Consider the following 57,191-nt stretch of genomic DNA (forward strand, 5'->3'; position numbering starts at 1 on the left):
AAGCATCGAGATTCAAATACGGCGTGTCGTATTACATCCCGCCGTGCACAACCGGCGCCGCTCCCCCGCTATTCCCCGACGCATGCCGCGCCGTCCTCCCGAAAGCCCGCATATGCGACGACGTGCGCGCCATCCGCGTCCGAAGACCGCGGAGGCGCGCACGTCGGGGGTCGTCGTGCGTGCACAACCGGCGTTCAGCTCGCCTTGACGTTCGCGTCGAGCTTCTCGATGATCGTCTGCGAGATCGCGTCGACGTCGCCGACGCCGTCGACGGTGATGAGCAGGCCGCGCTCCTTGTAGATGCCGAGCAGCGGAGCGGTCTCCCTCTCGTAGGTCTCGAGACGCTTCGCGATGACCTCCGGCGTGTCGTCGGAACGGCCCTGCTCCTTCGCGCGCTTGGCCATGCGCTCGAGCAGTACGTCGCGGCCCGCTTCGAGCGCGACGACGGCGTCGAGGGACTGGCCGAGCTCGGCCAGCATCGCGTCGAGCGCCTCGACCTGCGCCGCGTTGCGCGGATAGCCGTCGAGGATCCAGCCGTTGGCGGTGTCGTCCATCGCGAGACGGTCCTTGACGATCGTGTTCGTCAGCGAGTCCGGCACGAGTTCGCCCTTGTCCGTGTAGGACAGCGCCTCAATGCCGAGCGGCGTCTTGTTCTTGATGTTGTAGCGGAAGATGTCGCCGGTCGAGATCGCCGGGATGTCGTAGTGGGTGGCGAGCAGCGCAGCCTGCGTGCCCTTGCCGACGCCCTGGGGTCCCATGATGAGAAGACGCATGCGTGTGTCCTTTCGTTGTCGCATTGCTGGATGAATCCACGTCAAGCATACTCGGATGCAGGAATGCATGAGGCCACCGTGCGCATGCACGGTGGCCTCATGTCAGGCCGCGTCATCGGCGCGGGGCCGGATCACTTGCCTTCGATGTGCTCGTTGTTTTCGAACAGGAATCCGGCGTACTGGTACTGCTCGGTCTGGGCCTTCGCCTGGCGCAGCGTGTCGAGGCCGACGCCGGCGATGATCAGGATCGTCGTACCGCCGAAGGGCAGCTGCGTGTTGAGGTTGAGCGCCATGATGAGCACGGTCGGCAGCAGCGCGACGAAGAGCAGGTAGACGGCACCGACGGTGTTGAGTCGGTTGATGACGTACTTGAGGTAGCGCGCCGTCGCGTTGCCCGCGCGGATGCCCGGGATGAAACCGCCGTACTGCTTCATGTTGTCGGCGGTCTCGTCCGGATTGAACGTGATCTCGGTGTAGAAGAACGTGAAGAACACGATCATCAGCGCGTACAGCAGGATGTACCACAGCGTCGTCGAGTTCGCGAGGTTCGTGTTGATCCACTGGACCCAGCCGGCGTCGGACTTGCCGAACTGCGCGATGAGCGTCGGGATCGCGAGGATCGACGAGGCGAAGATCGGCGGGATGACGCCGCTCATGTTGATCTTGAGCGGCAGGTAGGTGGAGGAGCCGCCGTACATCTTGCGGCCGATCATGCGGCGCGTGTACTGCACCGGGATGCGGCGTTGCGAAAGCTCGACGTAGTTGACGAAGACCATGATGACGAGCAGGACGCCGGTGACGATCGCGAACTTGCCCCAGTTGCCGTCGGAGCCGTTCGTGCCGTAGCCGATCTGCCACAGCTGCGGCAGGAAGCCGGAGCAGATGGACAGGAAGATGAGGATCGACATGCCCTGGCCGATGCCCTTCTCGGTGATGAGCTCGGCCATCCACATGATCAAACCGGTGCCGCCGGTCATGACGAGGACCATGACGACGAGCGTCCAGATCGAACCGTCCGGGATGATGTTCGGGCACTGATAGTTGAAGAGCGCGCCGGACTTCGCGGTGACGACAATCGTCGTCGACTGCAGGATCGCCAGGCCGATCGTCAGGTAACGCGTGTACTGCGTGAGCTTCGCCTCACCCGACTGGCCCTCCTTGTGCAGCGTCTCGAATCGCGGGATGACGACGCGCAGCAGCTGGATAACGATCGATGCGGTGATGTATGGCATGACGCCGAGTGCGAAGATGGACAGCTGGAGCATCGCGCCGCCGGAGAACAAGTTGACCAGTCCGATGAAGTTCTCGGATCCGGTGCTCGCCGTGCATTCGCGCACAGCCTGCTCGCTGACGCCCGGGGCGGGGATGAACGCGCCGATGCGGTAAATGATGATCATGCCAAGGACGAAGAAGATCTTCTTCCTCAGTTCCTTGGTTCGGAAGGCCTGGATTAATGTCCTCACCTTGGGTTCCCTCCATGTCTGGTACGAACTCGCTCGCACACGGTCGAAAAACACACTCTAGGGGAAGAGTTTATCCCATCGTGTCTACCGGTTGCGGCGCCGCTTCCAAAATCTATAGAATTTCCGCACATTTCGTATACCGAGAACGTTCGCAGGGCTGCCCCGTCCATTCCGATATGCGGGCATCGGCGCCCGCGGACGCGCCTGCTCGACGGTGCGGATCTGTCCGGATAGTGAGCCGGATAATGATATGGTCCCCTCACGCGATGCGCGGAGGGGACCATATCGACATGTCGATCAGGCCGGGGCCACGGCCCCGGCCTGATCTCAATCAGTCTTCGCTGATCGAGCCGCCGGCGGCTTCGATCTTCGACTTGGCGGAAGCGGAGGCCTTGACACCCTTGATGGTGAAGGCCACCGTCGTCTCGCCCTCGCCGAGGACCTTGACCGGACGGTTGGCGCGGACGGCACCCTTGGCCACGAGATCGGCCACGGTGACGTCGCCACCCTGCGGGAAGAGCTCCGCGAGGGTGTTGATGTTGACGACCTGGTACTCGGTCTTGAACGGGCTGCGGAAGCCACGGAGCTTCGGCAGGCGCATGTAGAGCGGCAGCTGGCCGCCTTCGAAGCCAGGACGAACCTGATAGCGCTTCTTGGTGCCCTTGTCGCCACGACCCGAGGTCTTACCCTTCGAGCCTTCGCCACGACCGACGCGAATGCGGTCCTTCTTGGCGCCCGGAGCCGGACGGAGGTCATGCATCTGCAGAATGTTGTTCTCTTCAGCCATGATCACTCAGCCTCCTCGACCTTGACCAGATGACGCACGACGTTGATGAGGCCGCGCGTCGTCGAATTGTCTTCACGGACGACGCTCTGACCGATCTTGCGAAGGGCCAGCGTCTGCACGGTCGCACGCTGCTTCGGGTTCGCACCGCAGACACCGTGCACGAGCGTGATCTTGAGATTAGCCATCACTCACCATCCTTTGCGGCAGCCTGGGCTTCCTCGCGGGCCTTGCGGGCCTCGGCGATGCCGGCCGCACGAGAGCGGAGCAGCGCATCCGGCGCGACTTCCTGCACGGACAGTCCACGACGGGCCGCGATCTCCTCGGGCTCTTCGAGCTGCTTGAGGGCATCGACGGTAGCGCGAACCACGTTGACCGCGGTCGACGAACCCATCGACTTCGTCAGGACGTCGGTGATGCCTGCGCATTCCATGACGGCGCGCACCGCGGAGCCGGCGATAACGCCGGTACCCGGAGCGGCCGGACGAAGCATGACGACGCCGGCGTGGTCGCGACCGGTGACCGGGTGGGTCACGGTGCCGCGCACGCGCGGGACGTTGAACAGATGCTTCTTGGCGTCCAGCTGGCCCTTGGCGATGGCCGCCGGGACCTCACGGGACTTGCCGTAGCCGACGCCGACGGTGCCGTTACCGTCACCGACGACGACGAGCGCGGCGAAGCTGAACGTACGGCCGCCCTTGTGGGTCTTGGACACGCGGTTGATCGTCACGACGCGATCGAGCATCTCGTCGCCGCGGTTCTCCTCGCGACGGTTGCGACGCTCGCCACGACGGCCTTCGCCACGCTGTCCGCGACGGTTCCGGCGGTCGTCGTTGTTGGACTCGGCGGTTGCCTGAGTGTTCTGAGTTTCTTCAGCCACCTGGGTTTCCTTTTCGTTGTCGCTCACAGTGCCAGACCTCCCTCGCGGGCGCCATCAGCAACGGCTGCGACGCGACCATGGTACATGTTGCCGCCACGGTCGAAGACGACCGCGGTGATGCCTGCATCCTGGGCCTTCTTGGCGATCAGGAGACCGACCTGCTTGGCCGCTTCGGTCTTCGTGCCCTCGAAGTCGGCGAAGTCGCTCATCAGCGTGGATTCGCTGACGATCGTCTTGCCGATCGTGTCATCGACGATCTGGGCGACCATGTGGCGGTTGGAACGGGTGACCACCAGACGCGGGAGTTCGGCGGTACCGCTGATGCGCTTGCGGATACGAGCGTGGCGACGCTTCAGCGCGACCTTCTTGCCTTTACCGTAGATCTTGACGCTCATATCACTTACCAGCCTTTCCAGCCTTGCGACGGATGCGCTCGTCCGAGTACTTGATGCCCTTGCCCTTGTAGGGTTCCGGGGCACGAAGCTTGCGGATGTTCGCGGCAACCTGGCCAACGACCTGCTTGTCGGTGCCCTTGACGATCACCTGGTTCGGGTTCGGGAGTTCGAACTCGATGCCCTCCGGCGGCTCGACGGTGATGGTGTGGGAGTAGCCGAGCGAGAACTCGATGCCCTTGCCCTTCATCTGAGCGCGGTAGCCGGTGCCGACGATGTCGAGGCTCTTCGCGTAGCCGTCATGCACACCCTTGACCATCGAGGCCATGATCGAGCGCGCGAGGCCATGCTTCGCGCGGGTCGGACGCAGGTCGTCGTTCGCGCTCACGATGAGCTCGTCGCCTTCGACCTTGGCGGTGATGCCTTCAGGGATGGTGTAGGAGTCGGAGCCCTTCGGTCCCTTGACCGTGAACTCCTGACCGTTGATCGTGATTTCATCGCCCGACGGAATGGTGATCGGGAGCTTGCCGATATGTGATGCCATTGTTCAGCTCTCCTTTCTCACCAAACGTAGGCGACGATCTCGCCGCCGATGCCCCGGTCGAGGCATTCCTTCTGGGTCATCAGTCCCGAGCTCGTCGAGATGATGGCGATTCCGAGACCACCGAGCGGCATCGGCAGCGCGTCGGACTTCGCGTAGCGGCGAAGGCCCGGCTTCGAGATGCGCTTGATGCCCTGAATGGAACGCTCGCCGTTCGGGCCGTACTTGAGCGTGAGCTCGAGCGTCTGGCCGACGCGGGCATCCTTGGCGGTGAAGTCCGCGATGTAGCCTTCACGCTTGAGGATCTCGGCGATGTTCTTCTTGAACTTGGAGTACGGCATATCCACGGTTTCGTGCTTGGCCGCGCTCGCATTACGCAGACGCGTAAGCATATCTGCGATCGGATCTGTCATTGTCATTTGGGCTAACGCCCTTTCTCGCCGTGGTTTCCGCCGCCCTTGGGACTGCAGGCAGTCCTTCGGGGCCGCGGACCTTCAGCGTCGATATTTACCAACTGGACTTCGTGACGCCGGGCAGCTCGCCGCGGTGGGCCTTCTCGCGAAGGCAGATGCGGCAGAGGCCGAACTTGCGGTAGACCGAATGAGGACGGCCGCAGACCATGCAACGGGTGTACGCACGCACCTTGAACTTCGGCTTGCGCAGCGCCTTGACCTTAAGACACGTTTTTGCCATTTCAGTTCTCCTTGAACGGGAAGCCGAGCGCCTTGAGCAGCGCATAGGCCTCGTCGTCGCTCTTAGTGGTGGTCACCACGGTGATGTCCATGCCGCGCTGGTGATCGATCGAATCGGGATCGATCTCGTGGAACATGGACTGCTCGGTCAGACCGAAGTTGTAGTTGCCCTGACCGTCGAACTGGTGGCCGTTGATGCCGCGGAAATCGCGGATGCGCGGCAGCGCCAGCGTGAGAAGACGATCGAGGAACTCCCACATGCGGTCGCCGCGGAGCGTGACGTAGGCGCCAATGGCCTGGCCTTCACGCAGATGGAACTGCGCGACGGACTTCTTGGCCTTCGTGATCTTCGGCTTCTGGCCGGTGATCGCGGTGAGGTCACGCACGGCGCCTTCGATGAGCTTGGAGTCGCGAGCCGCGGCGCCGACGCCCATCGAGACGACGACCTTCTCGATGCGAGGGATCTGCATCGGGTTGTCGTGCTTGAATTCCTTCTCGAGTTCAGGGACGATGACGTCCTTGTACTCCTGCTTCAGGCGCGGAGTAACAGGCGCTTCGACGGTGATCTCTTCAACCACTTCGCTCATGCCAGCTCCTTTCCTGACTTCTTCGCAACGCGAACGCGCACGGTCTTGACCTTGCCGTCGCGTGCTTCTTCCTTGACGATGACGCCAACGCGCGTCGGCTGCTTGGTCTCGGGATCGATGACCATCACGTTGGAGCGATGGATCGGGGCCTCGACCTCGACGATGCCGGCCTGCTGACCCTGCTGGGTCGCGCGGACGTGCTTCTTGACGATCTGAACGCCTTCGACGATCAGACGGTCGTCCTTGAGCACACGCTTGACGGTGCCTTCCTTGCCACGATCCTTGCCGCGGATGACCTTGACGAGGTCGCCGCTCTTAATCTTGGCTACCATTCTCAGATCACCTCCGGGGCGAGGGACACGATGCGCATGAAGCGCTTGTCGCGCAGTTCACGGCCAACCGGTCCGAAGATACGAGTGCCCTTCGGTTCACGGCCGGAGCCGAGAATGACGGCGGCGTTCTCGTCGAACTTGATGTAGGAGCCGTCGGCGCGACGGCGTTCCTTGACGGTACGGACGACGACGGCCTTGACGACGTCGCCCTTCTTGACGGAACCGTTAGGGATCGCGTCCTTAACGGAGGCGACGATCACGTCGCCGATTCCAGCATAGCGTCGCTTCGATCCGCCGAGCACTCGGATGCACAGGAGTTCCTTTGCACCCGTGTTGTCGGCGACATGAAGCCGCGTTTCCTGTTGAATCATTGATTCTCCTTAGCCGAGCTGGTTCTCCCTGATCACCCGGTCCATCCTAGCGTAAGGATGGACCGGGTGAATCAGCGAGCCTTGCCGAACTTATTACTTAGCGCGCTCGATGATGCTATCGAGACGCCAACGCTTGGTCTTGCTCAGTGGACGAGTCTCCATGATACTCACGAGGTCGCCAACGTGAGCTTCATTGTGTTCGTCATGAGCCTTGACCGTGCGGGTTGAACGAACGACCTTGCCATACAGCGGGTGGGTCGTACGGAGTTCGAGTTCCACGGAAATGGTCTTGTCCATCTTATCGGACACGACATAACCGCGACGAACCTTGCGGGAGTTGCGCTCTTCAGCCATTACTTCTCCTCAGCTTTCGTTTCGGTCGCCTCAGGAGCCTGGCTGATGCCAAGCTCGCGTTCGCGCAGGACGGTGTACATCCTGGCGATGTCGTGCTTGACCGCCTTGAGGCGAGCGGTGTTCTCAAGCTGACCGGTCGCGTGCTGGAAGCGCAGGTTGAACAGCTCTTCCTTGGACTTCTTGAGGAAGCCCTCGATCTCCGCGTTGGTCTTCTCGTTGAGATTCTTCATCGTGTATTCTTCGGATCCGACTGCCATCAGATGTCACCGCCTTCACGAGCAATCACACGGCACTTCATGGGGAGCTTGTCGATTGCGCGGCGCAGGGCCTCGCGAGCGACATCCTCCGAGACGCCGCCGATCTCGAACATAACGCGTCCGGGATGGACGTTGGCGATCCAGAATTCCGGGGTACCCTTACCGGAACCCATTCGGGCACCGAGCGGGTGCTTGGTGAGCGGACGATCCGGGAAGATCGTGATCCACACCTTGCCGCCACGCTTGATGTAACGGGTCATCGCGATACGGGCCGCCTCGATCTGGCGGTTGGTGACATAGGCCGGAGCCAGTGCCTGGATAGCGAAATCGCCGAAGTTGATCTCGTTGCCGCCCTTGGACATGCCGTGGCGGTCCGGGCGATGCTGCTTACGGTATTTGGTCCTCTTTGGGATAAGCATCTTCAGCTCACTCCTTAGTTTCCGATGCCGGTGCAGCGGTGGCTTCCTGCGCGACCGGAGCTTCGACCGGCTGGTCGACGCCGGTCTTCACCTGGTTCTGCTGGTTGCCGCGCTGACCATTGCGCTGACCGCGGCGCGGGCGGCGATCGCCGCGGCGGCCGTTGCGGTTGTTGCCCTGCTGCGCCTGCTGCTCTTCGAACTCACGCTCGGTCATGTCGCCCTTGTAGATCCACACCTTGACGCCGATGCGACCGTAGGTGGTCTTGGCCTCGAAGAAGCCGTAATCGATGAGGGCGCGGAGCGTCTGCAGCGGGACGCGGCCTTCGCGGTAGAACTCCGAACGGCTCATTTCGGCGCCGCCGAGACGGCCCGAGAGCTTGATGCGGATACCCTTGGCGCCGGCGCGCATGGCGTCCTGCTGAGCCTTGCGCATCGCGCGACGGAAGGTCACGCGGTTCGTCAGCTGCTCGGCGATGCCCTGCGCGACGAGCTGGGCGTCGAGGGCCGGGTTCTTCACTTCGAAGATGTTGAGCTGGACCTGCTTGCCGGTGAGCTTCTCGAGCTTGGCGCGGACGCGCTCGGCCTCGGCGCCGCGGCGGCCGATGACGATGCCCGGGCGGGCCGTGTGGATGTCCACACGCACGCGGTCGCGGGTGCGCTCGATGATGATGCGGGACACGCCTGCACGCTCGAGGTCCTTCGTCATCTCCTTGCGGATGGCGTCGTCTTCGAGCACGAAGTCGCGGTAGCGTTCGCCGGCCTTGTTGGAATCGGAGAACCACTTCGAACGATGGTCCTCAGTAATGCCCAGGCGATAGCCAAAGGGATTAATCTTCTGACCCATCTTTAGCGGGCTCCTTCCTTGGTGGCGACGACGACCGTGATGTGGCTCGTACGCTTGTTGATACGAGCCGCACGGCCCTGTGCACGAGCGCGGAAACGCTTGAGCGTCACGCCTTCGTCCACATAGGTCTCCTTGATGTACAGGTCGTTCTCGCGGAACGGCTCGCCGGCCTTGTCGGCCTTCACGCGAGCGTTGGCGATGGCGCTCTCAAGGACCTTGAGCACCGGGGTGCTCGCGTCCTGCGGAGCGAACTTGAGGATGGTGATTGCATCTGCCGCCTTCTTGCCTCGGACGAGGTTGACCATACGGCGAGCCTTGCGCGGCGTCACGCGGACGTGACGAGCGATTGCTTTAGCTTCCATGTGTCCTTACTCTCCTACTTTCAGCGGCGCGACTTCTTGTCGTCCTTCACGTGACCCTTGAAGGTACGCGTCGGGGCGAACTCACCGAGCTTGTGTCCGACCATGGCCTCGGTGACGAACACCGGGACGTGCTTGCGGCCATCGTGAACTGCGAAGGTGTGTCCGATGAAATCGGGGGTGATCATCGAACGGCGCGACCACGTCTTGATGACGTTGTGCGTGCCCTTCTCATTCTGCTCGTCGACTTTCTTCTGCAGGTGGGCGTCGACGAAGGGGCCCTTCTTGATGCTACGAGTCATCTGTTCGACACTCCCTTACTTGCGGTTCTTGCCATTAGGACGACGACGAACGATCATCTTGTTCGAAGCCTTCTTAGGACGACGAGTACGAACCTCACCCTTGCCCCACGGGGAGACCGGCGGCTTGCCGCCACGGGTACGACCACCATGCGGGTGATCGACAGGGTTCATGGACTCACCACGGGTGATCGGGCGCTTGCCCATCCAACGTGCACGACCGGCCTTGCCGAGCTGGATGTTGGCGTGGTCGGAGTTGCCGACCTCGCCGACCGTCGCGCGGCAGCGGGCGTCCACGTTGCGGATCTCGCCGGACGGCATACGCAGCTGGGCGTAGGCGCCGTCCTTCGCGACGAGCTGCACGGCGGCGCCGGCGGAGCGTGCGATCTTCGCGCCGCCGAGCGGGCGGAGCTCGATCGCGTGGACCACGGTACCGGTCGGGATGTTGCGCAGCGGGAGGTTGTTGCCCGGCTTGATGTCGGCCTTGGCGCCGGTCTCGATGCGGTCGCCCTGCTTGACGCCCTCCGGGGCGATGATGTAGCGCTTCTCGCCGTCGGCGTAGTGCAGCAGCGCGATGCGGGCGGAACGGTTCGGATCGTACTCGATCTCGGCAACCGTCGCCGGCACGCCGTCCTTGTCCCAACGCTTGAAGTCGATGAGACGGTACTGGCGCTTGTGGCCGCCGCCGCGATGGCGGGAGGTCATGCGGCCGTACGAGTTGCGGCCGCCAGTTTTGCTGTTCTTGCGTACGAGCGACTTCTCAGGCGTGCGGCGCGTGAGGTCGGAGAAGTCCGACACGGACGCGTTGCGACGGCCAGGAGTGGTCGGCTTATAAACGCGGATAGCCATAATCTAGTTCTTCCTTTAACTTTTGTCGGCTAACCTTCAGTTACCGAAGATGTCGATCGACTGGCCCTCGGCGACGGTCACGATCGCGCGCTTCTCATTGACGCGACGGCCGTAGCCGGTGCGGGTGCGCGTGCGCTTGCCTGCACGGTTGAGGGTGTTGACGTTCGTCACCTTGACCTTGAAGATCTCCTCGATGGCCTGCTTGATCTGCACCTTGTTCGCATCTGGGGCAACCACGAAGGTGTACTGACCCATATCGGACAGGGCGTAGCTCTTTTCGGAGACGACAGGCTTGAGGATGATATCGTGAGCTGGCTTGTGAACTGCGACCATGAGAATCAGGCCTCCTTTTCTGCCGGCTTCTTCGCCTCGAGGAACGCTTCGTAGCCTTCCTTCGAGAACACCACGTACTGGGCGGTCACCACGTCGTAGGTGTTGAGCTGATCGGCGAAGATCGGATGAACGGTCGGGATGTTGCGCACGGAAAGCCACTCGTTGATGTTGTCGCGGGACAGCACAACGGTCGTGAAGCCATCGCCGACGATCGGCGTGAGCGCGGAAAGCGCGGTCTTCGTCGACGGTTCGGTGATGCCGAAGTCGATGACGGCGACGCGGCCGTTGTTGGCGCGGTCGGACAGCACGTACTTGAGCGCTGCGGCCTTCATCTTCTTCGGGGTGCGCTGGGAGTAGTCACGCGGGACCGGTCCGTGGACGACGCCGCCGTGGTACCACTGCGGGGCGCGGATCGAGCCCTGACGGGCGCGGCCGGTGCCCTTCTGCTTCCACGGCTTGCGGCCGCCGCCGGAGACCTTGGCGCGGTTCTTGACCGCGTGAGTGCCCTGACGCGCGGCGGCGAGCTGCGCGACGACGACCTGGTGGATCAGCGGGACGTGCTGCTGGACCTCTTCGGCGGTGAAGCCGAAGAAATCAGCGGGCGCCTCGATCGAGCCAGCGGCCTGGCCCTTGTTGTCGGTGACGTTCAGAGTAACGTTTGCCATGATCTATCAGGCTCCCTTCACTGCAGAACGGACGAGCACGATGCCACCCTTCGGGCCCGGAATGGCGCCCTTGATGGCGATGACGCCGTTCTCAACGTCCGAGGAGACCACGGTGAGGTTGAGGACGGTGTTAGTGGCGTGGCCCATGCGGCCAGCCATGCGCTTGCCCTTGAGGATACGGCTCGGAGTCGCGCATGCGCCGACCGAACCCGGACGGCGTTCGTTCTTGTGGGAACCGTGCGTGCGGCGGTAGGACTTGAAGCCCCAACGCTTGATGGTGCCGGCGAAGCCCTTGCCCTTGGTCGTGCCGGTCACGTCGACCTGCGCGCCCTCCGGGAAGAGTTCGGCGGTGAGTTCCTGACCCGGCTGGAAGTCCTCGACGTTGTCGGTGCGGACCTCGGCGAGGTGGCGGCGCGGCGTGACGCCGGCCTTCGCGAAGTGGCCGGCGAGCGGCTTGGTGACCTTGCGCGGGTCGACCTGGCCGTAGCCGAGCTGGACGGCCTTGTAGCCGTCGGTCTCTTCGTTCTTGACTGCGGTCACGACGTTCGTGGAGACGTCCACGAGGGTGACGGGGACGAAGAATCCGTTCTCGTCCCAGACCTGCGACATACCGAGCTTCTTGCCCAGCAGTGCGGTGCGCTTGGTGTTCGACATAGCGATTCCTCCTCCCTTTACAGCTTGATCTCGATGTTGACGTCCGCAGGCAGATCAATATGCATGAGGGAGTCCACAGCCTTGGGGGTGGGATCCACAATATCGATGAGACGCTTGTGAGTGCGCATCTCGAAATGCTCGCGGGAATCCTTGTACTTATGCGGAGAACGGATGACGCAGTACACGTTCTTCTCCGTCGGGAGCGGAACCGGGCCAACCACAGTTGCGCCCGCGTTCGTCACCGTTTCGACGATCTTCTTCGCCGATTGGTCGATGACCTCATGGTCATAGGACTTAAGCCTGATGCGGATTTTCTGTCCCGCCATTGCCTTCCGCCCTTTCTAGCGATTCGTTGACTATTTACCACTAACCTGCTCAGGGCACCGGCGAAGAGCACCCGGAAGACATACGCCTCCCGGCTGATCCACATCAGTGCATGGCCACGATGTCCGTCCCTTGCGGAATGACCCGCGCCACGCTCGCTTTTTTGAATTCCAATTATGCGAGCCCTTTTCAGGCAACTGTTATATTCAAGCACCAGCCCCCTACATGGCACAGTCCGGGCGTGTCGCGTACGTTCCGGAGAAAAACCGTCGTCCCCTCTGGCGTGCCGGGGTCCGCCAATCTAGGCTTGGGGCCATGCCTCAGACAACCTCCTCCCCTTCAGCCGCATCCGGATCGGGCACCGACGCGAAGCCGCGGCGGCCCGTGCGCCGTTCGGTCCGCGACTGGGTCTCGACCGAACCCGGCGCATGGTCGATCGCGCTGTTCCCGTCGCTCGCCGCATGGGCCGCGACCGGTCCGACATGGACCTCGACGTGGCTCGTCGCGCTGTGGGCAATCTGCTACTGCGCGCAGTTCACGACCGCACGCTGGTGCAAGTCGCGCTTCCGTCGCCGCTATCGGACGCCCGCGCTGACGTACGCGCTCGTGCTGGCTGTCGCCGGCCTCCCGTTCCTCGTGCTGCATCCCGGCGTCCTGTGGTGGGCGCCGATATACGCCGTGCTGTGCGGCGTCTCGCTGCTCGCCTCGTGGATGCGGCGCGAACGCAGCCTGTGGTCGAATCTGGCCGCCGTGCTCGCCGCATCGGCGATGGCGACGGTCGTCGCGCCCTTCGGCACGCGCTGCCTCGCCCCGTCGGCGACCAACCGGCTGCCGCGGCTGTACGATCCGGCGCTGTTCCCGGACGTCGGCGTCGAGATCGCCACCGGGTTCGCGCTCGCGTTGTTCGGTTCGGTGCTGTTCGTCAAAACGATGATCCGCGAACGCGGCCACCGCGGCTATCTGTATGCAAGCTGGGCCTATCATGCGCTCCTCGTCGCGTTCGGCTTCCTGTGCGATGCGCTGTACGGCGCGCTCGCGCTCGCGCTGCTCGCGCGCGCCGTCGCGCTGCCGCTCATCGCGCGCCATCGAACGGTTCCGGTCAAGGCCGTCGGCGTCACCGAGTCGGTCATGAGCCTGCTGATGCTCGTCCTGATCCCGCTGGGCGCATGAGGCCCGTGACATGCCGCGGCCGCACCGCCCTGACCTCATGGCATGCGGATAGATAATAGGCATGTGGATATGGCGCGGCGCCCGTCCGATTGATCGGACGGGCGCCGCGCCATATCCACATGCATCATCGGCGCATCATCCGCCGGCCGTCGGCCCTCAAGGGGCCATGGCCGGCGGACATGCCGGTCAGATGCGCTGCGAGGCCTCCTCGGTCGCGTTGACGCCTTCGCGCTCGACGCGGATCTTGTGGCCCTCCTGCTGCGAGACGCCGTAGTAGGCGGCGATCGCGATGTCCATCATGTCCTGGATCTGCGGGATGCGCGGATTCGCCGGCGCGCACTGGTCCTCATAGGCGCGCATGCCGATCTGCTCGAGGATGCTCCAGAAGTAGTCCTCGTCGACACCGCAGTCCTGGAAGGACTTGTTCATGCCGAGCTTGTTGTCGCGGTAGTCCTCGACGGCCTTCGCGAGGTTCTCGACGCCTTCGGCCGGGGTCTTGCCCGGATCGATGCCGAGGTTCTTCGCGATCTCCTGATAGCGCTCCGGCGCGATGTACTTGTTGTACTTCGGCCACGACGTCGGTTCCTCGGGGATCTGGCCGTTGTAGCGGATGACGTACGGCAGCAGGATCGAGTTGGTGCGGCCGTGCGCGATGTGGCACAGCGCGCCGATCGTGTGCGCCATCGCGTGGCACATGCCGAGGAACGCGGAGCCGAAGGCCATGCCGGCCATCGTCGCGGCGTTGTGCATCTTCTCCTGTGCCTTCGTCTTCGCGGCGCCCGGTTCGCTGTTGACGGACTCGGCGAGGTTGTCCCAGATCAGCTTGGCTGCGTGCAGCGCCATGCCATCGGTGAAGTCGTTCGCGTAGACGGAGACGTAGGCCTCCATCGAGTGCGTCAGCGCGTCGAAGCCGGCGTCGGAGGCGAGGCGGCGCGGCTGCGTGCGTGCGAGCACCGGATCGACGATCGCGACGGACGGCGTGAGCGCGTAGTCGGTGATCGGGTACTTGTAACCGGTCTTGTGGTCGGTGATGACGGCGAACGGCGTGACCTCGGAACCGGTGCCGGACGAGGTCGGGATGCACACGAGCTTCGCCTTCTTGCCCAGCGGCGGGATCTTGAACGCGCGCTTGCGGATGTCGAAGAACTTCTCGCGCACGTCGGAGAACGCGATCTCCGGGTGCTCGTAGAGCAGCCACATGATCTTCGCGGCGTCCATCGGCGAGCCGCCGCCGACGGCGATGATCGTGTCCGGCTCGAACTCGTCGCGCATCATCGCGGCGCCGCGCTCGACGGTCTCGACGCTCGGCTCCGGCTCGACGTAGTCGACGATGCGGAAGGTGACGCGGTTGGAGCGCGCGCGCAGCTGGTCGATGACCTTGTCGACGACGCCGAGCTGCTCCATGACCTTGTCGCAGACGATGACGGCGCGTTCGATGCCGTACATGTCGCGCAGGTACTTGATCGCGTTCGGCTCGAAGTAGGTCTTCGACGGGATCTTGAACCACTGCATGTTGTTGTTCCTTCGGGCGATGCGCTTGATGTTGAGCAGATTGATGGCCTGGACGTTGCCCGAGACCGAGTTGCCGCCGTAGGAGCCGCATCCGAGCGTGAGCGACGGGGCGATCGAGTTGTAGATGTCGCCGATGCCGCCGAGCGAGCTCGGCTGGTTCCAGATGATGCGGCACGCGTGCATGCGCAGGCCGTACTCGCGCACGAGGTCGTCGTTGTTCGTGTGGATCGCCGCGGTGTGGCCGGCTCCGTGCTTAAGCATCTCCTCGCACATCTCGAAGCCCTGCTCCTGGTCGTCGAACTTGAGGACGGCGTGCACCGGCGCGAGCTTCTCCATCGTCAGCGGTTCCATCTCGCCGACCTCGGCGCATTCAGCAGCGAGGATCGTCGCGTCCTCGGGGATCTCGAATCCCGCCTCGTGCGCGATGAACTGCGGCGACTTGCCCGGGACGACCGAGTTGAGCTTCGGCGTCTGGCCGGAGTAGGCGGTGCAGCCGAACATGTACTGCTCGAGCTTCGCCTTCTCCTCGTCATTGACGAAGTAGGCCTTGCGGCGCTTAAGCTCCTTGACGAGCGGGTCGTAGATGTCCTTGTGCGCGATGATCGCCTGCTCGGTCGCGCAGATCATGCCGTAGTCGAAGTGCTTGGACAGGATCAGGTCGTTCGCGACGCGCTGGACGTCGACGTTGGCGTCGACGTAGGCCGGGGCGTTGCCGGCGCCGACGCCGAGCGCCGGCTTGCCGGAGGAGTACGCGGCCTTGACCATGCCCGGGCCGCCGGTCGCGAGGATCGTCGCGATGCCGGGATGCTTCATCAGCGCGCCGGTCGCCTCGATCGACGGGTGCTCGATCCACTGGATGCAGTTCTCCGGAGCGCCGGCCTCGATCGCCGCGTCGCGCACGATGCGCGCCGCCTCGACGGAGCTCTTCTGCGCGCCCGGATGGAAGCCGAAGACGATCGGGCAGCGGGTCTTGAGCGCGATGAGCGACTTGAAGATCGCGGTGGAGGTCGGGTTCGTGACCGGGGTCACTCCGGCGACGACACCGACCGGCTCGGCCACTTCGTCGATGCCGAGCACGTCGTCCTCGCGGATGATGCCGACGGTCTTCTGGCCGGCCATGTAGTTCGTGACGTGCTCGCAGGCGAAGATGTTCTTCGTGGCCTTGTCCTCGACGAGTCCCCGGCCGGTCTCGTCGACGGCCAGCTTGGCGAGCACGAGGTGCTTGTTGAGCGCAGCGACGGACGCCTTCGCGACGATGCGGTCGACCGTCTCCTGATCGAGCTTCTCGAATTCGTCGAGCGCCTGCGTCGCCCTCGCGACGAGCGCGTCGACCTCGGCCTGGGCGGCCGCTTCCTTGTCCACAACAGGCGTCGCGGCCGGTGCGCCCTTGGCGGCGTCCTTCACATCCTGTGCAGGGGCCTTCTGCGCATCGTCCTTGCGTGCTTCTGCCATGAGATCCTCCTAATAGAATCTGCTGTCGTGCGTTGCTGCCAACGCATTGCCGTCCTCGTCACGGGGCATGACCGCCACCGCGACGTGGTGATGTACACAATGTATCGAACATCCGCCGACTTGTCAGCATGTGCCGTGTTGCGACAAACTTGTTCGATTCTGTTATCTTTTCGTGCGTTGAGCTTTCGATATTGACAGTTTTACCGCCCGATATACACCAAATGAAACATTTTGTGCGTTTTTTCACTCACACGAACAACGTCTCGACGACCACCCGCGAGAAACTTTCACAAAACCTCTTTATCAATGTTCCGCACGCTCGAAAACTTCTGTAAAATTGATTTATCGAACTGGGTGCGCAGGATGGACTGCGCACGGAACCGACGCAAACCCGAACAAAGGACACCGATGCCCCACGACGACCACATCCCCGCGCTGCCCGACGGCGCAGACGAGATCCTCGCGCTGCTGTACCACGGCGAACCGGTCGCCAAACGCGGCATCGCGGACGCGCTGCATATCAGCGCACCGACGCTCAACGCGCGCCTGCGACTGCTCGAGGACGCCGGACTGATCGTCGTCGCCGGCCACCGGCAGTCGACCGGCGGACGCCGCGCACGCACCTACACCTTCAACTACCGCAGACGCTGCGCGATCGGCGTCACGATCCGTTCGACCGAAATCGTCTGCATCGCCGTCGGACTTGACGGCACGGCGCTCGACGAACGCCACACGACGATCGCCGCGCACGCCGACGCCGCATTCTACGGCAGGGCGGCGCGCATCATCGACGAATTCGCCGAGCAGGTCGCGGCCGCCGGCACGCCTCCGCTCGGCGTCGGCCTCGCCGTCCCCCGGCACATCAACACGGCGAGCAGCCTCGACTATGCGGCGATCGGCGAACGCATCACATTGCCGGTGACGACGACCGAGCGCTACTGCGCATACGCCTTCGCCGAACTGCGCGCGCGACCGGCGCTGCGCGACGCCGTCTGCCTGTTCCTCGGCAACCATATCGGCAGCGCCGTGCTGCAGGGTGGCCTCCCCCACACCGGCGCGCTCGAGCACATGCCGCTCGACCCGGACGGCCCGCGCTGCGAATGCGGCGGCAACGGCTGCCTCAACGTCTACTGCTCGTCTGCGAACCTCACCGAGGAGGGCGAAAGCCTGCCCGGGTTCTTCGGCGTGCTCGAGCAGGGGGAGGTCCACCACCGCGACCGCATGCGCGAATGGCTGCGCTCGCTCGCGCAGGCGATTATCAGCATCCGCGCCGTATTCGCCGCCGACGTGCTACTGTGCGGCCCGATCGCCGGTTTCCTCGACGACGCCGAGATTGCGCAGCTCGACCGTCTCGTCGCAGGACACCCGGCCGCCTCCCGCACGGCCGCGGGCACCGGCGACGACGACGCTCCCCCGCGCATCGCGCGCGGCCTGTGCGACGTCTACCAGGACGCCTACGGCGCCGCCTACGCGATCGTGCGCGACCATCTGCGCGAGCTCGCGCTGCTGCGCTGAACGGTCGCGGGACATGTCCGGCCTCGGTGTCCATTCCCCGGCACCGCGCGCTCCACGCCGCATACGGCCGCCTACAATGGTGCCATGCAGCTGCCCGAACTTCACCGTTACGCGACGCGACCAGGACTGTTCTTCACCGACGACGGCGGCGCCGACGTCGTCGCGCGCTCCGAGACCGCCGATCAGCTGTGGTTCAGCGTCCTCGAGCCGATCGACGAGCCGAGCCGCTTCTACAATGAGGCGGTGCGCATCAACGAGGAGCCGACGCTGCCGTTCATCGATCAGGTGCGCCGCTTCCCGATCTGCACGCGCGTGCTCAAATCGTTGGGCGTGCGCGAGACGCTGTTCCGCATGGAGGGTCCACGCTACGGACTGTGGTATCTGCACCTAGACAAGGCATGGGACGGCATGCACTACGGCTACCGCGCCGACGGGGCTTGGGACCCACGGCACGGGCTGCGCTTCAATCCCTACAAGTTCCTGCTCGACCCCTACGCCAAGGGCATCGAGGGTTCGATGACGCTCGACCCGGCCGCCTTCGCCTACGACTGCTCGTTGAAGAACGGCCTGATCAAGGGGTCGGCGTGGGGCGCGATGAACCGGCTCGACTCCCTCGGCAAGGTGCCGATTTCGGTCGCGATCGACGACCGAGATGTGACGAAGCACGACGCCGACCCGTCGCACCCGCATGTGCCGTGGAGCCGCACCGTCATCTACGAACTGCATGTCAAGGGCTTCACGGCGAAGGCGCCGTGGCTGCCCGAGGAGCTGCGCGGCACCTATGCGGGGCTCGCCCATCCGACGACGCTCGCCTATCTGCAGGGACTCGGCGTCACGTCGATCGAGCTGCTGCCGATCATGGCGAAGCAGTCAGAGGTCTTCCTGCAGGAACGCAACTGCGCGAACTACTGGGGATACTCGACGCTCAGCTTCTTCTCCCCCGAGCCGTCGTACGCGACGAGGACGGCACAACGGCGCGGCGCCCGAGCGGTGCGCCACGAGGTCATCGAAATGGTGCGCGCGCTGCACAGCGCCGGCTTCGAGGTGATCATGGACGTCGTCTTCAACCACACCTGCGAAGGCGGCAACGCCGGGCCGTCGGTGTGCTGGCGCGGCCTCGACAACCTCACGTTCTACCGGCAGCAGCATCAAGGCGGCGAGCTCGAGGACACGACCGGCTGCGGCAACACGATCGACTTCACCGACACGCACAACATCACCTTCGCCGTCGATGCGCTCAGCTACTGGGCGAAGCGCATCGGCATCGACGGCTTCCGCTTCGACCTGGGCGTCAGCCTCGCGCGGCTCAACGGGTCGTTCACGCCGTACCATCCGTTCCTGTACGCGCTGCGTTCGGAACCGCTGCTCGGCAACCTCAAGCTGATCATGGAGCCATGGGATCTGGGCGAGCAGGGATGGCGCACCGGCCAGTTCCTCTCCCCCTTCGCCGAATGGAACGACCGTTTCCGCGACGCGACGCGCAGATTCTGGGTGCGCGAGGTCAACGACGGCGCATGCGAAGGCGTCGGCATGCAGGAGATGGCGACGCGGTTGTGCGGCTCGGCGGACCTGTTCGCGACCGATCCGGGACGCGGCGCGACGTCGTCGATCAACTTCGTGACGGCACACGACGGTTTCACGCTCGCCGACCTCACGCAGTACTCGGCGAAGCACAACGAGGCGAACGGCGAACACAACAACGACGGCGCGGACACCAACAACTGCGCGAACTTCGGCGTCGAGGGGCCTTGCGACGACCCGCACGTGGCGCTGCTGCGCGAACGCGCGCGCATGAACATGCTCGGCACGCTGATGCTCTCGCTCGGCACGCCGATGATGCTCGCCGGCGACGAGTTCAACAACTCGCAGGGCGGCAACAACAACGCGTACTGCCAGGACAACGACATCACCTGGCTCGACTGGGATTGGATCCTGCCCGAGACGAAGACTCCCGAATACATGCGGATGGAGTCAATCTCGCGCCTCATCGCGGTGCGCAAGTCGCTCGACATCTACAACCACGAGGACTTCTTCACGCGGTTGAGCCAGCTGGGGCTGCTCAAACCGTCGAGCCGCATCCAATGGCTGCTGCCGGACGGCACGACGCCGATGGAGCGCGACTGGTTCGACACGTCGATCCGCTCGTTCACGATGCGCCTGCTGAGCAAGGACGAGCTCGACGTCGCGATCGTCGTCAACGGCTGCGACAAACCTCTGCGCTTCCACATGCCCCCGGACGCGCATTGGGACGTGCTGTGGTCGTCGGCGGAGACGACCGGCGAGCGGCCGTGCCCCGGCATGCATGAGGAGCGGTTCACGGTCCCGCTCGAGAAGTCGTTCTGGGTCGACCGCGCGATGCGCCGGCAGCATGACGCCGACGAGACTTTCACGCAGATGATGGAGCAGGCGCAGCGCAACGCGTCCGATGCGGCGTCGCGGGACGGCACGACGATGGCGAGCGGTGCGGCCAGATCGGGCCACTATGTGCCGAAGTCGGCACGCGCGGGCGCCCCGAACTGGGCGATGTGCGCAGCCGGCGGCGGGGACGCAGATCCCACGATGCTCGGGCTGCCGAGGATCGAACGGGCGATTCGCAAGAACGTGGCCGATTCGGCGACGCCGTCGTCGCCGATCGGTCACGTCATCGACGCCGACCGCTACACCACTGCGGTGGACGCCGACGGCGTCGGAACCCACATCTGGACCTTCCCCGCGCTGAGCATCAGCATCCTGCTGCAGCGTTCGAAGGCCGAGGAGGGTTGAGCGCGGGCCGCAACGTGCCGGCGAGAGTCCCCGACGAAACTCACGGGGGAAACAGAACAGGCCACCCGCCGATGGCGGATGGCCTGTCTGATGCAGTAAAACGAAAATCAGCGCTTCGAGAACTGCGGCGCACGACGAGCCTTGTGCAGACCCGCCTTCTTGCGCTCGACGACGCGCGCGTCGCGCGTCAGGAAGCCGGCCTTCTTCAGGGCCGCACGGTTCGCGTCGCGGTCGATCGCGTTGAGCGCGCGTGCGACGCCGAGGCGGATCGCACCGGCCTGGCCGGTGGTGCCGCCGCCGTCGACGAGGACGATGACGTCGAACTTGTTCTCAAGCTTAAGCAGGACGATCGGCGAGTTGACTTCACGCTGCTGCAGCTTCGACGGGAAGTACTCCTCGAGCGTACGGCCGTTGATCGTCCACTTGCCGGTGCCCGGAACCAGACGCACGCGGGCGACGGCTTCCTTGCGACGGCCGGTGCCGTAGCCCGGGGCGATCGCGGAGGTGCCGGTGCCGGCGCCGGAGTTGGTCTCGGTGGTGAAGGCGACGGTGTTCTCAGCCTCGGTTTCCTGAACCGGGGAGTTGTTGGTGTTTTCAGCCATGATATCTATCTCCTAACGGTTCACTTTGCCTGCTGCGAGACCTGTTCGATCTCGAAGACCTGCGGCTGCTGGCCGGCGTACGGATGCTCTTCGCCAGCGAAGACGCGCAGACGGGTCAGCTGGACCTTGGCGAGCTTGTTCTTCGGCAGCATGCCCTTGACGGCGTGCATGATGATGCGCTCCGGCTTGTTCTTGAGCAGCTCGGCATAGCTGTCGCGGCGCAGACCGCCGGGACGACCGGAGTGGGAGTAGAGTTCCTTGTCCATCTTGTCACCGGTCAGCGCGATCTTGTCGGCGTTGATGATGATGACGTAATTGCCGGAATCGGCGTGAGGAGCGAAGGACGGCTTGTTCTTGCCGCGCAGCAGGTTCGCCGCGGCGACGGAAAGACGGCCAAGCACGACGTCGGAGGCGTCGATGATGTACCAGTCGTGAGTCAGATCAGCTGGCTTCGGTGTGAAAGTTTTCACGATATACCTTTTCTTTGTATTGTGTTCCGGACTTCCCGGACATGCTTGGTTAGGGCGTCGTCCGTTCGGTCTCATTACCGTGGGCTCCCTGAAAGTCCTTATGGCGAGTGGGAAAGCGCTTTGAAGGACCCCGTAGGGAAACACAACAATCCTCTAGTATATCGGCCGGCTTGACAATGCCGGACGTGCGACGCGCCGCAGATGCGCAACGGCTTTGGCGCTGATGCCTCAAGCACATTGAAGAGGAATCCCCATGCCATAAAACATGGGGATTCCTCTCATTCATGCGACGTCTTCGGCCAGAATACGACCGATTCGATGCGGGATTCCCGTCACGAGTGCGTTGCCCATGCAGAAAGCCCTATGACCGTCACTCATCAGATCGTCACCCGTCCAGCCGACGGGGAATTCCTGCAACGCGTCCAATTCGTCAGGAACCAAACGCCTGAGCCGACCATTCTGTTCCACGACATGTTTCGTTCGGGAAGCGCCGCTGCCGCCCTCACCCGTCAGAATCGTGCGGCTGGGTTGATCAAGCGAATCCGGGAAAGCGACAGGACCTTCGGAGTAGGTATAGGTATAACCTGTCCGAGCCACACGCTCCTCACGCTTCCCCCCCTTGAGATACTGCCATGAGGACAACTTCGCCTCATCAATCCAAAACGCCTCCGACACCTGCTCCGCCGGCACCAGAACGTCGCCCAAAGTCTGGCGAGGACCGTCATAAACGGCATCTACGCGTCGAGTCAGCACATGACCATCCTGCATCACTCCGGAGTTTTGGAACTTGGATACGGAATCACCTACTCCGAAATGCTTCGTGACCCGGTAAGGATCATCAGAAATGGCGAAGTTGTGTTCGATATGCTTATCGCTCTCAACAATCGGGAAAGCGCGCGCAATCACACCGGAACGCATCAGCCGATCGTCAAGATTCCATTCCGGCGCATCATGCTCCGCGAAAATGTATACGCGTCGACGACGTTGCGGCATACCGTATTCGGCGGCGTTGACCACACGCCACTCAACGGAATATCCAAGGCGGTACAGGCATGAAAGGATGATGGCGAAATCACGCCCACGCTGCGAGGCAGGCGATTTCAGCAATCGGTCGACGTTCTCCAGCAGCACGTACTTCGGATGGCGCATCTCCAGAAGACGATTGATGCTCCACCAAAGAACGCCCTTCTTGCCGTCGATGCCGGACGCCAGCGCCAGGGGCTTCGCCACCGAATAATCCTGACACGGGAAACCGCCAACCAACATGTCAAACTCGGGAATTGCGCGAGTCCCCTCTTCGACCTGATCGAGCACCTTAGCGATGTCCTCGTTGACGCACGATCCCGCACCGAAGCGATCCTCATAGCAACGCCACGCGAACTGCTTCGACTCCTGCCCCATGGGTTCCCACTGATTGGCCCAGACCGTCCTAAAGGGTCCGGCCGGTTCGCGGCGGAACTGGGGGTAGCGCTCGTCGTTATAACCCTCAAGTCCCAGACGGAATCCGCCTACCCCGGCAAACAGCTCCGCGATGCGTATCGTCATGTCTGCGACTCCTTATGCATTTTCGGCGCGGACTGCCGCGCTCGCGTATGATGGATCCGAACATTCGTTCGGATCCATCATACGCGAGCGCACGACAAAATCAAGCATCCTACTGTATCCCAGCGTGTCGATTTGGCACTAAAACGATTGTGGGCCTGAAGCATATGCTTCAGGCCCACAATCGTCCACTCGCGCGTCTGCTGTTATCTTGAATCTTTCTTCTGCAGAATGTCATTCACGATGTAATGATTTGTAATCCAAAATGACCGCTTCATCTCCTCGCCACCTTGCGGCGTGGGATAAGTATCAGCGCCGTTGCGCGCATGGGGACGCACATGGAAAATTGAACCAGTGCCATCCAAACCCGTTATCGGCGCGAACTGATCGTAGACGCCACGACGCACTTTACGACGCGTATCCTCGTACACCTCCTCCGCTTCAGCGAACGCATCGTCTGGACAAGTCCATAGCACGACGTCATCCAGGCGGTATTCGCCATCACCGCCGTCCCGATACACCACAAAGAGGAACGGACTGAGCAACGTCTTGCGTAAATCACTGTCTTCCCAAGGGGTCTCGGCGATTTCCTCCCATTTGAACGCCGGGAATGATACGGATTCCTTGATGCGGCCGCTCTTCTCGACACGAAGTGTACGAATGGTGCTCTTACGCAAACCAGCTTTTTCGAATTCGGCGACCAAGGCATCGCGGTCGACGCCGAACGCCGCCTTGAGCAACGCCATCGTGGACGTGGCATGCGCTTGCTTCGCACCGGAACTGCACGCATTGTTCAGCTTGCGTAGTATTTCCGGGGCGGTCAGCCCGATGTAGTCCTTGAAACGGGACCGGATCAGCTCTTCGAGCGTAAGGTCGCGTTCATCCTCATCGCGCTGAATCTTCTCAACTTTCTTCTTGGCGAGCAATTCATTCACCACGTTCGTCATATAGGAGCCCTTCAAGGCCCATCTTCTCGGCTTGGCCGGCACCGACGAATTCGGCTGCTGAACCGTCGCACCGTGCCCACTTCCGGTGGTTGCCGCCTCCAGATACAGCGTGTCTCGACTGCTGATTTCATGTGCCTTACCATCACGAATCTTCGCAATCACCTTTTCCCAGTCTTCTCGAATCTGCGGAAGATCCTCCTCGGGAATGCCCCACAAAGCCACAAGCTTGAATTTCATATCGAAGATGTTGTCGGTGTCATCCCTGTAGTCATACGCCATCAGAAGCACATGCTTCGTCTTGTCCCGCATATGACTGTCTTCGAACGTCTCATTAAGAATCGTCATATAATTGATATTGGTGATAGACAATCGCTCTTTGGCACGAATATCACCTTTTTTATTCCTAATAAGACCAGTGGTCTTCAGCTCCAATTCCGTCACATCGAAATCTGGCGCCTGATTATTATTGTTTTCGATATCGAAGAAGTACTTCTCGACATTATCCCCCATCGCACCTTTGTTCCCCTGTTTTCCAGCGGTTTTCGGCTTCGCGTATCCTTTCGGTTTCATATCCTCCGGGATATCCAAGACTTCGCGCAGCGTCTGCCCCTCAATCGTCTTGGCATACAGCAGTATCCTCTCTACATTGCTGTCGTCGTAAGTTTCACCACGGACAACCTTTTTCATGACTGCCTCCCATCAGTACACGTTGTGCACTCTCCACACTTGTAGCGGCTAGAGCCAAGTGTATGCCAAGAGTTCGTAGCACACAAACCCCGAGCATGTTTGCCCGCCCATCAATCGCCGCTTTTCGCGGAAACATGGCTCCCTAAAACATGACAAGGCACAGAGGACGCAATCTACAAAAGAAGGGCATCATGGTAGATATCACTATTCCGCACAACGCGACAATTATTAATAATGGTCGACAAATTAATATACTTTGAATGCACGAGTTTCCTTTTCCCACACTCATTTATAGACACCTGCCGTCGGAGACTGATGAACATCGTCTGGAGATATCCGATATGCAGGAGGCTGTCACTGGATTCGATGCATATGGAGATTCATCAATGCTCCGACGGCGCGCCGCGCGAACGAATCGATGAGGACACCGCCGCCATACGCGGACGCCTTCGTGCACGCAGGCAATGGTTGCGGACATGGTCACCGCCACCGCTGACGTTGCGGTATGTGCACGGGCGGCGGGGATGACACAGGCTCCATCCTCGCATTGCGGTACGCTACGGGTCCTCCCACCGTACCGCAATGCGGAATTGGCAGGCGGGGCCAAGGTGGTTCACGCCGAGAAGACGCCACCGGGCAAAGCCTTTGTCGTGTTGGAGCAATACCGGACCTTAGGCATAGCAAAGCCCGACGCACATCGTGTGCGTCGGGCTTTGCGGAGAACAAGGAACGCGGAACAGCGCGTCAGCTTCAGCTGTTCATAATCTTCGTGATGCTCTGCAGCAGGTCGCCGCGGAACAGGTCCTCGAGCATGACCGCGTTGCCGTCCGCGTCAGCGAGCGGAACGCGCCAGTTCGGGTACTCGTTGTCGGTGCCCGGCTGGTTCTGCGCGCGCTTCTCGCCGACGGCGTCGACGATGGACGCGGCGAGCAGCTTGCACGGCGAGCCCTTGAGGCCGCGGTACAGCGCCTCGACGATCTCGGTCTCGTGCGCGGCCTCGTCCTGCAGCGCCGACGAATCCAGATAGCCCTGATCGGTGAGCATCTGCAGCATCGCGTTGTGCTCTGCGCGGGCGCTTGCCTCGAAGGCCTCTGCGCCCTCCTCGAGCAGGCCGAGACGTTCGCGGATCTTGACGTGCTCGTACTCGAGGTAGCCTGCCGCCGGCGGCAGGTCGTGCGTGTTGACCGACGCGAGCGCGTACGGACGCCAATGCTTCGGCGGCGTGAAGACGCCGTCCATCTGCTCGAACCATTCGACGGCGCATCCGAGGATGCCGTGGTCGGACAGCGACTTCTGCACGTAATCGGGCACGACGCCGAGGTCCTCGCCGACGACGATGCCGCCGACGCGGCTCGCCTCGATCGCGAGGATGCCGAGCATGACGTCGTGGTCGTAGTAGACGTAGGTGCCATCGACGGCCGTGTGGCCCTCCGGGATCCACCACAGACGGAACAGGCCGAGGATGTGGTCGATGCGCACGGCGCCGGCACAGTCGAACATGCCGCGCACCATCTCACGGTAGGACAGGTATCCGGTGTTCTTGAGCGCGAGCGGGCTGAGCGGCGGCTGGCTCCAGTTCTGACCCTGCTGGTTGAACATGTCCGGCGGCGCGCCGACGGTGGCGCCCTTCGCGAAGCGCTCCGGGTTCCACCACACTTCGGAGCCGAGCGGATGCACGCCCACGGCCATGTCGGACATGATGCCGATCTTCATGCCGGCGGTGCGAGCCGCCTCCTGGGCGAGGTGCAGCTGCTGCGTCGCCGTCCACTCGAGCCAACGGTAGAACTCAAGCGTGTCGGCATGCCGCTCGCGCAGCGCGATGACCTCCGGCGACTGCTTGTCCATCTTGTGGATCCAGCTGTCCGGCTTGTCCTCCGGAGCGCCCCACAGCTCATAGCACAGGCACCAGGTGGCGTAGGCCTCGAGGTCCTCGCCGCAGCGGGCCTTGTACTCGTCGAACTCGCGCTGGCGTTCCTGGGACAGGCCCGCGTCGAAGATCTCGCGCAGCGCCGGCTTCTTCTCGAGCCACATCGCGTCGCGGTCGATGAGCTGCGCGTCGTTGTTGAAGCGCTCGACCTTCTCATGCGCGGCGCGGATACGGCCCTTCGCCTCGCCGTCGATCAGATTGAACTCGGGGATGTCCTCCGGGCGGATGTACGTGAAGTTCACGAAGCGGCGCGACACCGGCAGGTACGGCGACGGCGTGAGCGGCACGACCGGCTCGGCGGCGTGCAGCGGGTTGACGAGCAGGAAATCGGCGTCCGTATAGCGCTTGCCGTCGGTGAGCAGCGTGCGCAGGTCGGTGTAGTCGCCGACACCCCACGAATCGGCCGAACGGATCGAATACAGCTGGGCCATCCAACCCCACAGCGCGCCGTTCTTCATCGGGTCGAGCATTTCGATGCGTTCCGGCGCGCTGATGAGCGTCGCGTTCTCGGAACGTTCGCCGCTTTCGACGTGCAGCGTGTGGTAGCCGACCGGAAGCTCGGCGGGGATGATCAGATCGGATTCGGCGATGAACTTGCCGTCGATCTCACGCACCTTGGCTTCCGGCATCGCGTTGAGCCTGAGCTCGCCTTCGAAACGCTCGCCGTTCTCGAGGATCAGCGTGACCTGCGCCGGCTCGGTGATGCCGGTGCGCAGCGTGACATGCGTCTCCTTGCCGACCGTGTGCAGCACGGTCGGGTCGATGAGACGCAGGTGGCGCTCACGCGTGATGTCGGCGATCGCCTTCTCGATCGCCTCGTCGGAGGTCGCGTCGATGCCGAGCGCACCAAGGATCGCGACGAGCGTCTCGTCGGAGATCTCATGGAAATCGCGCGACAGACCGGTGTAACTAGTTGCAACGCCCATCATGGACGCCAGACGCACGAGGGGCCGTGCGAGGCGCTCCGGGCTTTCTTCCATTTGCTCTGCCATAACTTCCTAGTGTAGGGCAACAAACGTTGTCAAAACACCGCGACGCGCGCATTCCCCACAGTTTTGCCACAGAACGCGGATTCATTGGCCGAGGCGCCGGCGCGCGGCATGCACGACCTCGTCACTCGAATCGGCGCTCAGTCTTTCAAGGATCTCCTGTGACGCGTTCGGGTTAAGCGCTACAGCACGGCGTACCATCGACGACAATACAACGTTCGCATCCGGCTCGAGCTCCGCGCCGAGGCGGGAGAGGAAATCGAGCGTGTCGACGTCCATCTCCGGATCCTGCGCGCCCTCGAGACGCATCTTCCACGACGTGCGCTTGTTGCGCAGCGCCTCGTCGCGCACCGCGGGCGTATCGTCCTTCGTAAGCCTGCCGACGAGCCAGTTCTTGTCGTCGATGTTCGCGGCGACCGCCTGGCGCACCACCGCCGACGGGTCCTCGGACAGCTTGACGAGCACGTTCGGGAACGGCATCGTGCTCGCGAGGAACACGCGGTCCTCCTCGGGCGTATGCGGATTACCGGCGACGGCCTCGAGCAACGCCGTCGCGCGTGAGAACGCCGCCTGCTCGCCGCGGTCGGGCAACGGACGGCGCGCGAATTCATGCAGTTCAGCCGCGTCCGTCGAATGCCGCAGCCGTTCGTAGGTCGTCGTCAGCGGCTCGACGTGGGGCGTATCGGTTGCCTCGGTTGCATCGACGCCGTCCGTTGCGTCACCGTCGGCATCGGCGTCCGTCCGCACGGATGCATTCGCCACGTTCGGCTGCGCATCGACGTCCTCGGCATTCATCTCGCTTGCCGCAATCGTCTGCGCATGCGCGTTCGTGTCACCCATCTCGTCCACGGCATCCGTCGCATCCGCAGCACCTATCTGCACGTCCGCGTCCACGGCATCCGTCGCGTCCACGGCAACCGTCCGCGAGGCCGCCGCAGGCTGATCGTTCGTCATCGGCGCATCGACGTCATCGGCGCCCGTCGTTTCGCCAGTCATCGTCTCATCGGTCATCGTTCCACCTCTGTCCGTCCGAATCAGTCCGCCATATGCGCATACGGCCGCATGCGCATGCCCGTCCACTCTAGCAACGCCCGTATGCGCGAGACGCGCGCCGCGAGCGCCGCGAGCGCGATCGGCACGCGTGTCGCCGCGCGTCGCGCATATGCCGCGCTGACGCCGTCCGCACGCGGCTCCCGCTCGCCCTCGCCGGCATCGTCCGCATCATCGGCGCGGCGCGTCGGACGTCCTCTCGACCATCGGCGGGCATGCGCCGACTACCGTTCCTCGACGGGCCGCGCGACCAGTCCGAGCGGTTCCGGCACGACGTTCGCGTTGAAGGTCTCGCGCACGCGGTCGGCGAATCGGTGCTCCATGTCGGCCGGCACCGCGCATTCGATCTCGACGTGGTCGGTGAAGGCGGCGTCGAGCTGCGCGCCATCGACGAGCGCGAGCAGCTGCTGGAAGGCGCCGAGCTGCGCGTAGTCGAGGCGGACGAGATACCGCCTGCATTGCACGATGCTCGCCTTGCGCGCCGCCTTCACGGCGAGCGAGGCGCCGGTCGAATACGCACGGATCAGGCCGCCCGAACCGAGCAGGATGCCGCCGAAGTACCGGGTGACGGCGACGGCGCAGTCGGTCAGCTCGTTCGCGCGCAGCACATCGAGGATCGGCTTGCCGGCGGTGCCCGACGGTTCGCCGTCGTCGCTCATCCGTTCCATGACGCGGCCGGTCTCGTCGGTGACGATCGCCGCGTATGCGACGTGCCGCGATTTCGGATGCGTCTCGCGGATCCGCTCGACGAACGCGAGCGCCTCGCCGAGGTCGTCGACGTGGCATGCGTCGCCGATGAACTCGGATTTCTTCTCGACGAAAGCGTCATGCGCCGGCTCGGCGGCGGCGTTGAGGATCGTGCGCATCATGCCGTCTCCGGATCGACGACGACGTTCTTCTTGCCGCCGGTGCAATACGCGACGATATCCTCGACGCACTGCCTCGTCAGGTTGCGGTTCGCGCCGTCGGAACGCCATGCGACGTGCGGCGTGAGCACGAGGCCGTCGATCGCGAGCAGCGGGCTGTCCATCGGCAGCGGCTCCTGGTAGTAGACGTCGAGCGCCGCCGGGATGTCGCCGCGTTCGAGGCGGCGGACGAGCGCGCCGGGGGCGATGATCTCGGCGCGCGCCGTGTTGATGAGCATCGTGCCCGGTCGCAGCGCGTCGAGTTCGGCGTCGCCGATCATGCCGCGCGTGCCGTCGACGAGCGGCATATGGATCGAGACGACGTCGGCGCCGGCGAACAACGCCTTCATGTCCGCGATCGGCGTCACATCATGCTCTGTGTAGCGTTCGCGCGAGCCGCGCCCCGAATCCCAGACGGTCACTTGCATGCCGAAGCCGTGGGCGATGCGCGCGACCGTCTGGCCGATGCCGCCGAAACCGACGATCGCGAGCGTCTTGCCGGCGAGTTCGATGCTGCTCATGCCGTTCCAGTCGCCGGCGCGCAGTTCACGGTCGAGGTCGCCGACGCGACGCGCGAGTTCAAGAATCAACGCGAAGGTGAATTCGGCGACGGCCGCATCGCCATAGTGGCGCACGTTGCAGATGCGCACGCCGAGCTCGCGCGCCAGATCGAAGTTGACGTAGCTGGCGACGCCGGTGCCCCCGAATGCGAGGCAGCGCACCGTCTTCGCAAGACGGCGCAGCATGTCGTCGGAGATGTGCACGCCGATGACAATGACGGCTTCGGCGCCTTCGGCCCGCGTCAGGAACGTGTCCTCGTCGAGCGTGTGGTCCTCGAACATGCGCACCCGGGCGATGCCGTCGAGCATCGGCAGCGCCGCCTTGAGCGGGGCGACCATGTCCTCGAACACGCAAGGCACCGCCACAAGCGGGAGGTCGGAGTGCGCGGCGGGTGTCGGTACGGTGGCGGTAGTCGATGCGGTAGTCGATGCGGTAGTCGATGCAACGGTAGGCGCAGATCCTGAGAGGGGCGGATTGGCTGCATTGGCCGGAGTGGATGGAGTGGATGGATCGGCTGTCGGCTCGGGCTTGCATGTGGGCGCCGACGCGCCTTGCGCGGCAGCAGTCGCTTCCGTGGGTTCGATGTGTTCCGTCATGGGTTCCACTGTAGCGCCGCCTCTGTTTTCGCCGTGCATTGGACGCTCTGCGGGCTGGTTCAGCAGGTTGGTTCTATGGAACGATCCGAAGCGGTACGGTTCATCGCCCGCGGCGATGGGTCGTCTCGCGACCGAGTCGGTCTGCGGGTCGGTTCGTCGACGGAATCGACAGGCCGGACCGGAGCGAGTCGGGACACCGCCGGCATCCCCGACCGCCCTGCGGGCCTGTTCATCGAACGGATCCGCAGGACGCCAATCCGGCAAAACGGTCCGCAAGGCAGCTTGTCATCGGACAGACCTGCCGTGGTCCGGAACGGGAGACGGCATGGGATCGACGGCAAACGACATGTCAGAGAGAAGTCGGCTAATAGGTACGTCCATGGGCATTCGAGCAGCTTCCAGCGCAGTCGTCTCATGAAACTGTCCATGAAAACGCTTCATGATTTGCAAGGATTTGCAGAACATATTACAGTAACGAATCGAGGCTGTGGACAAAGGCGTACCGCGGCTTCGCTCTTTTTCCATCAACCCCTCGTTTCAGCGCCAGCACACCACGTCGCCAGACCGGCTGACCGAATGCATATTCACGTCCATGGCCCTACATGACCCACGCGCGCCGATGAGACAGCGAAAAGCCGGAAACGCAATGCGATTCCGGCTTGAGCTGGCGGAGTCAGAGGGATTCGAACCCTCGAGCCGCTAACGCGACTAACACCTTAGCAGGGTGCCCCTTTCGGCCACTCAGGCATGACTCCACGTCACGCTTCACAAGCGCAACAGGTTGTAAGCATAGCAGCCATCCCCGACCAGCACAAATCGCCATCCCGTTGCGTGTCTCTTCTCCTCGGAGTTTTCCATCCCCGTCCGCACCAAAGTCGAATTGATCCACTCCGCCGCACGGATCACCGCAGCCGTTCGCCAACAAGGCCAACTGCGATCCGCCCGGCCGCATAGGCCGGCAGCTCCGTTCGGGAATCGGCCCCCCTTGCGAACCATTCCATCGCAGGAATCACCGGGCTCATTCGCGAACGGACACCGTTGCGATCCGCTCCGGTGCATCATCCAGCACCTCCATTCGGCAACAGTCTCTTTTGCGAGCCGCTCGGCCATGAGCCGGCTCGCCCGGAACCGTCCCACCGGGCGAGCCGACTCACAAGCCAGCCCATTTGCGTCCCGATCCGTCGAACAAGCCAACGAACCCACCCGAGAACCAGGACGGCCGCGTCCCGATCCGTCGGCCAGGTCGACAAGCCCACCCGCAAGCCGGCCCTGTCGCATCTCGGTCCGTCGCTCCGGTCGACAGATCAGCCCGTTACGGTCCGGTCCACCCGGCCGGCCGACGAACTCACCCGCAAACCGGCCCGTCTGCGGGACAAGACGTCGCGCACATCGACGAGTCAAACCGCCATGCCCCTCACCGGCTTCCATTCGAACAAATGTTCCACTAGAATATGGCATATGAGCACAGCACCACGCATCGCAGCCGCCAAGCGCGACTGGGGCCACGATGAACGCGGCTGCACGGTGCTGCATATCGACATGGACGCGTTCTTCGCGTCGCTTGAGATCGCACGGCATCCCGAACTCGCAGGGCGACCGGTCATCATCGGCACCGGCAACCGCGCCGTCGTATCGGCGGCGAACTACGAGGCGCGCAAATACGGCATCAACTCGGCGATGCCGGCGTCGCGCGCCCATCAGCTGTGCCCCGGCGGCGTCTTCCTTCCCGTCGACCACCACTACTACAGCCAAGTCTCGCGCGACATCTTCAGCACGATCTTCAGCCATGTGACCGACCAGATCGAGCAGGTCTCGGTCGACGAATGCTATATGGACGTCGCCGGCGCGCTGCTCGAATGGGGTTCCCCGCTGCGCATCGGCGCGTGGCTGCGCGAGCAGGTCCGCGCGCGTCACGGCATCACCTGCTCGGTCGGCGTCGCGTCGAACAAACTCGTCGCGAAGATGGCGTCGACGAACGCGAAGCCGGACGGCATGCTGCTCATCCCGATCGCCCGTCAGGCCGAGTTCGTGCAGATGATGCCGCTGCGCGGCATCCCCGGCCTGGGCCCCGCGCTCGAACGCAGACTGGGTGAGCATGGCGTCGATTCGGTGCGCGCGCTCGCCGAACTCGATCTGCCGTTGCTCGAAGGCATCACGGGTTCGCACGTCACCGCCGAACGCCTCTACAACGCGGCGCGCGGCCTTGATGCACGGCCGATCGTCACGCATGCGCCGGAGAAGTCGATCGGCGCCGAGCACACGTTCCCGCAGGACGTGAGCGACGCGGCGAGCGTGTGCGGGCTGCTGCGACGCTGCTGCGACGACGTCGCATCGACGCTGCGCCGCAAAGGTCTCGTCGCACGCACCGTCACCGTGAAACTGCGGTTCCCCGATCTGAGCATCACGACGAAATCGTTGACGATCGAACAGCCGACCGACGCCGCGAGCGCGCTGCTGCCGGTGACGCTCAGGCTGCTGCGCGCGATGCTTGGCGTTCCCGTCGACGCGACGCCGGCGCGGCTGCCGCGCTCGATCCGCCTCGCCGGCATGTCGGTGAGTGGCCTGAGCGAGCGCGCGAAGACGGTCATCCAGCCGACGCTCGAGGATATGCTCGCCGAAAGCGGCGACGACGATCATGGTTCGACGACGCAGACGCGGCTGCGCGGCGCCGAGGAGGCGCTCGACGCGATCCGCGGTCGTTTCGGCTCCGGCAGCGCGCAGCTCGGCATCTGAACAATCCGTGCGCGCATGCGGACGCATATGCGCGATCCATGCGCAGACCGTAACACGGCGACGGCTGCGCGATGACGACTGCGCGCGACCGCCACGCCGGAGCCGGGGCCGCAACCATCGCTGCACGCCCAGCGGCGCGCAGTCGTCACATGGTCGTCACTCGCCGATCGCGGCGGCAGCGCGCAGTCGTCCGACGGCCGCTACGACGGCCTCGTCGTCCACCGTCGCCGAGAAACGAAGATAGGCGCCGTCGCCGTAGAACTCGCCGGGGCTCGCGATGATGCCGATCGACGCGAGATCCTCCATGTCCTGCCAGCAGTCGCCGGATTTCGCCTTCACCCACACGTAGAGCGCGCCCTGCGGCATCGACGCGTCGTATCCGTAGGCGCGCAGTCCTCCGACGAGCGCTTCGAGCCGCACATGGTAGCGGTTGTGCTGCAGACGCACCTCGTCCGTCGCGCGCAATCCGGCGGTCATCGCCGCCTGCACGGGGCCGGGGACGATGAGGCCGAGCTGCTTGCGCAGGTTCGTCATGTCGTGCACGATCACCGCATCCCCGGCGATGCATGCCGTGCGGTAGCCGGCCATGTTCGATTGTTTGCTCAGCGAATACAGCACGAGCACGCCCCGCGCATCGCCGTCGCACACGTCGGCGCGCAGTGCGCACGGCGCCCCCTCGAGGTCTTGTTCGAGCATGCCGTCGCCGTCGTTGTCTTCGTTCCACATCATCATCGCGTAGCATTCGTCGGACAGCACGACGGCGTTGATCGCGCGCGCCGCCTGCACGATGCGTCGCAGCTGTGCCGCGTCGAGCGTCGCGCCGGTCGGGTTGTTCGGCGAGTTGACCCACACGGCCTTGACGCCGGGGACGTCCTTCCACGATGCGACATCGGCGACGTCGTCCACTTTGAGCACGGTGGCGCCGGCGACCTGCGTGCCAATTTCGTAGGTCGGATAGGACACACGCGGCTGGACGACGACGTCGCCGGGACCGAAACGCAGCAGTGAAGCCATCATCGCGACCGCTTCCTTCGAGCCGACCGTCGGTACGATGTCGGCGCCGATTTGCGCGAGTTCGACGTCGCGGCAGTCGCGGAACCATTCGTGCAGCGCGGCCCGCAGCTCTGCGGTGCCGACCGTCGCCGGATATCCGTAGGCATTCGCGGCGTTCGCGGCGTCGGCGAGCGCGACGCGAACGGCCTCGGGCACGTCGTCCACCGGCGAGCCGATCGACAGGTCGACCATGCCTCCGGCGAACGCACGCGCGTGTTCCTTGTACTGCGCGATGCGCGACCAGTCGTACGGCGACGAAAAATCATGGAATCCCATCTCACACGCTCCTTCTGTCTTGCTGTCTTGTCTGCACGTTGTCCGCACGATGCATGCTCGGTTCGATGCATGTGCATGGATCCGCTGCACTGTTCCTGTTCGAGGGTCCGACTACTGCTGACGATTATCGTTTCCCGCATTGACCGACGTCATGCGCCGCGCATGCGCACGCAATCCGGGACGCTCCGACGCCCCTTAGCGTCCCGCGTCGCGCACGCGTACGCAGTGTGGTCCGCAGCACCCGGCTCCGCCGTCACATACTGCGCATCCATACGCAGTCCAGGACGCTCCGACGCGCCCAACCGTCGCGCGCCGCGTATCCATACGCAGTCCGGTACGCCCCGCCGTCACATACTGCGCATGCGTGCGCAATCCGGTCCACAGCACCACGTCTCGGCGTCACACGCCGCGCATCCATACGCCCGACCGGACCCCACACCATACCCCCATGTCACGCGCCACGCATACGTACGCTGCACGGGGACGTTCCAACGACCCTTAGCGTCCTAAGCTGCGCATGCGCACGCGGTCCAGAACACACCGGTACGTTCTACCGTCGCGCACCGCGCATCCATACGCTACGCGGTCCACAGCGTCATACCCACTGTCACACACCGCGCATCCGTACGCGGTCCGGGATGCCACAGCATGCACTATCGTCACGCACTGCGTATCCATACGCGGTGCGGCCCGCAGCACCACGCCCAGCCGTCACGCACCGCGCATCCATACGCGCGCCGAGACGCCACAGCGCGCCGCAATGTCATGCGCCGCGCATGCGCACGCGGTCCGGGACGCTCCGGCGTCAGACGCCGCGTACACATACGCGCTATGGGACACGCTCACAAGCCTGGCAACAACGCGGATGGCCCGTGCGCGCTCCGACGGGGAGCATGCACGGGCCATCCGATGCAGATCGTACACAACGATCACGCGATGATCATGCGGCGTTCTGCGGCGGCAGTTCGGCGACGCGCTTCGGGTCCTTGCCGATCGGGCCGGCGGCCTGCGCACCACCGAGGTCGCCCACTTCGGCGAAGAACTCGATCGCCGCGTCCTTGTACCACTCCCACTGCGCCGGCAGATCGTCCTCGTAGAAGATCGCCTCGGTCGGGCAGACCGGTTCGCAGGCGCCACAGTCAACGCATTCGTTCGGGTTGATGTACAGCGAACGCTTGCCTTCGTAGATGCAGTCGACCGGACATTCGTCGACGCACGCCTTGTCCTTGACATCCACGCAGGGCTGGGCAATCACATAGGCCATCTGTGTCCTCCTTAAGAATCCGTTCCAGATTACCGCGGAGCGAGCGGCCGGGCAAAGCCGACGCGCGCAGCGGCATCACAATCGGCTCAGCGTTTCCCATGCCGCCGTTCGGTCTTCGCGGCGGCCCGAGCCTTCGCCTCGGCGGTCTCATGCGCCGTCTCCTCGAGCTGCTTGATGCGCTGCTCCTTATCGAAGCGCTCGAGTTCGGCGTCGAGTTCGCCGGTTCCGAGGCGCGCATGGTTGTAGCTGTAAGTGAAGTAGATGACGAAGCCGATGACGAGCCACGCGAGGAAACGAATCCAAGTGAGCACCGTCAGGTTGAGCATGAGCCAGAAGTTCGCGAGCGCGACAAGGATCGGCACCCACGGGTTTCCGGGGATGCGGAACGTACGCGGCAGGTCGGGGCGCTTCTTACGCATGATCGGGATCGCGAGCGCGACGAGCGTGAACGCCGAGAGCGTGCCGATGTTGACCATGTCGGACAGCACGTCGATGTTGAAGCAGGCGGCGACGAGTGCGACGACGACGCCGACGACGATCTGCAGCTTCGCCGGCGTGCCGTGCTTGCCGGTGCGTGAGATGCCGCGCGGCAGCAGACCGTCGCGGCTCATCGCGAAGACGACGCGCGTCAGGCCGAGCAGCAGCACCATGACGACGGTCGCCAGGCCGAGCACGATCGCGAAGCTGATGATCTTGGCCGCCCAATCGGCGCCGACGAGTTCGAACGCGGTCGCAAGCGACGGGCTGTCCACGGTCGCGAGCTGCTTGTAGGAGACCATGCCGGTCGTGACAATCGCGACGAGCACGTACATGACGATGACGAGCAGCATGCCGACGCCGATGCCGAGCGGCACGTTGCGCTTCGGGTTCTTCGTCTCCTCGGATGCGGTGGCGACGACGTCGAAGCCGATGAACGCGAAGAAGACGAGCGCGGCGCCGGAGAGGACGCCGGACCACCCGTAGATCGTCGGCTTCATGTGCGTGAGCCACTGCCACAGAGGCTGCGCCATGCTGCCGCCGAGTTCGCCGTGCTGCACATGGTTCGCCGGTTCGCTCGGCGGCACGAACGGCGTATAGTTGGCGGCCTTCACGTAGAAGAATCCGACGATGACGACGAAGACGACGATCGCGATCTTGAGGATCGTCATCGCGCCGTCGACGCGCGCGCCGATCTTCGTGCCGAAGACGAGCAGCACGGTGAAGAACCCGACGATGATGATCGGCGCGAGGTCGAGGTGGAAGGAACCGAAGGTCAGGTTCGTGTTCCAGTTCAGTCCCATGAGCCGCATGAAGTCGTTGAGGTAGACGCCCCAGTATTTGGAGATGACGGATCCCGCCATCAGCATCTCGAGGATGAGGTCCCACCCGATGATCCACGCCATGATCTCGCCGATCGTCGCGTAGGTGAAGGTGTACGCGGAGCCGGCGACTGGCATGATCGACGCGAATTCGGCGTAGCACATGACGGCCGCGCCGCATACGATGCCGGCGATGAGGAAGCTGATGATGACGGCCGGGCCCGCGTGGAACGCCGCGGCCTGCGCGCCCACTGAGAAGATGCCGGCGCCGACGGCCACGGCGACGCCCATGACGGCGAGGTCCCACCATCCGAGGCTGCGTTTGAGCGCATGCCCCGTCTCATTCGTTTCGGCTATGGTTTGTTCGACTGACTTCGTCCTGAATATCTGCACGATGCCACCTTGTTCGCGTTCCTACTCTCTGATGTGCAGCTGGCGCTCATGAGCTTTTGGCGTGACCTGCGAACAGGCGATGGTTGCCAGATACGCAGCCCAAGTGTAGGACCTCCCCCGGCACGTCGTTCACTGTGAGCAAGATATGGTGAGCGCAAAACGCGCATCCACACGGTTTTTCCGTGCAGATGCGCGTGATATGCAGAAAAACGAACCGGCCGGCTGCGGTTGCGCACCGCCGACCGGTTCATGCGCCGCCGTTCAGGACAGCTTCGTGTGGACCATGACCGGCTCGGGCACGAGCGTCACGTTGAACCGCTTGCGCACGCCGTCGCGGATCGCCGAGGCGAGCGCGATGATGTCGTCGCAGGTCGCGCCGCCGCGGTTCGTGATCGCGAGCGTATGCAGATCGGACAGCGCGGCGCGCGCGTCGGGAGACACGCGGTACCCCTTGTGGAAGCCGGCATGGTCGATGAGCCATGCCGCCGACAGCTTGACGCCGGTCGAGCCGTCGGGCAGCGTCGCCGGATACTTCGGCGAGTCGTCGGGCAGCGCGGCGGCCACGGAGGCATCGACGATCGGGTTCATGAAGAAGCTGCCGCAGCTGTGGCGGTTGTAGTCCTCGTTCTGGCCGACCGTCGCCTGCATATGCTCGTCGATGACATCGGCCGGCGCATCATGCTGCGTCACATAGCGCTGCTGGTCGCTGATCGCGCGTTCGACCGCCTCCGGCCGCTTCTCGTCGACCATGATGGGCAGCCGGTAGCGCGTCGCATCCTCGAGCATCGCCTTCGATGCGCGCACGTCGAGCACGGCGTCGCGCAGACGGGAGATCGGGATGCGGTCGGAGAGGTTGACGTCGAGCGCCTTCGCGAGCTGCGGATAGTTGACGGCGCCGGTCTCGGTGTGCGTAAGCGCGAAGGTCACGGACAGCACGATGTAGCGCGGCGACGGATAGTACTCCTCGTTCGGCACGCCCGGCGCCTTGTACATGCTCGTCTTGAGCAGACTCGAACGGTAGCCGAACTGCATCTCGACGTTCGACAGCGTCTTCGTCTTGCGGTCCTCGCGGTCCCACACCTCGACCGATTCGACGCTCGTCGCGACCTCCTGGCCGTAGGCGCCGATGTTCTGCACGACGCTCGCGCCGACGTTGCCCGGAATGCCGGAGAGCCCTTCGATGCCTTCGAGGCCGCGTTCGACGCAGAACGCGACGAGGTCGTCCCAGTTGCAGCCGGCCTCGGCGGTCACATGCACGGTGTTGTCGTCGTTCTCGACCGGATCGGCTTCGTCGGGCACGGTGATGAGGCGGCGCGCGTCGCGCAGCACGATGCCGTGGAAGTCGTCGTCGGATGCGAGCAGGTTCGAGCCTCCACCGATGACGCACACGGGGATGCCGTGGGTATCCGCGTGTTCGATCTCCTCAATGATGCTTGCACGCGTCGTCGGTTCCATGAAATGATCGATATTGCCACCTACGCCGATGGTGGTGAGCTCTGCGAATGTAGTCATGGCTCCCACAGTAACAAAAAACGCCGCAAGCCGATGCGGTTTAGCTTCCCACAATAATGCGGGCGACGGGGATGCGCGGACGACGGCGGCGAAGATCGGGCTGGCCCGGCGGCTGCGCGACGGGTCGGGAAACGAAAAGAGCCCGACCTCTTCGGTCGGGCTCCTGCAAAGATCTATGCTCAGCGGGTCTCGCGATGAAGCGTCTGCTTGCCGCAGCGCGGGCAGAACTTCTTCAGTTCGAGACGGTCGGGCGTGTTACGACGATTCTTGGTCGTGATGTAGTTACGCTCTTTGCACTCGGTGCATGCCAGCGTGATGCCCGGACGAATGTCTGCGCTCTTGCTTGCCATTTGGTTCACCTCTTGTTGTCGAATATGTGGGCCGGTTTCCCGGCCCTTATAGTAGCGAGAAAGAGACTCGAACTCTTGACCTTACGATTATGAGTCGTACGCTCTAGCCAGCTGAGCTATCCCGCCAGAGAGCCTCGAGTGAGAATCGGACTCACGACCTCTTCCTTACCAAGGAAGTGCTCTACCACTGAGCTATCGAGGCGTGGCGGATAGTGGATTCGAACCACTGAAGCACGAAGCGCCTGATTTACAGTCAGGTCCCTTTGACCGCTTGGGAAATCCGCCATCGTTTTCGGTTGAGGTTCAACCGGCAACTTGGCTAGTATGCCATGGGAGGGTAACTTTCCGCAAATCTCGGCGTGTCGCGTTGCCGTTCCTCGGTTTTCACCCATCGGCGCAACAGCCTTCTCGCGTGCGACCGCCGGCCGCACATAGGGGTCAACAGCATTCCGCCGCCCCTATTCCCATATCCGACCCCGGCACACCGGCGCCTGCGCGCGGCATCCCGCAGCGTCTTGCGCAGCGCACCTGTGCGCAGACCCGGACGCCTAGCCCGCCAGTCACGCCCCACGCCGCGCACCCGTACGCCAACCGACACGCCCAACATCTCGCCAGCGCCCCGCAGTGCGCACACATACGCCCATCGGGACGCTTAACCCGCCAGCTGCGACCCGCACCGCGCATCAATACGCGCCTCAGGACGCCCGACACGCCACCCGCGACCCAGTTTGCAACGCATACGCATCCCGATCCGCCAGCGTTCCTCCCGCCTTCCGCACTGCGCACCCGCACGCCCGACACGTCACCAGCGTCCCTCACCGCGCACACATACGCCAACCGAGACGCTTAATCCGCCTGCCACGACCCGCACCGCGCGCACGCACGCAGACAACCCTTAGCCCCCATGACCAGCACCGCGCATCAGTACGCACCCGGGAACACCCGACACACCGCCCGCGACCCGGTCTGCGCACGCATACGCAGACCGAGGCGCCCAACATGCCGCCGGCGTACCGCAGCGCGCACACGTGCGCGATCTAGGACGCCCGGCACACCGCCAGCGACCCGCACCGCGCACACGTGCGCTCACCGGCACGCCCAATACCCCGCCGGCGACCCACGCTGCGCACGCATACGCAGACCGAGACGCTTGACCCGTTCGCCACGGCCCACGCCGCGCACCCGTACGCCCACCGGCACGCCCGACACACCCGACACACCCGACACACCCGACACACCGACATACCCGACACGCCGCAGCGACCCGCGCCGCGCACTCATACGCGATCCAAGACACGCAACGCACCGCCAACGTCCTGCAGCGCGCACCCGCGCGTAAACCAGGACGCATCCTGGTACCGGGCGCCAGGCATGCGAAGGCCCCGCGTGCCGGAGATGACACGCGGGGCCTCCGTCAACATACGGTACGCGGATCGCGCACAGCCGCCTTTTGATCAGGCGAGGATCGCGAGCACGTCGCGCGCGGCCACGATGAGGTAGTCCTCACCCTGGTAGTGCACTTCGGTGCCGCCGTACTTCGAGTACAGGATCTTGTCGCCGACCTTGACGTCCATCGGGATGCGCTCGCCCTTCTCGTCACGACGGCCCGGGCCGACGGCGAGGACTTCGCCCTGCTGCGGCTTCTCCTTGGCGTTGTCCGGGATGAACAGACCCGAAGCGGTCTGCGTCTCGGCCTCGGCCTGCTTGACGATGATCTTGTCTTCCAGTGGAATGAGCGGGAACGACACGAGGTACCTCCTCTTTCTGCATTGCTGCATGCCAACAATCGTTACAGTTTCGCTCGGGAACGAATACGTCAGGCGGCTGACGATTCACTTGCCGCACCCTTTCCGTCGCGCTAGTTGTCTATCCTAGCGCGACCGGTAGCACTCTGCCAACTCGAGTGCTAACGCTGTAAGAGAAAAGGTTGCCGTATAAGGGGAAACACCGGCCGAACATCGGCCGGTGTTTCCGGAACGTGGCGTGCCGCGACAAACGCGATTGCCGCAGGCGTGCTGGTCAGTTGCCCCGACGCGCGAGAATCGATTCAAGGCTCGAGCCAAGCGAATCGCTCGTCTCGTCGGGCGCCTCGACGGCGGCGGTTCGTTCACTCTCGTGGAATGCGGCGGAGTCGTTGATCGTCGACGCCGCGGAGACGTCCGCATTCGGCGTGTCGTCCGATGCGCCCCCGGCGTCCGTTGGCGAGTCCGTTTCCGCGACGTCGATGACGTCGACGACGTCGGCCTCCGGCGCCTTTGGTTCGGCTTTCGCGACCTGCTTCGTCGACTTGATCTCGCGGCTTTCGGGCGCCTCCTGCGGATGCTCGACGCCGTTGCGCGGCGCGCCGAGCGAGAAGGAGATCAGATCCTGATTGATCGCCATGTCGAAGGCGTCGACGGCGGATGCGGGCGAGATCTCGGACAGTTCGTTCGTCTCGTCAGGCGGATAGGCGTTCATCTCCTCGCGGACGACAAGCTGCGCATGCACGGCTTCCTCGGGGGCCACTGCGGTTTCGACGCGCGCGGCGGTCTCCCCCGACTGCGGCGGGGCGGCCGATTCCTCCTGCGCCACATGCTGCGCCGTCTGCTGCACGGCCTGGCGACGCGCGAGCGCCTGAGCCTGCTCGACGCGCGCCTGATGCAACGCACGGCGGATCTCACGCTGTTCCATGACGTCGGTTCGCGTCTCCTCCGCCGTCTGCGTCACGGCTTCGGCGGCAACGGTCGAAGGCTGCGCGCCGGCGGCGATCTCGGCCTGACTCTTGACGGCCTTCGGGCGCATCCGCTGCCTGCGCCGATGCTCCTGCTCCTTCGCGGCGACCTTCGCCTCCCAGGCGCGCGCCTGCTTGGCCGCGTGGACGCCGAGCGCGCAGACGAGCGCGAGCAGCCCCGCCGGGATGAGCGTGTACCACGGGCTGAAGTGCAGCACGAAGGCGAGGACGAGGACGACGACGGACGCGGTGAGCAGCGCGCCGGCGATCAGCTTGCGGCGATGCGCGGCGGCACGGCGAAGCTTGCGTACATTGGCCACATGCTCACGGTATTCGCGGTATGCGCCGTGTTCCCTCTGCGTCGCTGGCATTATCGCCCCTTTCGTCTTCGGCGAATCGACATCGTTGAAGGTCGTGCCACTTTGCTCATCCACCAGATGCAGCGAAGTGGAGTACCGGTCCGAACGATGCTTCATCACTGTCTTCATGCCGTCGACCGTCTTGCGTGGCAGCCATATCGCCATGATGATTCCGACCATCACCAAGACCACGATCGTGCTCAGTGATTCGTAACCCATAGTTCCTAAGAATAAAAGAATTTAGGACAATGAGGAAACGCGTTCGCCGGGCGTGTCGCCAAGCAACCGGCGGGTGAATCCGTCGGGGGCGTCATCGGCGAGCAGACTGTACGATTCATGATCGCGCCAGTGCCCATTAATGTACATATATTTCCGTCGAATGCCCTCATACCGGGCGCCGACCTTCTCCACGACGCGCCGCGAACGCCCGTTCTGCGGCACGAGGTCTATCTCCACACGATGCAGCCGCGGACCGTCCGGATCGAGCATCGCCCAGTCGGCGAGCATCGCCACGGCGAGCGGCGTGAATCCTCTGCCAGCGTAATCATGGTCGATCCAGTATCCGATGATGCCGCTGCGCATCGCGCCGAGCATAATCGCGCCGAGCGAGATCTGCCCGACGATGCGGCCGCCGTATTCGACGACGAACACGATCGCCGATCCCGAACGCTCGTCGCGCCGCTGCATCCGTATCCATTGCGGGAACGTGACCGGGCGGTGGCGTTCGGGATCGTTCGAATCCCACGGTTCGAGCCATGCCGCGTTGCGTATGCGCACCTGGTCCCATTCGGCCTCATCGGCCGCCGTCATCGTGCGCAGGCGGATCGCCGGAGCGTCCGCCGGAGCGAGCAGCGTCAGCGGCGTGTGCAGGGCGTTCGGCGCGTCGCGCCGCATCGCGTCGCACAGGGTTCGGAAGATCGTCACGCCATCCATTGTCCCACGCCCGGCGCGCATGCCGGCGCCGCGCCGTCCCATCTCGCGGTACGCGCAACCCGGCGGCGGCCGCGGCATGGTAGAACCGTGACCATGCCGTACATGAACCAGTCGAAGCCGACGACCGACGAGAGCAAACGCGAACTCCGGCATAAGCTGCTCAAGCAACGCCGCTATATGACGGCAACCGACCGCGTCGCCGCGGGCGAACGCTGCGCCGGCGCGCTGTTCGCGCTTCCGCTGTTCTCCCGACCACGGACGACGCCGCTGACGATGGCCTGCCACGTGTCGATGGGCACCGAAATCAACACGCTGCCGATCCTCAACGAGGCGGCGGCGAGGGGCATCCATCTGCTGGTGCCCCGGCTCGGATCGGGCCGCGAGCTCGGATGGTCCCGGCTGACGTCGCCCGATGAGGTCGCCCGGCTGCGCCACGAGACCGTCTCCGCCACCGGAGAGATGCCGCATCCCCACGAACCCGACGCCGAGACGCTGCCGGCCGAGGCGCTCGCCGACGCCGACGTCATCGTGCTGCCGGCGCTCGCCGTCGACCACGGCGGCAACCGGCTCGGACGCGGAGCGGCCTGGTACGACCATGCGCTCGCATTCGCCCCGGACGCATCGCCGCGCATCGCGATGTGCTGGACGCGCGAATTCGTCGACGAGACGCTGCCGACGCAGCCGCACGACGTTCGCGTCGACGCCGTGCTCACACCGCGCGGCCTCACCTTCATCCCCTGACCCATGCGTGGCGACGCGGCCACCGGCCGCCCGCCCACGGTCTACGCCTATGCCTACGCCTACGGTGGATGGCCGTTCCCGTTCATGCACACATGTGAGTAGTCTCTGGGGATTAGAACGATATGCGCTCGCGCGAACGCGCCCACCCGAAAGGAGCATCATGCCCGTCTACCATTACCGCTGCAAGCATTGCGGATACGACTTCACCGAACACCAGTCCTTCGACGACAAGCCGATCACCGTCTGCCCCAAGTGCGGCGAACCGACCGTGCACAAGGTGTATTCGGCTGTCCCGATCACCTTCAAGGGCAGCGGCTTCTACCGCACCGACAAAGGCTCGTCGAAGTAGGTCCTCTTCGAAGCCGCGCTCATCCCACCGCGGCGCGCTCACTATTCGCAAGGCCACCGTCGCTCCCATGCCATGGAGCACGGTGGCCTTGTGATGTCCGCCATGACGCCGCAAGGCCAGCCCCCGCGAAGGTCACTGCCCGGCCTCGGCCGCCACGACGCCCGCACCTTCCGCGTATGCCGGCTTCCTCCGCGTCCGTCCTTGGATTCCGCGGCGGTTTGCGCCTGCCATGCCGCTGCGCGAATCCGACGATGAGGCGCGGTCCTGGCCGATCCCCACCGCCTTCCTCCATCCACAGCCATATGACGGCCGTTGTGGATGGGGGTTCCGTTCATCCACAACGATGTGGATACGATGTGGACTGGGAGCGAACAATCTTCACAATCCACAGCTCCGCCCGGCGTGTCGTCCACATTTGGCCGACGACACACCCTTCCGGTCACATACCCCGCTGCGGCTGGACGCCACCGGAGGTCCGGACGCATCATAACTGCCATGACGCATACGTTCGACTTCAGTTTCCTCCCCGGCCGCGGCGGCGAGCCACGACCAGGCCGGCCACGCACACCGCGTGGCCGACGTCTCGACCGCCGCGCCCGCAAGCTGCTCGCGGCCTGCTGCGCCGCGCTCGCCGTGCTGTGCACGCTCGAATGCATCGTCACGGCGACGGCGACGCGCAACGTGCTCACCGCGTCCCGCCAGATCCAGGCGGGCGACGCCGTCGTCACCGCAGACTTCACGCCGACGGCGCTGCCTGCGAGCGACGCATTGGACGGCGCCGTCGAACGGCTCGACGACGAAACCGCCTACGCGCTCATCGACATCCGCAAAGGCGACGTGCTGCTGCCGACGATGCTGGGATCCACGCCTGCCGTCGCGCCGGGGCATACCGTCATCGACGTGCGCCTCGGCGAGCTCAGCCATCCCTTCGCCCCGGGCACGCATGTCAGACTGACCGCGGCGACCGGATGCTCCCCTCCCGCCGTCGACGCCGACAAAGCAACCGCCGAAGCCGAACCGACGGATGCGGACGCACAGCCGAGCCCGGGTACGAGCGCGGATGCAGCGGCAGACGCCTCCGCGGAGGACGTGCAGACGGACGGCCTATGCACGGTCAGCGACGACGCGATCGTCATGGGAGCCCCACGCGACGATGTGGCGGGCGATGGGCGTCTGACGCCGGTCGCGATGAGCGCGGCCGACGCGATGCGCACATTGCAGGCGCAGGCGAACGGACCGGTCCTCGCCGTGCGTGCCGATTAGCGGCCGCGCTCCTCGAAGACGCCCCAATGCGGCGGCAGCTCGCCGAGGATACGACGGTCGTCGTCGGCCGCGCGCTGCTCGCGTGTGCGCATGTCGCCGGCCTCGAGCTTGACGCCGTCGGCGTCGAACCGCTCGGCGCCCTTCATGACAACGCGCCGATGGCGGCGCGGCGTACGCCGCTCGGCGCTGTACGCCGGCGTCCGCGCGCCCTCGGTGTCGCCGGCATGTACAGCGTCGGCGCCGTCCGCACCGTCGTCGGTGCCGTCGAAGACGCGGATGACGGAGTCGCTCACCGCTGCGCCTCCCGGTACAGCGCGTCGAGCTGCGCGACGACGCGGTCGACCTCCTTGTCCGGGTTGACGAAGGCCGCGACGCTCCAGATCGTCATGACCGACCAGCCGAGGCCTTCGGTGTCCTGCTCGAGGATGCGGTGCCGTTCGCGCGTCGACTGGATGCCCATGAACTGGGCGTCGTCGGTGAACACGGCGAGCACATACGGCTTGTCCTTGCGCCCGACGACCATCGGCAGCCGCGCGCCGCCGTCGTAGCCGTAGTCGATGGCCACGTCGAGACCGCGCTCGCGGATGCGCGCGGCCAGATCGGTGAGCAGCACGTTGTCCGCATCGGGTTTGCCCGCCGCCGCGATCGGCGTCTCGTTGCCGAGCCGCTGCGCCCAGACGAGCAGCGTCTTGAGCATCTTCGGGCCGGCGTGGTGCAGGCGGTCGTCCTCGAGGTCGTCGGCGCTGAACGCGCTGACGATGTCGATGTTGTGGTCGGCGAGCGCGAGCGCATCAAGCAGCATCCCCTTGCCGCCGTCGCTTTCGAGCGCGCCGAACTGCTGCAGCAGGCGGCCGTGCGACGTCTTCGCGTAGCTCATCGACAGGATGACGTCGGTCGCATGCGCGCCGGCGACGTCGGTGATGTCGATGATGCGCACGTGCCGCAGGAAGCGTCCCATGATCTCGTTGCGCGTCGAGAGCGCCTTGAGCTCGGCGCCCAGCCGTGTGCGGAAGGTCGGCGTCATGCATACGACGGTCAGGATGTAGCTCGCCGGCACGGTGGTAAAGGTCTGCGCGCGCCGGGTGATGAGGTTGACGATCTCGTCGATCTCGCCCTGGCTGCTTTCGACGAGGCCGCTCGCCATGATCGGCACGCCGGTCGCCTCGATCTGGTGGAACATGAGATGCCCCTGCACGCCGTCGCGCGTCACGGCATGGCTGACCTGGCCGTAGCCCTGCGCCTCGAGGAAACGGTTGACGCGCGGATCGCGGCGCGTCGGATGCGGCGCGACCGTGACGTGCGGCAGCAGCGAGACGAGCGTGCGCACGCTGTCGGAGGTGATCGTCTGCTCATGGGCGAGGACGACGACCTGACGTGCACGGCACAGGATGTTCAGCAGCAGGATCGACGGCAGATGCGCGGCCGCGTCGACGATGACGACGTCGGCGATAGGCGTCGGCTTCGTGACCGAGGCGAGCGTCGCCGGCGTGCTCATGATGACCGGCTTCGCAGCGGCGAGGATCTCGGGATGGTCGTGGTGGATGCGGCTCAACGAGATGCCGTTCGAGCCGGCGAGCACGGTGTGCAGCATGTTCGCCTCCTGCGTGCGCGCGAACAGCAGGTCGCACAGGCGGTGCATCGACTCCTGCATGATCATCGGGCCGACCGAGCGCACATGCTCGGTGTCGACCTGCACGAAACGGTCGGAGGCGTTCTGCAACGCCGATCCGTCCTGGTTCGAGATGATCGCCGACGAATGCACGATGTCGTCGAAGACGGTGGTCCACCAGGCGAGGCGCAGCTCGTCGCGCACGGCGTCGACGGCCACATGGCGCTGATGCAGGTCGTCGACGAGCGCGCTCAGGCCTGCGGCGTCGAGCTCGCGTTCGAGCGTGGCGCGCTCGGGCAGCGTGTCGAGCGCCTTGCGGTCGTCGAACAGCGCCTTGAGCCGTTCCTCGACGTCGTTGAAGTCGGTCGTCTGCAGGTCGCCGCCGTCGGGCGTCGTCGCTAGCACCGTGTCGAGCGCCGTCATGTTGGAGACGAGTTCATCCTGCGTCGTGATGATGTCGTCGAGCTTCGGCGGCAGCACCGGCCAGCCGCCATGCGGCACGAACAGACGCCACTGTTCGGCCTGGCGTTGCACGACGCACAGCGCGTCGTGCAGATTCTCAACCTGCGCGCCGACGCGCAGCAGGCTCTTCGCCTCCTTGATGTGGCGCCGGCGTTCCCAGAAGCCCATCGCCGACCCGTCGGACTTGCGGTCCTGCTTCGGTTTCGTCGCCTCGATCATCAGATCGATGTCGCGTTCGAAGATCTCCGGCTGGAACACGTCGAGCACACGCCGCAGGTTCTTGAGCACCGTGACCTGGCGTCCCCATTCCTGCGCCGTCGTCGGCACCGAGAATCCGCAGGTCTTCACGGTGTTCGTCACCTGCTCGCGCGTCGCCGGCAGCAGGGTGCGCAGCATCGTCACGACGCGCTGGTAGGCGCCGATCGCCTCGTCCTCGCTGTAGAGGGAGGCCTTGTACCACGCGGTGTCCTTCGCGTCGATCGAGTATTCACCGAGTTCGCCGGCACGCTCGAGCTTGGCCGCCCAGTCGTCGAGCGACGGCCCGATCCTCTGCGCGACCTCCTTCGACAGCCGCACATGCGTCGACGGATGCGTCGGCAGTTCGGCGATGCTCGCGAGGTTCTGAATCGTCTGGTAGGCGGAGACGCCCCACGTCTTGTTGACGCCGTGCAGGTCGCCTAGGTATCGCGTCAGGCGCGAGCGCACGCCGACGAGCTCATCGGCGAGCTGTTCGAAGCGCGACGTCGCGACACCCTGCTGGTAGCCGACGGCGCGGATGAGCTGATGGTCGATCGCGGCGTTCGCGTTCGGGTCGGCCACGTCGAGCACCTGCCCGCTGAGCTCGTTCGCGCGCATGATCGACAGGAAGCGGCGTTTCTGGTCGGTCACGCACGGCACATACAGCACGGAACGACCTGCCATGATGCAGCGCGAGGCGAGCGCGGCGGCCTGTTCGGCCGTGTCGGTGTCCTCGGTGCCGTCGACGAACAGCGAATGACCGGCCGCGGCCATGTTCGCGGCGTAGCGGACCGTGTTGTCGACGTCGCCGACTTCGTATTCGGAATGCGGGTCGCCGTCGAAGGGGCTGAAGGGGGGCATCGTCTCGTTGCTCAGCGAACCGCGGGCCTGCGGGTAGCCGGCGAGCGCGTCGAGCATGACGTTGCCGCTCGGGCCCTTCGCGAGATGGTCGATGATCATCTGGCTCTCGACGAGGATCTGCGTCGACGGATCCATGAAGCAGCCGAGGATGATCTGCCGTTCGATCGAGAAATCGGGGAAGACCTGCTGCGCGGCCTTCGAGATCGCGGCGAAGACGGCGGCCGTCTCCGGCGTGCCGGACGCGTAGTTCGAACCGTCGAACAGCTGGCGTTCGTCAAGGCGGACCCCGTGCTCGCGCATCGCGGCGAGGAAGGACGCGTTGAGCCGCACATGCCCGGTGAAGCTGATCGTCGTGTGGTGTTCGACCGGGTTGCCGTCGCGCACCACCTCGACCGGGTAGAGCAGCACCGGCATCATGTTGCCCTTCCAGGTGGCCACGCCGACGACGAGCGACAGTTCGGCGACGCCGCTGATGCGACGCTTCGCGCCCTGATCGTCGAGGACGCGTTCGACGCGGCGCGCGGCCGTGCGCAGCATGCCGCTGTCGCGGAACAGCGAATGCAGCGGCGCGCTGCCGCGGGCGAACAGCTGCGAGATGCCCGACGGGTGCGCGTGCGTGAGGTCGACCTGCGCGGTCAGCTGCGCCACGTCTTCGAGCGGCGAGGGCACAAGGTTCGCCTTGAATTCCTCACGCCACCGGCGCAGCTCGTCGAGCGCGCCGCTCGTCTGGGTGGAATTGTCCATCATCTGCTCGCTCACTTTCCTACTGCCTTGCGGTAGTCCTCATATCCCGGATTGCGGCTCAGCGCCTCGTCGATGTCCGCGTTCGACTGCGCGGCGAGCCATTCGTACAGGTCATCGTACAGCGTCGGATTCATCGCGAGGAACGGCAGCAGCTCCGCATGACGCGCCATCTCGAACTGTTCGGTGAAGTCGTCGGAACGGCGTGCATCGTCGGATGTGTAGCCGCCGGCCTCGATGAGCTCCTTCGGTTTGTCGAAGTCGCCGTTCGCGACGCGTTCGAACACCGACCCCGGCTCGAAGGCCGGCGTGAAGGTCTGCGTCTCGTCGAGCGACGGCGCGTCATCGTCGTGACGGCGGAAGCGGTCGTGGTCGTCGTCGGCCCCGTTCTGCACGACCGTGTCCTCCGATGTGGACGCGCCGGCCGATACGCCGGCAGTCACGGTCGTCTCGGCCACGAAATTCGTCTGATGCGTCGGCGCGGCGACCTCGATCGGCACCGTCGCGTCGGCGGCCGCGGAATCCGCAGGCGTCGCGGCCGTCACGGCCGTCACGGTCATTTCGTGGGACGCCGCGGCGTCCGGCCCCTGCAGCGTCGACTCGATGACGTCGAAGTGCAGCGCGTTGCGCTGTTCGGCGAACGCGTCGGAAGGCGCCGGATGCCGCTGCGTCGGCTGCTGCGGCTGGGCCTGCTGCACAGCTGAGATGTCGCGCGGCAGCTCGACGTTGATGAGCGGCGTCTGCGCGGCCGCCGTCTGCACGTTCGGCTGCTGCAGCTGCTGCGGGCGCCGCATCGACGCATCGTATGGCGCCCCCGCGTTCGGCTGGGCGGTCATATTCGGTTGGACGATTGCGTTCGGCTGCGTATCCGTATTCGGCTGCACGGGCTGCGCGATCGACTGGGCGGCCTGCACGAGCTGCACGGGCTGCACAATAGGCTGCGACGGCTGCTCGACCGGCTGCACTGGCTGCACGGACTGCACGGACTGCACGGGTTGTGCGATCGGCTGGGCGGCCTGCTCGGGCCGAGTGATCGGCTGGACGCCCGGCTCCTGCATCGGCTGGGCGGCCTGCGCCGCCGCGTCGTATCGCGGTTCCGCACCCGACGGTTCCTCCGTCGTCTGCGTATCCTGCATCGGCTGTTGCGCAGGCTTCGGCTGCATCGCGACGCCCGACTGCATCGACGTCTGCCAGATGCTCGGCTGCTGCGGACGTGTGGGCGTCTGCGCGGCCTGCGGCTGCGCGGTGGTTTCCTGTTGCGGACGCATCGTCGTCGAGATCGACGGTTCGCCATGCACCGATGGCGTCGGCGAGACGGTCGGGGAAACCGGCTCGCGCGTCGCACCGGCGGCCGGCTCCTGCGGCTGGATGATGTCGAGGGAAGGAATCGGCCGATGCTGCTGCGCGAGTTCGGTCACGCTGACGAGGCTGTCGGCGTTGCGACGGTCGGCATGACGCGGACCGTCATGCATGCGCGGCACGAACTCCTCCTTCTTCGCGGCCGGTTCGTCGATCTTGCCTGCGGCGACGTCGTGCGCATCGGCGAACAGGTCGCGCGGCGCCGCGTCCTGCGCGTCATCGTCGTTCGCGTCGTTCACCGCGAGTGGGTTGAGCGGCGACGAGAACGGCACAAAGGTCTGCTGTTCCGCCTGACGCAGCTCCTTCGCGCGCGAACGCACCTGCCCGGCGTTGAAGATGTTGGTCGGCTCGCCGGCGCGCAGATTGAGGATGTCGTCGATCGACATGTCGGCCGCCTCCGGTTCGCTCGGCTGGTTGTCGAGCGCATAGTCGAAGAGGTTGGCGACGTCGTCGTCCTTCGATGTCGTGTCGTCGTCGATGAAGCGCACGAAGTCGACGGGCACGTCGCCGAACTGCAGGCGCACCGTCTCGTCGTTCATCGCGAAGTCGGATCCGCCGGGCAGCCGCACGAGTTCGTTGCCGGGACGCACGAGGAAGGTGCCGTTCGTCGAATTGAGGTCGCGCAGGATCGCGTTGCCGTCCGTCTTCACCGAGAATTCCGCATGCCGTTTCGACATCGAGCGCGTGTCGTCGAGGATCTCGATGCGGCGCATGCCTCCGCTCGGCACCGGACGCAGCGGCTTGCGACCGATCTCCACGGTTTGTCCTGCTTCGACGCTGGCCAGATCCGAACCGTCAACACGTATCATCCATTTCGTTGTCGTTCGTTGATCTCCGCTCACCGTGGGACCTTCCTTTCGCCGTTGTCCGCTCGGGTGCGCCGCGCGTGCGACGGCGCTTCACCGAGAAGTACGCATACTGAACAACATTTTACGCGGTAGTTCAACAAATCGCTCGATTCCGCCCCAACACGCCAGCATTATCGCACAGAGCTGTAACCGCGTCCCCGTCGGCGCATCGATGCGCATCGTGCCGACCCCGTTTCCAGGCCTCCGGCGGACCGACTTATCGACCCCACCGACGAACCCACCCGCATCGGACCAACCCGTCGACCACGCCGACGAACCGACCCGCAAACCAGCCAGTTTCCGGGTCAATCCGTCGGCCTGGTCGACGAAACCACCCACCTGTCCCGCCCAGGCCGCTCCACCCACTGCGTCCGGTCAGGCCGCCTGCCGCATCATCGGTACGCCCGCTTCGGCGAGCTTCCTTGCCAGTTCCCGGCGGTCGACGAGATCCTCCATACGGATGCGGATCACCGCATGCACGCCCGCACGCTGAAGCCCCTCCGTCCGTTCACGTTCATCATCGATGATGCCGCCAAGCGTGCGTCCCTGCACCATCGCCGGATCCGTGTATTTCACCAGTCCGTCGAGTTCCACGACGATGAGCCTGTCGTCGGCCGTCCTCCATAGATAGTCGACGCGGTATCGACGCCCCGTCTGAGGATCGACGAACTCCACCTGCTGTGCAGGCGGCACGAACCCGCATTCGATGAACACGGCGAAAGCCTTCGCCTCTCCCCCGTTCTCGGCATTCGCATTCGCATACTGCAGCACTTTGCGCAGCCCGTCGTTCATCAGACCGTTCTCCACCGCGCATATCATGATCAGCTCAGCACGCACGCCTTTACGCAATGCGCAACACGCCATCGTCGTGCCGTCGACGAACGACATCGCAGCGGTGCACTCGGCGACCGTCTGCGCAAGCGGCGTCACACGGACTCCGTCCACGACCACGCTGCGCACATGCGCACGATGCTTCCTTTCGATATGCACGCTGTTGCAATGGGTGCCTTTCGGCGTGCAGACGACGGTGATGGCGGGACCATGCAGTATCCGCCGCACGACGCCGTACTCGATCCACAACCCATGCATGCACGCCGCGGCCACACCTGCGAACACCCAATCCGGATGCCACTGCGCAAGCGCGCGCACCACGTATTTGAGCTGTTCGACCGGCCCGAGCGATTTCCAAAGCTCAGCCCGTACGAACAATCCGGGCATCGGCGTCTCGATCTCACCCGTTCTTGCCCGTCGCAGCAACGCCTTGCGTACGGGATTGCCGATGGGATGAAGACAGCGACGTTCCCGCTCGGCCTCATCCAACTGACGACTCATTTCGGCGTGATCTCGCATGTGCCCACTCCTTCGTCATACAGCGATTACCGACCGGCTCCACGCTATATGCGCATTCCATCGCCGCGCCAGCTTCAGCGACCCTGTGTACGGACGCCCCGGTTATCCACACTTCGCGGTCGGCGGACCCCGGTTGCCGCTATTCGGCCCCGCATCCGGCGAGATCCCGTATCACGATGCGTCTTTTGTCCCGCCGACGACGAAATCACCCGCAGCCATCCGCGTTTCCGTCTCGATCCATCGACACTGTCGCCGAACCCACCCGCAAATCGGCCCAGCCATATCCCCAATCCCCACCACGGACGAGCGGGCCACACTCAATCTCCGCGCACCCCGATCCGTCCCTGGACTTTGCCCGATCCCCGAACGCAGGAGTCCCCTGCAGTCCGCGGACTGCAGGGGACTCCCACAAAGCGTTTGTGATGTGCGGCTAAGGCCGCGCGAATCACTTGAGCTCGACGGTGGCGCCAGCTTCTTCGAGCTGAGCCTTGGCCTTCTCGGCGTCTTCCTTCTTGGTGTGCTCGAGAACCGGCTTCGGAGCGCCGTCGACGAGAGCCTTCGCCTCAGCCAGGCCGAGGTTGGTGATGGCGCGGACAGCCTTGATGACCTGGATCTTCTTGTCGCCAACGGCGGAGAGGATGACGTCGAACTCATCCTTCTCTTCCTCGGCCGGAGCAGCGCCCGGAGCGGCGGCAGCGGCAACGGCGACCGGAGCGGTGGCTTCGACGTCGAACTTCTCTTCGAAGGCCTTGACGAACTCGGAGAGCTCGACGAGGGTCATTTCACCGAAAGCTTCGAGGAGCTCATCCTGGGTGAACTTAGCCATTATGGCTTCCTTTCAATCGTGGCACGCAGCGTTGTTGTCGTGTTCCGCGCACCTGAAATTTATCTGGTTTTCCGTTTTTCCGAACTGATTGCTATGCGGCGAACCGCAGGGCGATCAGGCGGCCTTCTCCTGCTTTTCGCGCAGGGCGTCGATCGTACGAACGACCTTCGTCGGCAGCGCGTTGAACAGGCAGGCGGCCTTGGACATCGTGCCCTTGAGCGCGCCGGCCATTTCGGCAAGCAGTTCCGGACGAGACTTGAGGTCTGCGAGCTGCTTGGCACCCTCGGCGTCGTACACGGTTCCGTCTGCGTAACCGCCCTTGACGATGAGGGCCTTGTTGGTCTTGGCGAAGTCACGCAGCGTCTTCGCAGCCTCGATGAAGTCTCCCTGAACGAAGACAACCGCGGAAGGACCCTTGAGCATCTCGTCGAGACCCTCAATGCCCGCTTCCTTGGCGGCGATGCGGAACAGCGTGTTCTTAGCCACAGTGTAGGAAGTATCGCGGCCTAGCTTTTCGCGCAGATCGGAGATCTGCGGAACGGTAAGCCCGCGGTACTCGGTCAGGTAGACCGCGTCAGCGTTACGGAATGCTTCCGTAAGCTCGGCGACCACCACTTCCTTTTCGGGCCTCTTCATGGCGTTCCTTCCTAAGTCGGCCGTTGACTGTGAGGCGGGGCGCCAAACCCGGGCAACAAAAAAGCCCTGCGCACAGGCAGAGCAGCATCCATCCTTGAATACTCAAGGAACTATGTTTCTCAACCTGCGCTGGCTTGGCGAACCAAACTTCGTGAAGCCGTGAACGACTTCCAACCAACGGTCTGTGGTTTACAAGAGTGATAATCTACCGATCCCCTGCGACACGACCAGACCCGGGCGTGTCGTCGCCGTCCCACGCTGTCGATACGCACGACGAACCGACCCGCAAAGCAGCTCGCCTCCGCCCCATCACACCCCATCACCCGCCGATACGGCCCCATCCGCCCGACCATCCATCCGCCGCGTCCGGCGCGCCACACCGAACGACCGCTTATTGCGAACGATTCTCAATAATGCTATAGTGGTCACATCAACGACCGACGGCTCGTGCGCTTGCGCGCGAGCGCATACACCAACGAACGAAGAAACGAGGAACCGTATGAAGAAACTGATGCGCGCCGTGATCGCGGCACTCGTCGGCGTCGCGACCGTCGCCGCCGTGAGCGCCTGCTCGACCAGCGGCACCGCGAACGCCGGCAACACCGAAAGCGAAGGCGGCAACGGGAACGCCGTCATCACCGTCATCGCGTCGAGCAACCAGTGGGGCTCGCTCGCGAAGGAACTCGGCGGCGAATACGTCGATGTGACGAGCATCCTCAACAACACCAGCACCGACGCGCACGACTACGAGCCGACGACGAACGACATCTCGAAGATCCAGAACGCGCAGGTCGCGATCGTCAACGGCGCCGGCTACGACGATTGGGCGCTCAAGGCGGCGCAGCAGTCGTCGAAGACGCTCGTCGTCGACGCGGCCGACGTCAGCGGCGTCAAGACCGGCGACAACCCACACATCTGGTTCTCGTCGAACGCTCGCATCAAGACCGCCGACGCGATCACCGCCGACTACATCAAGCTGCAGCCGGAGCACAAGGCGCAGTTCGAACAGCTGCACAAGACCTGGCTGGAAGAGGAAGAGCAGCTCGACAAGGACCTCAAGGAACTCGCGAAGGACAAGGGCAGCAAGAACTACGCGGCCGTCGAATCGGTCGCGCAGTACCTCGCCGAGGACATGGGCCTGACCGACGTGACGCCGAAGGGCTACAAGCAGGCGGCCGCGAACGAGTCGGAGCCGACGCCTTCGGACATCAAGTCCTTCACCGATTTGCTCAAGCAGGGCGACATGCGCATGCTCATCACAAATTCGCAGGAGCCGAGCGAGATGAACGACCAGCTCGTCGCCGCCGCCGATTCCGGCAACGTGCCGGTCGTCGATGTGACCGAGCAGATGCCCGAGCAGTACAAGTCGCTGCACGAGTGGATGCGAGCGCTCGCCAAGCAGATCCAGGAGACGAACGAGGGGTCCCAGAGCGACAAGTAGCGACGATTAATCGTCATCGCGGCCATGTCCAATTGATCGCGTGGACCGCCGAATATGGCAAGGCCCGCGTCACCGTTGTCCGGTGACGCGGGCCTTGCCATATTCGATGTGCGAGCCTGCATTCGAGTGCGCATATGTACATGCCCGCGCGCATCCGCATATGCGGGTGGCCGGATCACGGCATCGCGATCATCGCGCTACAGGATCGCCATGCATGCGAAGTCGAGGATGAACAGCGCGGAGACGATCCAGACGATCGGATGGACCTCGGACGCCTTCTTCTTGCAGACCTTGACGATGCAGTAGGTGATGAAGCCCGCGGCGATGCCGTAGGAGATCGAATACGCGAAGGCCATGAACACCGACGCGAAGAACGCCGGGATCGCCTCGGAGATGTCGTCCCAGCGCACTTCCTTGAGGGAGGCCGCCATCATGCAGCCGACGATGACGAGGACGCCCGCCGTCGCGGCGCTCGGCACGGCCGAGATGACCGGCGCGAAGAAGATCGACAGCGCGAAGCAGCAGGCGACGATGACCGAGGTCAGGCCGGTGCGGCCGCCCACGGCGATGCCGGCCGAGGATTCGACGTAGGTCGTCGTGTTCGAGGTGCCGAAGATCGAGCCGATCGACGTCGCGATCGAGTCGGCGAACAGCGCCTTGTCCATCTTCGACGAGAAGCCGTGGCCGTTCTCGAGCGACTCCTCGTCGGCCTTCGAGAAGATGCCGG

At 64.3% G+C, this 57,191-nt stretch carries 55 protein-coding genes and 4 tRNA genes (1 of these 59 running past the window's edge); 8 read left to right on the forward strand and 51 right to left on the reverse strand.

Annotated features, from left to right (window positions below; all coding sequences use genetic code 11):
• Nucleotides 1–194: 194 nt before the first annotated feature.
• From D2E22_RS09460 to rpsJ, 23 genes are all read right to left on the reverse strand, one after another.
• On the reverse strand, nt 195–773 hold the full coding sequence (locus tag D2E22_RS09460) for an adenylate kinase (protein WP_126032854.1): 579 nt from the start codon (nt 771–773) through the stop codon (nt 195–197).
• A 131-nt stretch (nt 774–904) separates the two neighbouring features.
• Nucleotides 905–2,236, reverse strand: a complete 1,332-nt coding sequence (gene secY, locus D2E22_RS09465; protein ID WP_126032855.1) for a preprotein translocase subunit SecY — start codon at nt 2,234–2,236, stop codon at nt 905–907.
• Nucleotides 2,237–2,567: 331 nt separating this feature from the next.
• Nucleotides 2,568–3,023 carry a 50S ribosomal protein L15 gene (gene rplO, locus D2E22_RS09470; protein WP_126032856.1) on the reverse strand — a complete coding sequence of 152 codons (456 nt, stop codon included), beginning with the start codon at nt 3,021–3,023 and terminating at the stop codon, nt 2,568–2,570.
• Between the two features lie 2 nt (nt 3,024–3,025).
• Nucleotides 3,026–3,208, reverse strand: coding sequence for a 50S ribosomal protein L30 (gene rpmD, locus D2E22_RS09475; RefSeq protein ID WP_024540959.1), 183 nt, complete (start codon nt 3,206–3,208; stop codon nt 3,026–3,028).
• A complete protein-coding gene (gene rpsE, locus D2E22_RS09480; RefSeq protein ID WP_034247860.1) occupies nt 3,208–3,927 on the reverse strand; it encodes a 30S ribosomal protein S5 in 720 nt (239 codons plus the stop codon). The genes rpmD and rpsE overlap by 1 nt, the downstream gene beginning before the upstream one ends.
• Nucleotides 3,924–4,295 carry a 50S ribosomal protein L18 gene (gene rplR, locus D2E22_RS09485; RefSeq protein WP_024540961.1) on the reverse strand — a complete coding sequence of 124 codons (372 nt, stop codon included), beginning with the start codon at nt 4,293–4,295 and terminating at the stop codon, nt 3,924–3,926. The genes rpsE and rplR overlap by 4 nt, the downstream gene beginning before the upstream one ends.
• 1 nt (nt 4,296) lies before the next feature.
• Nucleotides 4,297–4,836 carry a 50S ribosomal protein L6 gene (gene rplF / locus D2E22_RS09490; RefSeq protein WP_126032857.1) on the reverse strand — a complete coding sequence of 180 codons (540 nt, stop codon included), beginning with the start codon at nt 4,834–4,836 and terminating at the stop codon, nt 4,297–4,299.
• Nucleotides 4,837–4,853: 17 nt separating this feature from the next.
• The gene (rpsH, locus tag D2E22_RS09495) at nt 4,854–5,252 is read right to left on the reverse strand and encodes a 30S ribosomal protein S8 (RefSeq protein ID WP_126032858.1); all 399 of its coding nucleotides are present in this window, start codon (nt 5,250–5,252) and stop codon (nt 4,854–4,856) included.
• An 88-nt stretch (nt 5,253–5,340) separates the two neighbouring features.
• Nucleotides 5,341–5,526: a type Z 30S ribosomal protein S14 gene (locus tag D2E22_RS09500; protein WP_004268593.1), complete on the reverse strand. Its 186-nt coding sequence runs from the start codon at nt 5,524–5,526 to the stop codon at nt 5,341–5,343.
• A 1-nt stretch (nt 5,527) separates the two neighbouring features.
• On the reverse strand, nt 5,528–6,112 hold the full coding sequence (rplE, locus tag D2E22_RS09505; protein ID WP_095612553.1) for a 50S ribosomal protein L5: 585 nt from the start codon (nt 6,110–6,112) through the stop codon (nt 5,528–5,530).
• Nucleotides 6,109–6,444 carry a 50S ribosomal protein L24 gene (rplX, locus tag D2E22_RS09510; protein ID WP_024540965.1) on the reverse strand — a complete coding sequence of 112 codons (336 nt, stop codon included), beginning with the start codon at nt 6,442–6,444 and terminating at the stop codon, nt 6,109–6,111. Before rplX ends, rplE begins: the two co-directional genes overlap by 4 nt.
• Before the next feature lie 2 nt (nt 6,445–6,446).
• Nucleotides 6,447–6,815 (reverse strand): 50S ribosomal protein L14, encoded by a 369-nt coding sequence (rplN, locus tag D2E22_RS09515; RefSeq protein ID WP_022858223.1) that lies wholly within the window; start codon nt 6,813–6,815, stop codon nt 6,447–6,449.
• A 93-nt stretch (nt 6,816–6,908) separates the two neighbouring features.
• Nucleotides 6,909–7,169 (reverse strand): 30S ribosomal protein S17, encoded by a 261-nt coding sequence (rpsQ, locus tag D2E22_RS09520; protein ID WP_024540966.1) that lies wholly within the window; start codon nt 7,167–7,169, stop codon nt 6,909–6,911.
• The gene (gene rpmC / locus D2E22_RS09525) at nt 7,169–7,426 is read right to left on the reverse strand and encodes a 50S ribosomal protein L29 (protein WP_024540967.1); all 258 of its coding nucleotides are present in this window, start codon (nt 7,424–7,426) and stop codon (nt 7,169–7,171) included. The genes rpsQ and rpmC overlap by 1 nt, the downstream gene beginning before the upstream one ends.
• Nucleotides 7,426–7,845, reverse strand: coding sequence for a 50S ribosomal protein L16 (rplP, locus tag D2E22_RS09530; RefSeq protein ID WP_004268585.1), 420 nt, complete (start codon nt 7,843–7,845; stop codon nt 7,426–7,428). Before rplP ends, rpmC begins: the two co-directional genes overlap by 1 nt.
• A 7-nt stretch (nt 7,846–7,852) precedes the next feature.
• Nucleotides 7,853–8,689 (reverse strand): 30S ribosomal protein S3, encoded by an 837-nt coding sequence (gene rpsC, locus D2E22_RS09535; protein ID WP_126032859.1) that lies wholly within the window; start codon nt 8,687–8,689, stop codon nt 7,853–7,855.
• A 2-nt stretch (nt 8,690–8,691) separates the two neighbouring features.
• Complete coding sequence (gene rplV / locus D2E22_RS09540; RefSeq protein WP_126032860.1) at nt 8,692–9,051, reverse strand: 50S ribosomal protein L22; 360 nt, start codon at nt 9,049–9,051, stop codon at nt 8,692–8,694.
• A gap of 20 nt (nt 9,052–9,071) precedes the next feature.
• Nucleotides 9,072–9,350: a 30S ribosomal protein S19 gene (gene rpsS, locus D2E22_RS09545; RefSeq protein WP_022858217.1), complete on the reverse strand. Its 279-nt coding sequence runs from the start codon at nt 9,348–9,350 to the stop codon at nt 9,072–9,074.
• Nucleotides 9,351–9,365: 15 nt separating this feature from the next.
• Entirely contained in the window at nt 9,366–10,196 is an 831-nt protein-coding gene (gene rplB, locus D2E22_RS09550; RefSeq protein WP_024540970.1) for a 50S ribosomal protein L2, read from the reverse strand.
• A gap of 36 nt (nt 10,197–10,232) precedes the next feature.
• A complete protein-coding gene (gene rplW / locus D2E22_RS09555; RefSeq protein ID WP_026644635.1) occupies nt 10,233–10,529 on the reverse strand; it encodes a 50S ribosomal protein L23 in 297 nt (98 codons plus the stop codon).
• Nucleotides 10,530–10,534: 5 nt separating this feature from the next.
• Nucleotides 10,535–11,194, reverse strand: coding sequence for a 50S ribosomal protein L4 (gene rplD / locus D2E22_RS09560; protein ID WP_126032861.1), 660 nt, complete (start codon nt 11,192–11,194; stop codon nt 10,535–10,537).
• A gap of 6 nt (nt 11,195–11,200) precedes the next feature.
• A complete protein-coding gene (gene rplC, locus D2E22_RS09565; RefSeq protein ID WP_026644637.1) occupies nt 11,201–11,848 on the reverse strand; it encodes a 50S ribosomal protein L3 in 648 nt (215 codons plus the stop codon).
• Between the two features lie 17 nt (nt 11,849–11,865).
• The gene (rpsJ, locus tag D2E22_RS09570) at nt 11,866–12,174 is read right to left on the reverse strand and encodes a 30S ribosomal protein S10 (protein ID WP_004268570.1); all 309 of its coding nucleotides are present in this window, start codon (nt 12,172–12,174) and stop codon (nt 11,866–11,868) included.
• A 313-nt stretch (nt 12,175–12,487) separates the two neighbouring features.
• Here rpsJ and D2E22_RS09575 point away from each other — a divergent pair, with 313 nt between their 5' ends.
• A complete protein-coding gene (locus tag D2E22_RS09575; protein ID WP_126032862.1) occupies nt 12,488–13,342 on the forward strand; it encodes a YwiC-like family protein in 855 nt (284 codons plus the stop codon).
• 186 nt (nt 13,343–13,528) lie between these two features.
• Here D2E22_RS09575 and adhE read toward each other — a convergent pair whose 3' ends face one another.
• Entirely contained in the window at nt 13,529–16,306 is a 2,778-nt protein-coding gene (gene adhE, locus D2E22_RS09580; protein WP_241218394.1) for a bifunctional acetaldehyde-CoA/alcohol dehydrogenase, read from the reverse strand.
• Nucleotides 16,307–16,714: 408 nt separating this feature from the next.
• On the opposite strand from adhE, the gene D2E22_RS09585 reads away from it, so the two are divergent.
• The gene (locus D2E22_RS09585) at nt 16,715–17,821 is read left to right on the forward strand and encodes an ROK family transcriptional regulator (protein ID WP_164518501.1); all 1,107 of its coding nucleotides are present in this window, start codon (nt 16,715–16,717) and stop codon (nt 17,819–17,821) included.
• Between the two features lie 84 nt (nt 17,822–17,905).
• Nucleotides 17,906–20,584 (forward strand): glycogen debranching protein GlgX, encoded by a 2,679-nt coding sequence (glgX, locus tag D2E22_RS09590; RefSeq protein ID WP_126032864.1) that lies wholly within the window; start codon nt 17,906–17,908, stop codon nt 20,582–20,584.
• A 107-nt stretch (nt 20,585–20,691) separates the two neighbouring features.
• Here the strand turns inward: glgX and rpsI are convergent, their stop codons facing one another.
• The 9 genes from rpsI to D2E22_RS09640 all read right to left on the reverse strand — a co-directional run bounded on the left by rpsI (nt 20,692) and on the right by D2E22_RS09640 (nt 31,615).
• On the reverse strand, nt 20,692–21,186 hold the full coding sequence (gene rpsI, locus D2E22_RS09595) for a 30S ribosomal protein S9 (protein WP_126032865.1): 495 nt from the start codon (nt 21,184–21,186) through the stop codon (nt 20,692–20,694).
• Between the two features lie 20 nt (nt 21,187–21,206).
• Nucleotides 21,207–21,656, reverse strand: a complete 450-nt coding sequence (gene rplM, locus D2E22_RS09600) for a 50S ribosomal protein L13 (RefSeq protein ID WP_024540978.1) — start codon at nt 21,654–21,656, stop codon at nt 21,207–21,209.
• A gap of 282 nt (nt 21,657–21,938) precedes the next feature.
• Nucleotides 21,939–23,201, reverse strand: a complete 1,263-nt coding sequence (dcm, locus tag D2E22_RS09605) for a DNA (cytosine-5-)-methyltransferase (protein WP_126032866.1) — start codon at nt 23,199–23,201, stop codon at nt 21,939–21,941.
• Between the two features lie 203 nt (nt 23,202–23,404).
• Nucleotides 23,405–24,832, reverse strand: coding sequence for a Sau3AI family type II restriction endonuclease (locus tag D2E22_RS09610; RefSeq protein ID WP_126032867.1), 1,428 nt, complete (start codon nt 24,830–24,832; stop codon nt 23,405–23,407).
• A gap of 750 nt (nt 24,833–25,582) precedes the next feature.
• Nucleotides 25,583–27,751, reverse strand: a complete 2,169-nt coding sequence (malQ, locus tag D2E22_RS09615) for a 4-alpha-glucanotransferase (protein WP_126032868.1) — start codon at nt 27,749–27,751, stop codon at nt 25,583–25,585.
• 81 nt (nt 27,752–27,832) lie between these two features.
• The gene (locus tag D2E22_RS09620) at nt 27,833–28,543 is read right to left on the reverse strand and encodes an AbrB family transcriptional regulator (protein ID WP_126032886.1); all 711 of its coding nucleotides are present in this window, start codon (nt 28,541–28,543) and stop codon (nt 27,833–27,835) included.
• A gap of 479 nt (nt 28,544–29,022) precedes the next feature.
• On the reverse strand, nt 29,023–29,664 hold the full coding sequence (locus D2E22_RS09630) for an IMPACT family protein (protein ID WP_126032887.1): 642 nt from the start codon (nt 29,662–29,664) through the stop codon (nt 29,023–29,025).
• Complete coding sequence (locus tag D2E22_RS09635; protein WP_420897257.1) at nt 29,664–30,623, reverse strand: D-2-hydroxyacid dehydrogenase family protein; 960 nt, start codon at nt 30,621–30,623, stop codon at nt 29,664–29,666. The genes D2E22_RS09630 and D2E22_RS09635 overlap by 1 nt, the downstream gene beginning before the upstream one ends.
• 902 nt (nt 30,624–31,525) lie before the next feature.
• Nucleotides 31,526–31,615, reverse strand: a tRNA-Ser gene (locus D2E22_RS09640).
• A 703-nt stretch (nt 31,616–32,318) separates the two neighbouring features.
• Between D2E22_RS09640 and dinB the strand changes: the two genes are divergently transcribed.
• Nucleotides 32,319–33,593 (forward strand): DNA polymerase IV, encoded by a 1,275-nt coding sequence (gene dinB, locus D2E22_RS09645; protein ID WP_126032869.1) that lies wholly within the window; start codon nt 32,319–32,321, stop codon nt 33,591–33,593.
• A gap of 156 nt (nt 33,594–33,749) precedes the next feature.
• On the opposite strand, the gene dapC is transcribed toward dinB, so the two are convergent.
• The 11 genes from dapC to D2E22_RS09705 all read right to left on the reverse strand — a co-directional run bounded on the left by dapC (nt 33,750) and on the right by D2E22_RS09705 (nt 43,732).
• Complete coding sequence (gene dapC, locus D2E22_RS09650) at nt 33,750–34,922, reverse strand: succinyldiaminopimelate transaminase (RefSeq protein WP_126032870.1); 1,173 nt, start codon at nt 34,920–34,922, stop codon at nt 33,750–33,752.
• Between the two features lie 940 nt (nt 34,923–35,862).
• Nucleotides 35,863–36,186, reverse strand: coding sequence for a ferredoxin (gene fdxA / locus D2E22_RS09655; RefSeq protein ID WP_126032871.1), 324 nt, complete (start codon nt 36,184–36,186; stop codon nt 35,863–35,865).
• Between the two features lie 86 nt (nt 36,187–36,272).
• Nucleotides 36,273–37,877: an amino acid permease gene (locus tag D2E22_RS09660; RefSeq protein ID WP_126032872.1), complete on the reverse strand. Its 1,605-nt coding sequence runs from the start codon at nt 37,875–37,877 to the stop codon at nt 36,273–36,275.
• A gap of 261 nt (nt 37,878–38,138) precedes the next feature.
• Nucleotides 38,139–39,389 (reverse strand): FAD-binding protein, encoded by a 1,251-nt coding sequence (locus D2E22_RS09665; protein WP_126032873.1) that lies wholly within the window; start codon nt 39,387–39,389, stop codon nt 38,139–38,141.
• Between the two features lie 179 nt (nt 39,390–39,568).
• Complete coding sequence (rpmG, locus tag D2E22_RS09670) at nt 39,569–39,739, reverse strand: 50S ribosomal protein L33 (RefSeq protein ID WP_022858912.1); 171 nt, start codon at nt 39,737–39,739, stop codon at nt 39,569–39,571.
• A 52-nt stretch (nt 39,740–39,791) separates the two neighbouring features.
• Nucleotides 39,792–39,865, reverse strand: a tRNA-Met gene (locus D2E22_RS09675).
• Nucleotides 39,866–39,869: 4 nt separating this feature from the next.
• Nucleotides 39,870–39,941, reverse strand: a tRNA-Thr gene (locus D2E22_RS09680).
• Nucleotide 39,942: 1 nt separating this feature from the next.
• Nucleotides 39,943–40,024: transfer RNA gene (locus D2E22_RS09685), tRNA-Tyr, on the reverse strand.
• Between the two features lie 1,169 nt (nt 40,025–41,193).
• Nucleotides 41,194–41,487 carry a co-chaperone GroES gene (gene groES / locus D2E22_RS09695; RefSeq protein WP_024540990.1) on the reverse strand — a complete coding sequence of 98 codons (294 nt, stop codon included), beginning with the start codon at nt 41,485–41,487 and terminating at the stop codon, nt 41,194–41,196.
• A gap of 271 nt (nt 41,488–41,758) precedes the next feature.
• Nucleotides 41,759–43,027 (reverse strand): ribonuclease E domain-containing protein, encoded by a 1,269-nt coding sequence (locus tag D2E22_RS09700; RefSeq protein ID WP_126032875.1) that lies wholly within the window; start codon nt 43,025–43,027, stop codon nt 41,759–41,761.
• A 21-nt stretch (nt 43,028–43,048) separates the two neighbouring features.
• On the reverse strand, nt 43,049–43,732 hold the full coding sequence (locus D2E22_RS09705) for a GNAT family N-acetyltransferase (protein WP_241218396.1): 684 nt from the start codon (nt 43,730–43,732) through the stop codon (nt 43,049–43,051).
• A 102-nt stretch (nt 43,733–43,834) separates the two neighbouring features.
• Between D2E22_RS09705 and D2E22_RS09710 the strand changes: the two genes are divergently transcribed.
• The 3 genes from D2E22_RS09710 (at nt 43,835) to D2E22_RS09720 (ending at nt 46,094) form a co-directional block, all read left to right on the forward strand.
• On the forward strand, nt 43,835–44,482 hold the full coding sequence (locus D2E22_RS09710) for a 5-formyltetrahydrofolate cyclo-ligase (RefSeq protein WP_164518502.1): 648 nt from the start codon (nt 43,835–43,837) through the stop codon (nt 44,480–44,482).
• A gap of 160 nt (nt 44,483–44,642) precedes the next feature.
• Nucleotides 44,643–44,831, forward strand: coding sequence for an FmdB family zinc ribbon protein (locus D2E22_RS09715; RefSeq protein ID WP_126032877.1), 189 nt, complete (start codon nt 44,643–44,645; stop codon nt 44,829–44,831).
• A 495-nt stretch (nt 44,832–45,326) separates the two neighbouring features.
• Nucleotides 45,327–46,094, forward strand: coding sequence for an SAF domain-containing protein (locus D2E22_RS09720; RefSeq protein ID WP_126032878.1), 768 nt, complete (start codon nt 45,327–45,329; stop codon nt 46,092–46,094).
• Here the strand turns inward: D2E22_RS09720 and D2E22_RS09725 are convergent.
• The 6 genes from D2E22_RS09725 to rplJ form a co-directional block, all read right to left on the reverse strand.
• Entirely contained in the window at nt 46,091–46,240 is a 150-nt protein-coding gene (locus tag D2E22_RS09725; RefSeq protein WP_126032890.1) for a BAG family molecular chaperone regulator 5, read from the reverse strand. The genes D2E22_RS09720 and D2E22_RS09725 overlap by 4 nt on opposite strands.
• A 143-nt stretch (nt 46,241–46,383) precedes the next feature.
• Nucleotides 46,384–50,010, reverse strand: coding sequence for a helicase (locus D2E22_RS09730; protein ID WP_126032891.1), 3,627 nt, complete (start codon nt 50,008–50,010; stop codon nt 46,384–46,386).
• Between the two features lie 8 nt (nt 50,011–50,018).
• Nucleotides 50,019–52,172 carry a variant leucine-rich repeat-containing protein gene (locus tag D2E22_RS11025; RefSeq protein WP_126032879.1) on the reverse strand — a complete coding sequence of 718 codons (2,154 nt, stop codon included), beginning with the start codon at nt 52,170–52,172 and terminating at the stop codon, nt 50,019–50,021.
• Nucleotides 52,173–52,586: 414 nt separating this feature from the next.
• The gene (locus D2E22_RS09740) at nt 52,587–53,429 is read right to left on the reverse strand and encodes a hypothetical protein (protein WP_126032880.1); all 843 of its coding nucleotides are present in this window, start codon (nt 53,427–53,429) and stop codon (nt 52,587–52,589) included.
• A 577-nt stretch (nt 53,430–54,006) separates the two neighbouring features.
• Complete coding sequence (gene rplL, locus D2E22_RS09745; protein WP_126032881.1) at nt 54,007–54,387, reverse strand: 50S ribosomal protein L7/L12; 381 nt, start codon at nt 54,385–54,387, stop codon at nt 54,007–54,009.
• 114 nt (nt 54,388–54,501) lie between these two features.
• A complete protein-coding gene (gene rplJ / locus D2E22_RS09750) occupies nt 54,502–55,023 on the reverse strand; it encodes a 50S ribosomal protein L10 (protein ID WP_095612577.1) in 522 nt (173 codons plus the stop codon).
• A 499-nt stretch (nt 55,024–55,522) separates the two neighbouring features.
• Here rplJ and D2E22_RS09760 point away from each other — a divergent pair, with 499 nt between their 5' ends.
• Nucleotides 55,523–56,464 (forward strand): metal ABC transporter solute-binding protein, Zn/Mn family, encoded by a 942-nt coding sequence (locus D2E22_RS09760; protein ID WP_126032882.1) that lies wholly within the window; start codon nt 55,523–55,525, stop codon nt 56,462–56,464.
• A gap of 197 nt (nt 56,465–56,661) precedes the next feature.
• Here the strand turns inward: D2E22_RS09760 and D2E22_RS09765 are convergent, their stop codons facing one another.
• Nucleotides 56,662–57,191, reverse strand: the end of a protein-coding gene (locus D2E22_RS09765; protein ID WP_126032883.1) for an NCS2 family permease. It continues 865 nt past the right edge of the window; only the last 530 of its 1,395 coding nucleotides appear in the window; its start codon lies off the right edge, out of view — the gene reads right to left on this strand; the stop codon is at nt 56,662–56,664.

It is taken from the genome of Bifidobacterium castoris, from assembly GCF_003952025.1.
In the GTDB taxonomy this organism is placed as follows: domain Bacteria; phylum Actinomycetota; class Actinomycetes; order Actinomycetales; family Bifidobacteriaceae; genus Bifidobacterium; species Bifidobacterium castoris.

Coding starts and splice junctions, on each gene's coding strand:
- rpmD (WP_024540959.1), bottom strand. CDS start 3,208: ATGGCTAATCTCAAGATCACGCTCGTGCACGGTGTCTGCGGTGCGAAC.
- D2E22_RS09760 (WP_126032882.1), top strand. CDS start 55,523: ATGAAGAAACTGATGCGCGCCGTGATCGCGGCACTCGTCGGCGTCGCG.
- rpsS (WP_022858217.1), bottom strand. CDS start 9,350: ATGACTCGTAGCATCAAGAAGGGCCCCTTCGTCGACGCCCACCTGCAG.
- rplN (WP_022858223.1), bottom strand. CDS start 6,815: ATGATTCAACAGGAAACGCGGCTTCATGTCGCCGACAACACGGGTGCA.
- D2E22_RS09725 (WP_126032890.1), bottom strand. CDS start 46,240: ATGAAGGGCGCCGAGCGGTTCGACGCCGACGGCGTCAAGCTCGAGGCC.
- rpsC (WP_126032859.1), bottom strand. CDS start 8,689: ATGGGTCAGAAGATTAATCCCTTTGGCTATCGCCTGGGCATTACTGAG.
- D2E22_RS09460 (WP_126032854.1), bottom strand. CDS start 773: ATGCGTCTTCTCATCATGGGACCCCAGGGCGTCGGCAAGGGCACGCAG.
- rplP (WP_004268585.1), bottom strand. CDS start 7,845: ATGCTTATCCCAAAGAGGACCAAATACCGTAAGCAGCATCGCCCGGAC.
- rplW (WP_026644635.1), bottom strand. CDS start 10,529: ATGGTCGCAGTTCACAAGCCAGCTCACGATATCATCCTCAAGCCTGTC.
- D2E22_RS09585 (WP_164518501.1), top strand. CDS start 16,715: ATGCCCCACGACGACCACATCCCCGCGCTGCCCGACGGCGCAGACGAG.
- rpsH (WP_126032858.1), bottom strand. CDS start 5,252: ATGACAATGACAGATCCGATCGCAGATATGCTTACGCGTCTGCGTAAT.
- rplR (WP_024540961.1), bottom strand. CDS start 4,295: ATGAGCGTCAAGATCTACGGTAAAGGCAAGAAGGTCGCGCTGAAGCGT.
- rplB (WP_024540970.1), bottom strand. CDS start 10,196: ATGGCTATCCGCGTTTATAAGCCGACCACTCCTGGCCGTCGCAACGCG.
- adhE (WP_241218394.1), bottom strand. CDS start 16,306: ATGGCAGAAGCACGCAAGGACGATGCGCAGAAGGCCCCTGCACAGGAT.
- D2E22_RS09715 (WP_126032877.1), top strand. CDS start 44,643: ATGCCCGTCTACCATTACCGCTGCAAGCATTGCGGATACGACTTCACC.
- rplV (WP_126032860.1), bottom strand. CDS start 9,051: ATGGAAGCTAAAGCAATCGCTCGTCACGTCCGCGTGACGCCGCGCAAG.
- D2E22_RS09720 (WP_126032878.1), top strand. CDS start 45,327: ATGACGCATACGTTCGACTTCAGTTTCCTCCCCGGCCGCGGCGGCGAG.
- D2E22_RS11025 (WP_126032879.1), bottom strand. CDS start 52,172: ATGATACGTGTTGACGGTTCGGATCTGGCCAGCGTCGAAGCAGGACAA.
- rpmC (WP_024540967.1), bottom strand. CDS start 7,426: ATGGCAGTCGGATCCGAAGAATACACGATGAAGAATCTCAACGAGAAG.
- D2E22_RS09630 (WP_126032887.1), bottom strand. CDS start 29,664: ATGCGCACGATCCTCAACGCCGCCGCCGAGCCGGCGCATGACGCTTTC.
- rpmG (WP_022858912.1), bottom strand. CDS start 39,739: ATGGCAAGCAAGAGCGCAGACATTCGTCCGGGCATCACGCTGGCATGC.
- D2E22_RS09575 (WP_126032862.1), top strand. CDS start 12,488: ATGCCTCAGACAACCTCCTCCCCTTCAGCCGCATCCGGATCGGGCACC.
- D2E22_RS09620 (WP_126032886.1), bottom strand. CDS start 28,543: ATGAATGCCGAGGACGTCGATGCGCAGCCGAACGTGGCGAATGCATCC.
- rplO (WP_126032856.1), bottom strand. CDS start 3,023: ATGGCTGAAGAGAACAACATTCTGCAGATGCATGACCTCCGTCCGGCT.
- D2E22_RS09710 (WP_164518502.1), top strand. CDS start 43,835: ATGCCGTACATGAACCAGTCGAAGCCGACGACCGACGAGAGCAAACGC.
- dinB (WP_126032869.1), top strand. CDS start 32,319: ATGAGCACAGCACCACGCATCGCAGCCGCCAAGCGCGACTGGGGCCAC.
- rpsQ (WP_024540966.1), bottom strand. CDS start 7,169: ATGGCTGAAGAGCGCAACTCCCGCAAGGTTCGTCGCGGTTATGTCGTG.
- rpsJ (WP_004268570.1), bottom strand. CDS start 12,174: ATGGCGGGACAGAAAATCCGCATCAGGCTTAAGTCCTATGACCATGAG.
- D2E22_RS09610 (WP_126032867.1), bottom strand. CDS start 24,832: ATGAAAAAGGTTGTCCGTGGTGAAACTTACGACGACAGCAATGTAGAG.
- D2E22_RS09700 (WP_126032875.1), bottom strand. CDS start 43,027: ATGGGTTACGAATCACTGAGCACGATCGTGGTCTTGGTGATGGTCGGA.
- rplD (WP_126032861.1), bottom strand. CDS start 11,194: ATGGCAAACGTTACTCTGAACGTCACCGACAACAAGGGCCAGGCCGCT.
- rplL (WP_126032881.1), bottom strand. CDS start 54,387: ATGGCTAAGTTCACCCAGGATGAGCTCCTCGAAGCTTTCGGTGAAATG.
- rplX (WP_024540965.1), bottom strand. CDS start 6,444: ATGGTAGCCAAGATTAAGAGCGGCGACCTCGTCAAGGTCATCCGCGGC.
- D2E22_RS09740 (WP_126032880.1), bottom strand. CDS start 53,429: ATGCCCGGATTGTTCGTACGGGCTGAGCTTTGGAAATCGCTCGGGCCG.
- fdxA (WP_126032871.1), bottom strand. CDS start 36,186: ATGGCCTATGTGATTGCCCAGCCCTGCGTGGATGTCAAGGACAAGGCG.
- malQ (WP_126032868.1), bottom strand. CDS start 27,751: ATGGCAGAGCAAATGGAAGAAAGCCCGGAGCGCCTCGCACGGCCCCTC.
- D2E22_RS09500 (WP_004268593.1), bottom strand. CDS start 5,526: ATGGCAAAAACGTGTCTTAAGGTCAAGGCGCTGCGCAAGCCGAAGTTC.
- rplF (WP_126032857.1), bottom strand. CDS start 4,836: ATGGCATCACATATCGGCAAGCTCCCGATCACCATTCCGTCGGGCGAT.
- glgX (WP_126032864.1), top strand. CDS start 17,906: ATGCAGCTGCCCGAACTTCACCGTTACGCGACGCGACCAGGACTGTTC.
- rplC (WP_026644637.1), bottom strand. CDS start 11,848: ATGTCGAACACCAAGCGCACCGCACTGCTGGGCAAGAAGCTCGGTATG.
- D2E22_RS09730 (WP_126032891.1), bottom strand. CDS start 50,010: ATGATGGACAATTCCACCCAGACGAGCGGCGCGCTCGACGAGCTGCGC.
- rplE (WP_095612553.1), bottom strand. CDS start 6,112: ATGAGCGAAGTGGTTGAAGAGATCACCGTCGAAGCGCCTGTTACTCCG.
- rplJ (WP_095612577.1), bottom strand. CDS start 55,023: ATGAAGAGGCCCGAAAAGGAAGTGGTGGTCGCCGAGCTTACGGAAGCA.
- dapC (WP_126032870.1), bottom strand. CDS start 34,922: ATGGGATTCCATGATTTTTCGTCGCCGTACGACTGGTCGCGCATCGCG.
- dcm (WP_126032866.1), bottom strand. CDS start 23,201: ATGACGATACGCATCGCGGAGCTGTTTGCCGGGGTAGGCGGATTCCGT.
- rpsI (WP_126032865.1), bottom strand. CDS start 21,186: ATGGCTGAAAACACCAACAACTCCCCGGTTCAGGAAACCGAGGCTGAG.
- D2E22_RS09665 (WP_126032873.1), bottom strand. CDS start 39,389: ATGACTACATTCGCAGAGCTCACCACCATCGGCGTAGGTGGCAATATC.